Source organism: Micromonospora sp. A200, from assembly GCF_029893845.1.
In the GTDB taxonomy this organism is placed as follows: Bacteria; Actinomycetota; Actinomycetes; order Mycobacteriales; family Micromonosporaceae; genus Micromonospora; species Micromonospora purpureochromogenes.
Genome location: NZ_JARXXY010000028.1, coordinates 1 through 57671, shown reverse-complemented (window position 1 = coordinate 57671; position 57671 = coordinate 1). Strand labels below are relative to the sequence as shown.

Annotated in this window: 54 protein-coding genes and 3 pseudogenes (1 of these 57 running past the window's edge); 30 read left to right on the top strand and 27 right to left on the bottom strand. The window is 70.0% G+C overall.

The window, feature by feature from the left end; translation table 11 throughout:
• The 4 genes from M2302_RS24315 to M2302_RS24300 form a co-directional block, all read left to right on the top strand.
• Positions 1–100, top strand: partial view of a hypothetical protein gene (locus M2302_RS24315; protein ID WP_280840160.1) — the 3' end only. The gene continues 101 nt to the left of window position 1, outside the view; 100 of the gene's 201 nt are visible here — the last part of the coding sequence; the start codon falls outside the window, past its left edge; its stop codon occupies positions 98–100.
• Between the two features lie 126 nt (positions 101–226).
• Positions 227–712, top strand: a complete 486-nt coding sequence (locus M2302_RS24310) for a hypothetical protein (RefSeq protein ID WP_280840159.1) — start codon at positions 227–229, stop codon at positions 710–712.
• A 148-nt stretch (positions 713–860) separates the two neighbouring features.
• Positions 861–3218, top strand: coding sequence for a transglycosylase domain-containing protein (locus tag M2302_RS24305; protein ID WP_280840158.1), 2358 nt, complete (start codon positions 861–863; stop codon positions 3216–3218).
• Positions 3219–3299: 81 nt separating this feature from the next.
• Positions 3300–4229: a diacylglycerol kinase family protein gene (locus tag M2302_RS24300; protein WP_280840157.1), complete on the top strand. Its 930-nt coding sequence runs from the start codon at positions 3300–3302 to the stop codon at positions 4227–4229.
• 8 nt (positions 4230–4237) lie between these two features.
• Here the strand turns inward: M2302_RS24300 and M2302_RS24295 are convergent, their stop codons facing one another.
• The 3 genes from M2302_RS24295 to M2302_RS24285 form a co-directional block, all read right to left on the bottom strand.
• Positions 4238–4984 carry a hypothetical protein gene (locus M2302_RS24295; protein WP_280840156.1) on the bottom strand — a complete coding sequence of 249 codons (747 nt, stop codon included), beginning with the start codon at positions 4982–4984 and terminating at the stop codon, positions 4238–4240.
• Positions 4985–5074: 90 nt separating this feature from the next.
• A complete protein-coding gene (locus tag M2302_RS24290; RefSeq protein ID WP_280840155.1) occupies positions 5075–5383 on the bottom strand; it encodes a MoaD/ThiS family protein in 309 nt (102 codons plus the stop codon).
• Complete coding sequence (locus tag M2302_RS24285; RefSeq protein WP_280840154.1) at positions 5380–6495, bottom strand: exo-alpha-sialidase; 1116 nt, start codon at positions 6493–6495, stop codon at positions 5380–5382. The genes M2302_RS24290 and M2302_RS24285 overlap by 4 nt, the downstream gene beginning before the upstream one ends.
• A gap of 139 nt (positions 6496–6634) precedes the next feature.
• Here M2302_RS24285 and M2302_RS24280 point away from each other — a divergent pair, with 139 nt between their 5' ends.
• Entirely contained in the window at positions 6635–7054 is a 420-nt protein-coding gene (locus M2302_RS24280; protein ID WP_280840153.1) for an MmcQ/YjbR family DNA-binding protein, read from the top strand.
• A gap of 85 nt (positions 7055–7139) precedes the next feature.
• On the opposite strand, the gene M2302_RS24275 is transcribed toward M2302_RS24280, so the two are convergent.
• The 3 genes from M2302_RS24275 to M2302_RS24265 all read right to left on the bottom strand — a co-directional run bounded on the left by M2302_RS24275 (position 7140) and on the right by M2302_RS24265 (position 8951).
• The gene (locus M2302_RS24275) at positions 7140–7712 is read right to left on the bottom strand and encodes a hypothetical protein (protein ID WP_280840152.1); all 573 of its coding nucleotides are present in this window, start codon (positions 7710–7712) and stop codon (positions 7140–7142) included.
• A gap of 71 nt (positions 7713–7783) precedes the next feature.
• On the bottom strand, positions 7784–8503 hold the full coding sequence (locus tag M2302_RS24270; protein WP_280840151.1) for a hypothetical protein: 720 nt from the start codon (positions 8501–8503) through the stop codon (positions 7784–7786).
• Positions 8496–8951: an RNA polymerase sigma factor gene (locus tag M2302_RS24265; RefSeq protein ID WP_280840150.1), complete on the bottom strand. Its 456-nt coding sequence runs from the start codon at positions 8949–8951 to the stop codon at positions 8496–8498. Before M2302_RS24265 ends, M2302_RS24270 begins: the two co-directional genes overlap by 8 nt.
• Before the next feature lie 208 nt (positions 8952–9159).
• Between M2302_RS24265 and M2302_RS24260 the strand changes: the two genes are divergently transcribed.
• Entirely contained in the window at positions 9160–10404 is a 1245-nt protein-coding gene (locus M2302_RS24260; RefSeq protein ID WP_280840149.1) for a hypothetical protein, read from the top strand.
• Between the two features lie 97 nt (positions 10405–10501).
• Here M2302_RS24260 and M2302_RS24255 read toward each other — a convergent pair whose 3' ends face one another.
• Entirely contained in the window at positions 10502–10900 is a 399-nt protein-coding gene (locus M2302_RS24255; RefSeq protein ID WP_280840148.1) for a hypothetical protein, read from the bottom strand.
• A 360-nt stretch (positions 10901–11260) separates the two neighbouring features.
• On the opposite strand from M2302_RS24255, the gene M2302_RS24250 reads away from it, so the two are divergent.
• Positions 11261–11860 (top strand): TetR/AcrR family transcriptional regulator, encoded by a 600-nt coding sequence (locus M2302_RS24250; RefSeq protein ID WP_280840147.1) that lies wholly within the window; start codon positions 11261–11263, stop codon positions 11858–11860.
• The gene (locus tag M2302_RS24245) at positions 11857–13485 is read left to right on the top strand and encodes an isovaleryl-CoA dehydrogenase (RefSeq protein WP_280840146.1); all 1629 of its coding nucleotides are present in this window, start codon (positions 11857–11859) and stop codon (positions 13483–13485) included. The genes M2302_RS24250 and M2302_RS24245 overlap by 4 nt, the downstream gene beginning before the upstream one ends.
• A 12-nt stretch (positions 13486–13497) precedes the next feature.
• Here M2302_RS24245 and M2302_RS24240 read toward each other — a convergent pair whose 3' ends face one another.
• Positions 13498–14688 carry an MFS transporter gene (locus M2302_RS24240; protein WP_280840145.1) on the bottom strand — a complete coding sequence of 397 codons (1191 nt, stop codon included), beginning with the start codon at positions 14686–14688 and terminating at the stop codon, positions 13498–13500.
• An 83-nt stretch (positions 14689–14771) separates the two neighbouring features.
• Between M2302_RS24240 and M2302_RS24235 the strand changes: the two genes are divergently transcribed.
• Complete coding sequence (locus M2302_RS24235) at positions 14772–15098, top strand: DUF4326 domain-containing protein (protein ID WP_280840144.1); 327 nt, start codon at positions 14772–14774, stop codon at positions 15096–15098.
• Positions 15099–15124: 26 nt separating this feature from the next.
• On the opposite strand, the gene M2302_RS24230 is transcribed toward M2302_RS24235, so the two are convergent.
• Both M2302_RS24230 and M2302_RS24225 read right to left on the bottom strand, forming a co-directional pair.
• Positions 15125–16615, bottom strand: coding sequence for a CoA-acylating methylmalonate-semialdehyde dehydrogenase (locus M2302_RS24230; protein WP_280840143.1), 1491 nt, complete (start codon positions 16613–16615; stop codon positions 15125–15127).
• Positions 16612–17901: an aspartate aminotransferase family protein gene (locus tag M2302_RS24225; RefSeq protein WP_280840142.1), complete on the bottom strand. Its 1290-nt coding sequence runs from the start codon at positions 17899–17901 to the stop codon at positions 16612–16614. Before M2302_RS24225 ends, M2302_RS24230 begins: the two co-directional genes overlap by 4 nt.
• Before the next feature lie 125 nt (positions 17902–18026).
• On the opposite strand from M2302_RS24225, the gene M2302_RS24220 reads away from it, so the two are divergent.
• The 4 genes from M2302_RS24220 (at position 18027) to hydA (ending at position 23681) form a co-directional block, all read left to right on the top strand.
• Positions 18027–19631, top strand: a complete 1605-nt coding sequence (locus M2302_RS24220; RefSeq protein WP_280840141.1) for a PucR family transcriptional regulator — start codon at positions 18027–18029, stop codon at positions 19629–19631.
• A 239-nt stretch (positions 19632–19870) separates the two neighbouring features.
• Complete coding sequence (locus M2302_RS24215) at positions 19871–21427, top strand: NCS1 family nucleobase:cation symporter-1 (protein WP_280840140.1); 1557 nt, start codon at positions 19871–19873, stop codon at positions 21425–21427.
• On the top strand, positions 21424–22266 hold the full coding sequence (locus M2302_RS24210) for a nitrilase-related carbon-nitrogen hydrolase (RefSeq protein WP_280840139.1): 843 nt from the start codon (positions 21424–21426) through the stop codon (positions 22264–22266). Before M2302_RS24215 ends, M2302_RS24210 begins: the two co-directional genes overlap by 4 nt.
• Positions 22263–23681 carry a dihydropyrimidinase gene (gene hydA / locus M2302_RS24205; RefSeq protein ID WP_280840138.1) on the top strand — a complete coding sequence of 473 codons (1419 nt, stop codon included), beginning with the start codon at positions 22263–22265 and terminating at the stop codon, positions 23679–23681. Before M2302_RS24210 ends, hydA begins: the two co-directional genes overlap by 4 nt.
• Positions 23682–23707: 26 nt before the next feature.
• On the opposite strand, the gene M2302_RS24200 is transcribed toward hydA, so the two are convergent.
• Complete coding sequence (locus tag M2302_RS24200) at positions 23708–24874, bottom strand: transposase (RefSeq protein WP_280840137.1); 1167 nt, start codon at positions 24872–24874, stop codon at positions 23708–23710.
• Positions 24875–24921: 47 nt separating this feature from the next.
• On the opposite strand from M2302_RS24200, the pseudogene tnpA reads away from it, so the two are divergent.
• From tnpA to M2302_RS24185, 3 genes and pseudogenes are all read left to right on the top strand, one after another.
• Positions 24922–25318, top strand: a pseudogene (tnpA, locus tag M2302_RS24195) (IS200/IS605 family transposase); the annotation flags it as partial.
• A gap of 73 nt (positions 25319–25391) precedes the next feature.
• Positions 25392–26384: a TIGR03842 family LLM class F420-dependent oxidoreductase gene (locus M2302_RS24190; RefSeq protein ID WP_280840136.1), complete on the top strand. Its 993-nt coding sequence runs from the start codon at positions 25392–25394 to the stop codon at positions 26382–26384.
• 636 nt (positions 26385–27020) lie between these two features.
• Entirely contained in the window at positions 27021–27557 is a 537-nt protein-coding gene (locus M2302_RS24185) for a winged helix-turn-helix domain-containing protein (protein WP_280840135.1), read from the top strand.
• 101 nt (positions 27558–27658) lie between these two features.
• On the opposite strand, the gene M2302_RS24180 is transcribed toward M2302_RS24185, so the two are convergent.
• A complete protein-coding gene (locus M2302_RS24180; protein ID WP_280840134.1) occupies positions 27659–32029 on the bottom strand; it encodes a S8 family serine peptidase in 4371 nt (1456 codons plus the stop codon).
• 336 nt (positions 32030–32365) lie between these two features.
• On the opposite strand from M2302_RS24180, the gene M2302_RS24175 reads away from it, so the two are divergent.
• From M2302_RS24175 to M2302_RS24165, 3 genes and pseudogenes are all read left to right on the top strand, one after another.
• The gene (locus tag M2302_RS24175; protein WP_280840133.1) at positions 32366–32920 is read left to right on the top strand and encodes a winged helix-turn-helix domain-containing protein; all 555 of its coding nucleotides are present in this window, start codon (positions 32366–32368) and stop codon (positions 32918–32920) included.
• A 233-nt stretch (positions 32921–33153) separates the two neighbouring features.
• Positions 33154–33468: pseudogene (locus tag M2302_RS33185) on the top strand (transposase); the annotation flags it as partial.
• A 71-nt stretch (positions 33469–33539) separates the two neighbouring features.
• Positions 33540–33743: a hypothetical protein gene (locus M2302_RS24165; RefSeq protein WP_280840131.1), complete on the top strand. Its 204-nt coding sequence runs from the start codon at positions 33540–33542 to the stop codon at positions 33741–33743.
• A 109-nt stretch (positions 33744–33852) separates the two neighbouring features.
• Here M2302_RS24165 and M2302_RS24160 read toward each other — a convergent pair whose 3' ends face one another.
• From M2302_RS24160 to M2302_RS24150, 3 genes are all read right to left on the bottom strand, one after another.
• Complete coding sequence (locus M2302_RS24160) at positions 33853–35385, bottom strand: amino acid permease (protein WP_280840130.1); 1533 nt, start codon at positions 35383–35385, stop codon at positions 33853–33855.
• A gap of 897 nt (positions 35386–36282) precedes the next feature.
• A complete protein-coding gene (locus tag M2302_RS24155; protein ID WP_280840129.1) occupies positions 36283–36471 on the bottom strand; it encodes a hypothetical protein in 189 nt (62 codons plus the stop codon).
• Between the two features lie 59 nt (positions 36472–36530).
• Positions 36531–37178 (bottom strand): nitroreductase/quinone reductase family protein, encoded by a 648-nt coding sequence (locus M2302_RS24150; RefSeq protein WP_280840128.1) that lies wholly within the window; start codon positions 37176–37178, stop codon positions 36531–36533.
• Between M2302_RS24150 and M2302_RS24145 the strand changes: the two genes are divergently transcribed.
• From M2302_RS24145 to M2302_RS24130, 4 genes are all read left to right on the top strand, one after another.
• The gene (locus M2302_RS24145) at positions 37149–37973 is read left to right on the top strand and encodes an NAD(P)-dependent oxidoreductase (protein ID WP_280840127.1); all 825 of its coding nucleotides are present in this window, start codon (positions 37149–37151) and stop codon (positions 37971–37973) included. The two genes, M2302_RS24150 and M2302_RS24145, sit on opposite strands and share 30 nt — an antisense overlap.
• Before the next feature lie 333 nt (positions 37974–38306).
• A complete protein-coding gene (locus M2302_RS24140) occupies positions 38307–38627 on the top strand; it encodes a metalloregulator ArsR/SmtB family transcription factor (protein WP_280840126.1) in 321 nt (106 codons plus the stop codon).
• The gene (locus tag M2302_RS24135; RefSeq protein ID WP_280840125.1) at positions 38627–39601 is read left to right on the top strand and encodes a TIGR03086 family metal-binding protein; all 975 of its coding nucleotides are present in this window, start codon (positions 38627–38629) and stop codon (positions 39599–39601) included. Before M2302_RS24140 ends, M2302_RS24135 begins: the two co-directional genes overlap by 1 nt.
• A gap of 12 nt (positions 39602–39613) precedes the next feature.
• A complete protein-coding gene (locus tag M2302_RS24130; protein ID WP_280840124.1) occupies positions 39614–39958 on the top strand; it encodes a TfoX/Sxy family protein in 345 nt (114 codons plus the stop codon).
• Positions 39959–40078: 120 nt separating this feature from the next.
• Here the strand turns inward: M2302_RS24130 and M2302_RS24125 are convergent, their stop codons facing one another.
• The 3 genes from M2302_RS24125 to M2302_RS24115 all read right to left on the bottom strand — a co-directional run bounded on the left by M2302_RS24125 (position 40079) and on the right by M2302_RS24115 (position 42769).
• A complete protein-coding gene (locus tag M2302_RS24125) occupies positions 40079–40210 on the bottom strand; it encodes a hypothetical protein (RefSeq protein WP_280840123.1) in 132 nt (43 codons plus the stop codon).
• Positions 40211–40218: 8 nt separating this feature from the next.
• Positions 40219–42189 (bottom strand): beta-propeller domain-containing protein, encoded by a 1971-nt coding sequence (locus M2302_RS24120; RefSeq protein WP_280840122.1) that lies wholly within the window; start codon positions 42187–42189, stop codon positions 40219–40221.
• Positions 42190–42319: 130 nt separating this feature from the next.
• Complete coding sequence (locus tag M2302_RS24115; RefSeq protein WP_280840121.1) at positions 42320–42769, bottom strand: VOC family protein; 450 nt, start codon at positions 42767–42769, stop codon at positions 42320–42322.
• Positions 42770–42876: 107 nt separating this feature from the next.
• On the opposite strand from M2302_RS24115, the gene M2302_RS24110 reads away from it, so the two are divergent.
• Positions 42877–43311: a TIGR03668 family PPOX class F420-dependent oxidoreductase gene (locus M2302_RS24110; RefSeq protein ID WP_280840120.1), complete on the top strand. Its 435-nt coding sequence runs from the start codon at positions 42877–42879 to the stop codon at positions 43309–43311.
• 17 nt (positions 43312–43328) lie between these two features.
• On the opposite strand, the gene M2302_RS24105 is transcribed toward M2302_RS24110, so the two are convergent.
• The 5 genes from M2302_RS24105 to aceE form a co-directional block, all read right to left on the bottom strand.
• Positions 43329–44240: a TIGR03619 family F420-dependent LLM class oxidoreductase gene (locus M2302_RS24105; protein ID WP_280840119.1), complete on the bottom strand. Its 912-nt coding sequence runs from the start codon at positions 44238–44240 to the stop codon at positions 43329–43331.
• A gap of 40 nt (positions 44241–44280) precedes the next feature.
• Positions 44281–44673, bottom strand: a complete 393-nt coding sequence (locus tag M2302_RS24100; RefSeq protein ID WP_280840118.1) for a DUF2267 domain-containing protein — start codon at positions 44671–44673, stop codon at positions 44281–44283.
• 146 nt (positions 44674–44819) lie between these two features.
• Positions 44820–45239 (bottom strand): DUF2267 domain-containing protein, encoded by a 420-nt coding sequence (locus tag M2302_RS24095; protein WP_280840117.1) that lies wholly within the window; start codon positions 45237–45239, stop codon positions 44820–44822.
• Between the two features lie 244 nt (positions 45240–45483).
• The gene (locus tag M2302_RS24090; protein WP_280840116.1) at positions 45484–45834 is read right to left on the bottom strand and encodes a PRC-barrel domain-containing protein; all 351 of its coding nucleotides are present in this window, start codon (positions 45832–45834) and stop codon (positions 45484–45486) included.
• A gap of 62 nt (positions 45835–45896) precedes the next feature.
• Complete coding sequence (gene aceE / locus M2302_RS24085; protein WP_280840115.1) at positions 45897–48581, bottom strand: pyruvate dehydrogenase (acetyl-transferring), homodimeric type; 2685 nt, start codon at positions 48579–48581, stop codon at positions 45897–45899.
• Between the two features lie 611 nt (positions 48582–49192).
• Here aceE and M2302_RS24080 point away from each other — a divergent pair.
• The 4 genes from M2302_RS24080 (at position 49193) to M2302_RS24065 (ending at position 53470) form a co-directional block, all read left to right on the top strand.
• A complete protein-coding gene (locus M2302_RS24080; RefSeq protein WP_280840114.1) occupies positions 49193–50164 on the top strand; it encodes an RNA polymerase sigma-70 factor in 972 nt (323 codons plus the stop codon).
• Between the two features lie 1401 nt (positions 50165–51565).
• The gene (locus tag M2302_RS24075; protein ID WP_280840113.1) at positions 51566–52180 is read left to right on the top strand and encodes a helix-turn-helix domain-containing protein; all 615 of its coding nucleotides are present in this window, start codon (positions 51566–51568) and stop codon (positions 52178–52180) included.
• Between the two features lie 211 nt (positions 52181–52391).
• A complete protein-coding gene (locus M2302_RS24070; RefSeq protein WP_280840112.1) occupies positions 52392–52754 on the top strand; it encodes a hypothetical protein in 363 nt (120 codons plus the stop codon).
• Positions 52755–52960: 206 nt separating this feature from the next.
• Positions 52961–53470 (top strand): HAD domain-containing protein, encoded by a 510-nt coding sequence (locus M2302_RS24065; RefSeq protein ID WP_280840111.1) that lies wholly within the window; start codon positions 52961–52963, stop codon positions 53468–53470.
• 128 nt (positions 53471–53598) lie between these two features.
• Here the strand turns inward: M2302_RS24065 and M2302_RS24060 are convergent.
• The 3 genes and pseudogenes from M2302_RS24060 to amcA all read right to left on the bottom strand — a co-directional run.
• Positions 53599–53784 (bottom strand): annotated as a pseudogene (locus M2302_RS24060) (radical SAM protein); the annotation flags it as partial.
• Positions 53781–54131 carry a hypothetical protein gene (locus tag M2302_RS24055; protein WP_280840110.1) on the bottom strand — a complete coding sequence of 117 codons (351 nt, stop codon included), beginning with the start codon at positions 54129–54131 and terminating at the stop codon, positions 53781–53783. The gene M2302_RS24055 and the pseudogene M2302_RS24060, both read right to left, overlap by 4 nt.
• Positions 54128–54289 carry a multiple cyclophane-containing RiPP AmcA gene (gene amcA, locus M2302_RS33180; protein WP_348529445.1) on the bottom strand — a complete coding sequence of 54 codons (162 nt, stop codon included), beginning with the start codon at positions 54287–54289 and terminating at the stop codon, positions 54128–54130. The genes M2302_RS24055 and amcA overlap by 4 nt, the downstream gene beginning before the upstream one ends.
• 422 nt (positions 54290–54711) lie before the next feature.
• Between amcA and M2302_RS24050 the strand changes: the two genes are divergently transcribed.
• Together M2302_RS24050 and M2302_RS24045 are read left to right on the top strand one after the other, a co-directional pair.
• Positions 54712–55875, top strand: coding sequence for a helix-turn-helix transcriptional regulator (locus M2302_RS24050; protein WP_280840109.1), 1164 nt, complete (start codon positions 54712–54714; stop codon positions 55873–55875).
• 10 nt (positions 55876–55885) lie between these two features.
• Positions 55886–56635, top strand: a complete 750-nt coding sequence (locus M2302_RS24045) for a 5-formyltetrahydrofolate cyclo-ligase (protein WP_280840108.1) — start codon at positions 55886–55888, stop codon at positions 56633–56635.
• A gap of 306 nt (positions 56636–56941) precedes the next feature.
• On the opposite strand, the gene M2302_RS24040 is transcribed toward M2302_RS24045, so the two are convergent.
• Complete coding sequence (locus M2302_RS24040) at positions 56942–57325, bottom strand: DUF1801 domain-containing protein (protein ID WP_280840107.1); 384 nt, start codon at positions 57323–57325, stop codon at positions 56942–56944.
• Between the last annotated feature and the right edge of the window lie 346 nt (positions 57326–57671).

Genomic DNA, 57671 nt, shown 5'->3' with positions numbered 1-57671 from the left:
GCCACCGCCGAGCATCCGCTACACATGGAAGATCGATGAGCTCACTGACGGGAGGTGGCCGCAAGGAATGGAAATCAACGTAAGGGTGATGCATGGTTGAATAGCATCGGCAGGGTTCTTCAGTCCGCGATTGTCGCCCATCCCAACGGTTGACGTGAAGAAACGCGATCGCGCCGGAGCAGGACCGTCCTAGGGGCATGCCCGCTCCGGCGCAGGTTTCGCCCTCATGGCATCGGTCTATGCAGAGAGTGTCAGTGCGAATACACTGAAGGACCTGCGGGTTGGTGAGATGATATCGATCTCCTGCGATCTGACCCACGTATCGGTTGAGGGCCGAACGCCTCGTTACGTTTTCGTCGCCTGGCCGTGGCGGAACCCCGACCCGCAGTCACGCTTCCGCTGGGATAGCCGCGTTGCCTTCCCCCGCAATGCGGGAAGCGGCGAGTGGATGGAAATGCCTTGGCGCATCGAGCCCGCTCCCGCCGACCTGCAGGTAGGGTCGCCCTGCGGGGTCTGGATTCCGGCTACTGATGCCGTCAGGGAGGTTCAGTGGTACGACAAGCCCCTGGACATCGGGTGGAACCCGCGTCCCACCGTTGGCGTCCATGTCGCACCCGTATCGGCTAGCGATCACGAGGAGTCCGGCTACATGCTTTATGACGAACAGCCCGAGCCGATCAGGGTCGTGCGTCGAAACCGATCTGCCGAATAGGTGCACATAGCAGTCAAGGTGGGGGTGAATATGCTGCGCGGTTGGCAGAGGGCTACTGGAGCTGACCGAGGTCTGAGCCCGTCCGACCGGCGGCACCGGGCACGACGCGGGCTGGTCAAGATTCGGCGGACCGGCCGGAGGGTAGTGGGTGCGGGTGCCTCCTACCGGTAACAACGACAGCGCTGCCCCCGTACCCGGATCGACCGGTGCCCCGCTGGCGCGGAAACGTCGGCGCAAGCGCCTCCTGATCGTCCTGGCCGTGCTCGCGCTGCTCGCCGGCTGCGGTCTCACCGCCGGGGCGTACTACGTCGACAGCGTGCCCACGCCCAGCGACCTGGAACTGCCGGAGTCGACCACGGTCTACTTCGCCGACGGTCGCACCCCGATGGCGAAGCTCGGCACGGAGAACCGCACGATCGTGCCCTACCCGGAGATGAACGACGCCGCCAAACAGGCGATCGTGGCGACCGAGGACCGGACGTTCTGGACCAACGAGGGCATCGACTTCAGCGGGGTGCTGCGCGCCGCCTGGTCGAACGTCACCGGCGGCCAGCGCCAGGGCGCGTCGACGATCACCCAGCAGTACGCCCGGGTGGCCGCCGACCTCAAGGGCGTCTCCTACTCGCGCAAGCTCCGCGAGGCGGTGATCGCGTGGAAGCTCGACGACAAGTACAGCAAGGAGGAGATTCTCGGCTTCTACCTGAACACCGTGCCGTTCGGGCGGGGCTCGTACGGCATCGAGGCGGCCGCGCAGGCGTACTTCGGCAAGACGGTGCGCCGTGACGCGCCGGCGGCGAACCAGCTGACCACGGCGGAGGCGATGGTGCTCTGCGCCATGGTGAAGCAGCCGGAGGCCGACCCGGACGACCCCGAGGGCCACCCCGGCTACGATCCGCGGCGCAGTCCCCTGGCGCGGCAGAACTCGATCGACCGGTGGAACTACATCCGCGACGGCATGGTGAAGCTGGGCTACCTGTCGGCGGACGAGGCGGCCGACCTGGCGTACCCGGACACGGTGAAGCCGCTCGATCCCGCCGCCGGCCGGTCCAACCTCGACCGGCCGACCGGCCTGGTGGTCAACCACGTGCTCAGCGAGCTGCGGCAGACCGAGCCGTTCCAGGGCAAGCCCGCCGACTACATCCGCAACGGCGGCTTCAAGATCGTCACCACCATCGACAAGCGGGTCCAGGACGCCGCCGACGCGGCCGCCGACCTCCGGCGCGACACTGCCCCCGAGGCGGTCCGGGGCCAGCCGAAGAACTGGCAGGCCGCGCTCGTGGCGGTGGAGCCCGGCACCGGCCGGGTGCTCGGCTACCACGGCGGCAGCGACGGCTCCGGCGCCGACTACGCCGGCTGGTACCAGGACGAGAACGGCGAGGCCCGCGGCTTCGGCCAGCACCCGCCGGGGTCGTCGTTCAAGGTGTACGACCTGGCCACGGCCGTGCAGGAGAAAATTTCGGTGAAGCAGCACTTCGACTCGCCGGAGACCAAGGAGTTCCCCGCCTCCGGCCGGACGAAGGGCAGCCCCGCCGGTCCGATCCGCAACGCCGAGCGGGCACCGTGCCAGCCGGACTGCGCGCTGTGGGAGGCCACCGTCGCCTCGCTCAACGTCACCTACTTCGCGCTCACCGAGCAGCTCGGCACCGCGAAGGTGATCGACATGGCCACCAAGGCCGGGGTCGACTCGATGTGGGCCAACGAGAAGGGCAACCCGCGCCCGAAGCGGATCGAACTGCGTGGCCACTCGGGTGAGGAGCTGGCGCGGCACTTCTCCACCGAGGTCGGCATCGGCCAGTACGGCATCACCGTGCAGGACCACGCCAACGGGATGGCGACCTTCGCCGCCGGCGGGAAGCGGGCCGACGCGCACTTCGTCCGCTCGGTCACCAAGGGCGACGAGAAGATCCTCGACGAACAGCTGGTGCAGACCGACATCGGGCTCGACCGGGAGGCGGTCAACCAGCTGAACTGGACGCTGAGCCAGGTGAAGGCGGCCAAGCTCGACAACGGCTGGGACTCCGCCGGCAAGACGGGCACCTGGCAGGCCGGGACGAGCACCACCCAGAACGTGCACACCTGGATGGTCGGCTACACCGGCGCGCTCGCCGCCGCGGTCTGGCTCGGCACGGTCGACGGCAAGCCGCTGAAGACCTCTGACGGCAGCTACGAGGTCTACGGATCCACCGGCCCGGGGCCCATCTGGCGGCAGTTCATGGAACAGGCCACGGCCGCATTGAAGCTCGACCCGGACAAGTACCGGTTCCAGGAGCCGACGTTCCCGGACGACACCCCGTCGCCCACCGCCCCGGCGACGCGGAAGCCGACCTCGGCGCAGCCGACGCCGACCGCGACCCGGCCGACCTGCGACCCGGGCACGTGCGTCACCGCGAGCCCGACCAGGAAGCCGACACCGACGCCCACCGGATCACCCAAGCCGAGCCCGTCGCGGAGCCCGAAGCCGTCGCGGAGCGTCGAGCCGTCGCTCACCCCGCCGCCGCCGAGGTGACGGGTTCAGCGGACGCGACCCTCGAAGCCTCCCTCCCGATGCGAGCGGACGACCGTCCGGCGGGATATAGGGTCGGGGTTCATGCGGACGAAGCAGGAGCTGACCGCGGCCATCCGGCGGGACCGGAGGGCGGCGCTGGTCATCAACGCGGGCTCCCGCCGCGGCCGGGAACACTGCGAGCGGGCCCGGGCCAGGTTGGTCGGCGCCGGCTTCGACCTGCTCGGCACGTACCGGACCGACCGGCCCGGGCAGCTGGAGGAGAGCGTCGCCGCGGCCGCCGACCTGAAGCCGGACGTCCTGGTCGTGGGCGGCGGCGACGGTACGCTCAGCACCGCCGGGCGGCTGCTCGCCCACCGGGACATCGCGCTCGGCCTGCTGCCGCTGGGCACCACCAACAACTTCGCCCGCACCGTCAGCGTTCCGCTGGACCTGGACGACGCCATCGCGGTCCTCACCCAGGGCAAGGTCATCGACGTCGACCTGGGGATCGCCGGCGAAAGGCGGTTCACCAACCACGTCGGCGTGGGCCTGTCCGCCGACATCATGCTCCGGACGCCGCCGCGGCTGAAGCGGGTCTCCGGTCGGCTCGCGTACCCGGTGACCGCTCTGGCGCTGCTCGGCCGGCACCGGCCGCTGCGCGCCACCGTCCGCGCCGGCGGCACCACGCACGAACTCGTCACCCACCAGCTCTACGTGGCCAACGGCGGCTTCCACGCCGGCCGGCCGATCACCGCGGACGCCGACGCTGACGACCGGCTGCTGGTGGCGTACCCAGTCGGCGGGGCGACGCGGCGCGGGCTGATCCTCGCCACCGTCGGCAACGCTGCCACCGGGCACCGGCGGACGCTGCGCGACGAGCCCTTCCTCGCGGTGCGCGAGCTGTGGCTGGAGACCGACCGGCCGGCGCGGGTCGAGGTGGACGGGGAGTTGTGCGGTACGACGCCGATCCGGGTCGGGGTGGACGCGAACGCGTTGCGGGTGATGGCGCCGGCGGACAGCCCGGACCGCTGAGTTCGGGCTCAGGCCCACTCGCCGGTGAACAGCGGAGCGACCGGACGCTCCCGGCGGCCGATCCGCAGATCCCCGAAGATGGTGCTCCGGGCCGCGCGCTCGACCTCCGCGTCCAGGTCGATCTCCAGCTCCTCGGACGCGTCGTGGGCGGCGCCGATGAGCACGAGTTCGGTCCCGGGGTGATCGAGGAAGCCGGGTGGGTCGAGCGGGGCGAACCGACGACCGTGGAACTTCTTCTGCAGCGCAGCGGGCAGCGTGACCTTCCGGGAGCCGCGGAGGCCGACCCCGGGCGGGGAGGGTGCCTGCGGGTTCTTCACCGTGATGATGTAGCTCGGCTCCGGCTCGATGCTCAGCTCGTGCTGCGCCTCGCCGAGCCGCAGCGGAAGTTCGAGTTCGTACGCGAGATGGGTGTGGTCGTCGTGCCGGGCGATGACGTACGCGCCCTCCGCCACGGGGCGGGCCGGCTGCTGCTCCCGCTCGCCGCGGGTCCTCGTCCGGTACGTGCGCGCCTGCAGCGCCTCGTGCAGCTGCTCCGGCCGGTCCACCACCGCGTCGACAAACGCCCAGAACCGGTCGTGCTCGTCAATGCCGGGCAGGCGTTTACGCCCGACCACCAGCAGCCGCAGGTGCCGCCCCCGCCACGGGTGCATCACCACCAGCAGCCGCTGCACCTCCTCCAGGGAGTCGACGTGCTCCTCCTCGACGCGGGGACGGTAGAGGAAGTAGATGTCGCCGTCCTCGAGCAGCTCCGCCATGCGCCCCGGGTACCCGAAACCACCGGCGAGGAACGGGCGAGCCGGCCAGGCAGCCGGATGTCCGCGAACCCGCCCTCGCCGCGGTCCGGGCTACCCTCCGGCCATCGCGCCGAGGATGATGAACGGTTCCTCGCCGGCGATGACCCGCTCCGGCAGTGGTGCGTCGGGCGAGTCGTTGGAGAGGTCCTCCTCGCAGGCGTAGAAGCGGACGAACGCGCGGCGCTTGCCGCTGTGGCGGTCGCGGATGGTGCCGAGCAGCATGGGGTATCGCGCCTCGAGGGTGTCCAACACCAGGCGCTGGGTGACCCGCCCGGCATTCGGACCGGGCACCTCGAGACGTACCTCGCCGGTGACGTGAGCCAGGTTCTTCAGGTGGGCCGGGAGGACGACCCGGATCACGGCAGCACCTGGGCTTCCACGGAGAGCACGGCCGGCAGGTCCCGGACGATCGGCGCCCAGCTGTCGCCGCCGTCCGCCGAGTGGTAGACCTGACCGCCGGTGGTGCCGAAGTAGATCCCGCACGGGTCGAGCGTGTCGACCGCCATCGCGTCGCGGTACACGTTGACGTAGCAGTCGGACTGGGGCAGTCCCCTGGTCAACGGCTCCCAGTCGTTGCCACCGGTGCGGCTGCGGTAGACGCGCAGCTTGCCCTCCGGCGGGAAGTGCTCGGAGTCGCTCTTGATCGGCACGACGTAGATCGTCTCCGGCTCGTGCGCGTGCACCGCGATCGGGAACCCGAAGTCCGACGGCAGGTTGCCGCTGATCTCGCGCCAGTTCGCACCCGCGTCGTCGCTGCGCATGACGTCCCAGTGCTTCTGCATGAACAGGGTGTCCGGCCGGGTCGGGTGCTGGGTGATGTGGTGCACGCAGTGGCCGACCTCGGCGTCCTGGTCGGGGATCTCCCCGGAACGCAGACCCTTGTTGATCGGCAGCCAACTGGCGCCGGCGTCGTCGCTGCGGAACGCGCCCGCCGCCGAGATGGCGACGTAGATCCGGTCCTTGTTCGCCGGGTCCAGGATGATCGTGTGCAGGCACATGCCGCCGGCACCGGGCTGCCACGTCGGCCCGGTCGGGTGCGTACGGAGGGCGGTGAGCTCCTTCCACTTCAGCCCGCCGTCGGTGGAGACGTAGAGGGCGGCGTCCTCCGCACCGGCGTACACCGTGTCGGGGTCGTGGCGGGACGGCTCGAGGTGCCAGATGCGCTTGAACTCCCACGGGCGCGGGGTGCCGTCGTACCACAGGTGCTCACCGACGTCGCCGGAGTAGGCGAAGTCGTTGCCGACCGGGTTCCAGGTCCTGCCGCCGTCGTCGGAGCGCTGGATCAGCTGCCCGAACCAGCCGCCGGACTGGGACGCGTAGAGCCGGTCCGGGTCGACCGGCGACCCGTTCAGGTGGTAGATCTCCCAGCCGCCGAAATGAGGTCCGTCGACCGTCCAGTCGCCGCGACTGCCGTCCGACGTCAACGTGAACGCGCCCTTGCGCGTGCCCACCAGCACTCGTACGCCGCTCATATCCTCATCCTTCCCACTCGTGTCCCTTGGGTAGACCGTCCACCGAGCCGAAAATCATCGGTCTGTCGTCAGTCGTACCCCCCGGCTACGACGAATCGACGTCTCCGGCCTGTCGGAGGGGCCGGCTAGCGTCGCGCACATGACTGGCCCTGGCGACGTCCCACCCGAGATCCTGGACCGGCTCCGGCCCGTCTGCCTCGGGCTGCCGGAGACCTACGAGGAGCCGGCGTGGGTGGGCACGCGCTGGCGGATCCGCAAACGCACGTTCGCGCACGTGCTCACGGCCGACCCCGACCACCAGGCGGCCTACGCCCGAGCTGCCGCGACCGACCAGCCGATCTGCGTGCTGACGTTCCGGTCGCCCGGCGACGAGATCGCCGGGCTGATCGCCGGCGGCCACCCGTTCTTCAAGCCGGACTGGGGCGCCGACGTCGTCGGCATGGTGCTCGACGACGGGGTCGACTGGGACGAGGTCGCCGAGCTGCTCACCGAGAGCTACTGCGTCCTGGCGCCGAAGCGGCTGGCCGCCCTGGTCGACCGGCCGATCGATCTCGAGTAGCCGAACTGCGGGCGTCTCACGCCCACGGGTCGCCAGCATCATCGATCACCGCCGTAGGCCCTCGACAACGGTGCTGGGCATGACGCTAGTCCTCGGCGTAGACGAGGTCCATCGTGTCGGTGTGTCCCGACCAGTGGAGTTCGAGGTGCCAGCAACCGGCCCGCGGCAGATCGATGATCGACGGGCCGGGGCCGCCGGCGACCTCCCGGGTCACCCGCGTGTCGGTTCCGTCCAGCGTCGCGGTGATCGCCAGGGTGGCGGGCGACGCCGGGTCGGGCGACGTCGCCGCAAGCTTGGCGACCCAGAGGATCTTGTTGGTGGGCCCCTCGTCCCGGCGCAGCGCCAGCGGGTGACCGAACAGCACCGCGACGATCTCGCCCTTCGCGCCGAAGACGTGCGGGATCCGGGCCTCCCCGCTGAACCCGGCGTCCGCCCAGTCCGGCAGGACACCCGTCTCGACCGGTGAGCCGCAGCCCGACGCGGCGCTCGCCGGAGGATTCGCCGGGGCCGTGGTGGCCGGAGCGCCGACCGGCGTGGCGGACCGTCCCGTGGTCGTGCACGCCGCCAGCAGGACCGCCGACCCCAGCAACACCCTGCCCCAGGAACCCATCTCGCGCCCTCCGTCGTAGCCGCTGACGCCGTTCGTGCCTGGCACCATTCAGGACACCGCTCGGGCCCTCGGGGTTCCCCACCCGATCTGCCGGCTCGACTGTCACCGCCGTCCCTCGCTCAGTTCAGCGAGTTGGCGATCTCGATCGCGTCGCCCTTGGTCAGGTCGCCTTCGAGCCGGTAGCTCACGCCGGCCTCCTCCCAGATCAGGGTCGAGGCGGCGAGCCGCGCGCTCTCCACGCGGACCGTGCCCGCACGATCCACGTAGGCCAGCGGGTGTGGGCCGCCGATCCAGACCGCGAAGCCCCCGTCGACCTGGACCCAGTCCACTCCCGGCCCGGCGGCCTGCTTCTGGAAGACCGGATCGAGGCGACCGTCGAAGGCATCGACGCGCACCACGCCCCCGCGGTAGAGCAGGGTGACCACCCGGTAGGAGCCGGTGCCGTCGGCGTCGGCGACCAGCACCTGCTCGGGCGGACCCAGCTTCGTCGGCAGGCGGATCGGGAAGCGGAGCTTCCCCTGCGCCTCGTGGAGGGAGGCGGGCCGCTGCGACGGCAGCGGCGACGGACTGCCGGTGGGCGAGATCGGCGCCGACGACGTGTCGATGACAATTCCGGAGAAGCGCAGCAGCCCCGCCACGGCGTCGGCGAGGGCGGCCCGCCCCGGCGGCAGCACCGCGACGAGCAGGGCGACGAGCGCCACGGCGAGGTAGTAGCGCCACCGGCGTCGCCTTCGCGCGGGCGCGGCCAGTCGGGCGTGTACGCGGTCGGCCACGTCGGGCGCGGCGGGTGTGTCCAGCCACTCGGCGAGGTCACGCAACTCCCGTTCGAGGTCATCCATGGCGCACCTCCTCGCGGTCGAGCAGGGCGCGGAGCTTCGCCAGCGCTCGGGACGTCCGCGACTTCACCGTGCCTCTGGGCCAGCCCAGCATCGTCACGGTCTCCTCCTCGCTGAGATCAAGGAGGAACCGGCACACGATCACCTCACGGTCCTTCACCGGCAGCAGCCGCAGGGCCCGCACCAGCGTGGCCCGCCGCTCGGCGGCGAGGACGCCGCCCACCGCGCCGTCCTCGGCGATCTGCGACTCCGGGTTCGCCACGGCGGCCCGCAGGATGAGTCCGTCCCGCCGGCTGCGTGAGCGGTGCAGGTTGCGGGTCTCGTTGGCGACGATCGCGAGCAGCCAGGCGCGAAAGGACGACTCTCCCCGATAGCGGGACAGCTTGCGGTATGCCTTCACGAACGCCTCCTGGATGACGTCCTCCGCGTCCGAGCCCGCGCCGAGCAGCACCGCCGTCCGGTAGGCGGACGCGGTGTGCCGGGCGACCAGGAGGTCGTACGCCCCCAGGTCACCTGCCCGAGCGCCGGTGACGAGCTCTTCGTCGTCCAGTGGAAACCTCCAGTTGGATCACCCTCATGACACCGCCCGTACCGGATGGGTTCCAGGGACGGAGGTGGAACCTCGGCGGGTGTGGCGGTGTCACCGGAGCATGCTGGCAATGACAAGGATCTCGCGTCGCAACCTGCTGACCGTGCTCGCCGGTGCGGGCACCGCGGCGTTGGTCGGCTGCGATCGAGCGCGGCACCCGAGTCAGGCCCGGGCCGTCACGGTCCCTGACCCACTGCTCGTCGAGGTCGACGACGGGCTCGGCCTACTGCGTGGTGCGGACCGGCGGACGTTCCCGCGGTCTCTCGCCACCGCCGACGGGCGGGCGATCTACGCGACCGCACCCGAGGGCGCCGACACCGCCCTGTGGCGGGTCGACACCGCCACGGGCGGCACCTCCACTCGGGTCAAGCTGCCCGGACGCTGGGTGCCGCAGGCCGTCTCGGCCAACGGTACGGTGGCGCTCACGTCGAACGAGGTGGGTGCCACCAAGGGGCGCCCGGAGGGGCGGGACGTGACCCCCGTGCTGATCGCCGACGTCACCGGCGTGCGACACCGGCTGGAGTTGCGGGGCAACTTCGTACCGGAGACGTTCACCGCGGATCTCGCCGGGCTCTTCGTCCTCGAGTGGCTCCCGGCGACGGCACCGGACCGCTACCGGGTCCGCGTCGTCGATCTCGCCACCGGGACACCCGGTCCGCTCCACACCCGTGCCAAGGCGCCGGTGCCGCCCGGCGCCGAGGAGGAGATGCGCGGCGACGGACGCCAGGCGGTGCTTTCGCCGGATCGCACCACCCTCTACACGCTCTACACCCACCAGCCCGACCACCAGCACACCCGCAACCTCGTCAGCGGGCGGCCGGGCAACGTGCACGCGTTCGTGCACACGCTGCACCTCCACGAGCGATGGGCGTACTGCATCGACCTGCCCCATCCGTTCGGTGCGGCGGCCGCGATCGGCCACGCCATGACGATCAGCCCCGACGGCGGTCGGCTCTTCGTCGCCGACGTCACGTCGGGCACCATCGCCGAGATCGACACCGAGGAGCTGCGCGTACACCGGACAGACACGCGGCCCAGGGGCGTCGGGACCGCACACGCCGCCGCCGACATGGACCGCCTCTTCATCGGCGCCGGCACGGTGGTACGGATGACGGATCTCACGCGCCCCGGCCGCGCGGCTGACTGGCGGGTCCGCGAACCCGTTTCCGGCCTCGTGCTGAGCCGCGACGGCAGACGCCTCTACGTGGGCCAGAACAATGGCGTGAGCTGGCACGATCCCGGCACCGGCACCGAACTGGGCCGCGTCGCTGTCCCCCGGCTCGTCGGCGTGCACGGTCTGGCCGGACACGTCTGACAGTGCGGATGCAGGTGTGGGCACCCGGTCCGGTCCGACTCAGCGCACGTCGTGCGGGTCACGCCCCATTCGCCCTCGAAGAGCGGAGCGCCGGTCCTCAGCCGGCGCGGTTCAAGGAACGCCGGTTGTTGCGCGCGCGCCCGTGCTCGGGGACGCGGTGACCGTCGTCGCCGAGCATCCGGCGCGCCGCGTCGAGTCCGGTCAGCGCCGCCCCGTAGGCGGTCACCTCCCGCTGGAAGTGCTCGACCTTGGCGTACCAGAACTTCAGCTCCGGGTTCATCCCCTTCGCGTTGATGTAGTTGACGATGTCTTCCTCGGGGGTGATGCCGTGGCGGGCGTAGCAGCGATCGAAGCGGGCCTTCGTCCGGTCGTACTTCTCGCTCATCGCGGTCAGGCTGGCTTCAGCCTCCAGCAACCTGGCCTGCAGGTACTCCACGTAACCGCGAGGCACCGCCAGGGCGGTGCGCACCGGCCGGGGCACGGACACAGTGGACACGGCGATCACCCGACCCGGCGGACGACACGTCCACGCCACGTGCGGGAACCGGCCAGCGACTGCGATCGACGAACGGATCCATTCTGGAACGACATGGTCGGCCGCCTTCCTTGATAGCGCGATGATGGGGTCATCTCGCACCGCCCACGGGTCGGGCCGCACCTCAGCGGCATCGCCGAGGGCCGGGTACCAGCCGGCGGGGATCGACGCGTGAAACCGCTCGGGGCAGGCCGCCCCTGACCCGCTGCAATGCGGTGACGTCCTTCTACCCGCGCTCGCCGCCGACTATGCATACCCGTCACTTGATGTAAAAGGCACACCACCTTGTCACCAAGGACTGAATGATGGTTCAATCCTTGCGTGGCCTACCGGAGCACCGACCGCGTGAAGGCTCGGCTGAACGCTTCCCGGGAGCGGATCATCACCGCGGCCCTCGGAATCATGGCCGAGCACGGGTATGCCGGCTGCTCCGTCGCCGCCGTCGCCGAGCGGGCCGGCCTGGCGACGGGCAGCGTCTACCGCCACTTCCCGACCAAGGCCGACCTGTTCGCCGAGGTGTTCCGCACCGCCTCGCAGCGTGAGGTCGACGCGGTCGCGCGCGCCGCGGCGCTGGAGGCCACCGCCGCCGAGCAGATGTCCGCCGTCGTGGAGACGTTCGCCGGGCGCGCGCTGCAGTCCCCGCGGTTGGCGTACGCCCTGCTCGCCGAGCCGGTCGACCCGGCGGTCGACGCCGAGCGGCTCGTCTTCCGTCGGGCGTACGCCGAACTGATCGCCGGCCACGTCGCAGCCGGTGTGGCGAACGGTGAACTGCCCCCACAGAACCCCGACCTGACCGCGACCGCGCTGGTCGGCGCCCTGGCCGAAGCCATGGTCGGTCCGCTGGCCGCCGGGGTCGCCGGTCCGGACACCATCCCCGCCCTGATCGCCTTCATCCACCGCTCGCTGGGAGTATCGCCGTGACGACGCACGAGGTGTTCAACCAGGTTCCACCGCTAGCTGGCTACGATGCGGCGGACGACCCGGCACTGCTCGACGGGCTCGAGCGGGAGGGCGCCGGCTGGGCCGCCGCCGAGCTGCACGAGCTCGGCCGGCTGGGCGGCAGCGAGCAGGCCATCGAGTACGGGCGGCTGGCCAACGAGCATCCGCCGGCCCTGCGCACCCACGACCGCTCCGGCCATCGGATCGACGAGGTCGAGTTCCACCCCGCCTGGCACGAGCTGATGCGCACCGCGGTCACGCACGGCCTGCACGCCGCGCCGTGGGCGGACGACCGACCGGGGGCACACGTGGCCCGGGCCGCCAAGTTCTACACGTGGCGCCCCGACGCCGGCCACGGCTGCCCGATCTCGATGACCTACGCGGCCGTGCCGGCGCTGCGGCACAACCCGGAGCTGGCCGCGCAGTACGAGCCGCTGCTCACCGCCACGACGTACGACTTCGGGCTGCGCTCGCCGCTGACGAAGCGAGGGCTGCTGGCGGGCATGTCGATGACGGAGAAGCAGGGCGGCTCGGACGTACGCGCCAACACCACCACCGCCCACCCGGCGGCGGACGGCACCTACCGGCTCGTCGGGCACAAGTGGTTCACCTCCGCACCGATGTGCGATGTCTTCCTCACCCTCGCCCAGGCGCCGGGCGGGCTCACCTGCTTCCTGGTCCCCCGCGTCCTTCCCGACGGCACCCGCAACCCGATGCGCCTGATGCGCCTGAAGGACAAGCTCGGCAACCGCTCCAACGCCTCGTCCGAGGTCGAATACGAGCACGCGGTCGCCTGGCGCGTCGGCGACGAGGGGCGTGGCGTCCGCACGATCATCGACATGGTCAATCTGACCCGCCTGGACTGCGTCATCGGCGCGGCGGCCGGGATGCGCCAGGGGGTGATCACCGCCGCCCATCACGTCACCCACCGGCAGGCCTTCGGCCGGTACCTCGTCGACCAGCCACTGATGCGCAACGTGCTGGCGGACCTCGCGATCGAGTCCGAGGCCGCCACCATTCTCATGATGCGCCTCGCCGGAGCGACCGACCGATCCGCGCGCGGCGACGCCGGCGAGACCGCGTTCAAGCGGCTCGCCCTCGCGGTCGGCAAGTACTGGGTCTGCAAGCGCTGGCCGGCACACGCCGCCGAGGCCCTCGAGTGCCTGGGCGGCAACGGCTACGTCGAGGAGTCGGGCATGCCGCGGCTGTTCCGCGAGTCGCCGCTGAACTCGATCTGGGAGGGCTCCGGCAACGTCGCCGCCCTGGACGTACTGCGCGCTCTCGTCAAGGAACAGCAGGTCATGGAGGCGTTCCAGGCCGAGGTGAGCGTCGCTGCCGGCACCGACGCACGGCTCGACGCCGCGGTCCGCCAGGTGCAGGCCGACCTGTCGAATGTCGACGACCTCGAACTCCGGGCCCGGCGCGTCGTCGAGCGGCTCGCCCTGGTGCTGCAGGGCTCGCTGCTGGTGCGGCACGGCCACCCCGCGGTCGCCGACGCCTTCTGCGCGTCCCGGCTCGGCGGCGATCACGGCCAGGCGTACGGCACCCTACCGACCGGCGTCGACTTCGCCGCGATCATCTCCCGCGCCACCCCGAAGGTGAGCTGACGGGAGGCTGCGTCAGGTCGCCGGTCGAACGATGGCGAGGAACAGGGCCAGGGCGACGGCCTGGATGCCGGCCACGGTGACGATCACGGCGGTGATCGAGTAGTCGTAGAGGGCGCCGGTGAGCAGCCCACCGACCAGCGTCGCCCCGCCCAACCCGGCGGCGAAGATGCCGTAGGCGGTGCCCCGCCGCGCGGCGGGGACGATGTCGGCGATGGTCGCCCGCATGGTGGATTCCTGGATGCCGAGCACCGCGCCCCAGGCCAGGACTCCGGCAATTGCGATCGCCGGGGCCGTGGTGAAGGCAGCCAGCGGGATCAGGGCGGTCAGCACAGGCACCGCGGCCAGTACCCGGACGCCGGCCCGGTCGTACAGCCACCCGGAGGCCAGCGCGGCGAGCGCGTCGACGCCCATCGCGGCGGCGTACACGACCGGGATCACCGCCAGCGGTACCACGTGCCGGGTGGCGAGGTGGAAGCTGAGCACCCCGAAGGTGGCGAAGCCGGCCGTGGTCGCCGCCGTGAACGCCAGATAGGTCCAGAACACGCGGGGCAGCCGGCCGCCCGGCGCAGCGGGCGCCGCACCGGGTCGAGGGCCCGGTTCGAAGCGGCGCGGGTCGGGCACGCCGGCGCGTAGCCACAGCAGCAGGAGCATCGCCGCCACGGCGGGTACGGCCAGGGCGAGGAACGCGGGCCGGTAGTTGTGGGCGGTGGCGGCCAGTACGGCGGCGACCAGCAGCGGCCCGGCCACGCCGCCGGCCTGGTCGAGCGCCTCATGGACGGCGAAGCCCTTGCCGCGGCCGACTGCCGCGGCGGCGTTCGAGAGCATCACATCCCTCGCCGGGCCGCGGATCGCCTTGCCGGCGCGCTCCGCGACGAACAGCGCCGCAGCCAGCCACAGCGCGGTGGTCAGCCCGAGAGTGGGCACGGCGACCATGGTCACGGCATAGCCGACGAGGACGAGCGGCCAGTAGGCGCGGGTCCGGTCCGCGAGGGGTCCGGTGGCCAGCCGCCCGGCCAGGGCGGTCGCCTCGCCGGCGCCGGTGACCAGCCCGACGACGGTCGCGGACGCCCCGAAGGTGGCCAGGTAGGGGCCGATGACCGACCGGGCGCCCTCGTACACCACGTCCGACAGCAGGCTGACGACACCGAAGGCGGTGACGAACCGCCACGGCGTCCACCTGATGGTGAGCGCGGTGACTCTCACCCGTGCAGTCTGGCCCACCGGCAGGCTGGCCGGGCGCGGATCGGCCCGACTACCGTCTGCCCGGGAGAACCGAGGAGCCGAGCATGCAGCCAACCACAGTCGTCAACCTGAAGGGTCACCGCGACGACCCGGCGTACGCCGACGTGGTCTACGTCGGGCGCGCCATGTATCGCGGCGGCTGGCAGCTCCCCCGCTCCCCGTTGTCCAGCCCGTACCGCCCCGGCCCGGACGGCACCCGGGAGGAGGTCGTCGAGAAGTACCGCGCGTACCTGCTCGACAGCCCCGAACTGCTCGCCCTCCTCCCGGAACTGCGCGGGCGCCGGCTCGGCTGCTGGTGTGTGCCGGAGCGCTGTCACGCCGAGGTGATCGCGGAACTCGCCGACTCACCGCCGGCGTCGAGCCTCCGGTAGGAGGCCCGGCGGAGCCGTCGAGCTGATCAGGTGTTCTGTGGGAAGCCGAGGTTCACGCCGCCGTGGGACGGGTCGAGCCACCTGCTGGTGACCACCTTGGCCCTGGTGAAGAAGTGCACGCCGTGCGGCCCGTACGCGTGCGAGTCACCGAACAGGGAGTCCTTCCAACCCCCGAACGAGTAGTACGCGACCGGAACCGGGATCGCCACGTTGACGCCGACCATGCCGACCTCGATCTCATTCTGGTACCGCCGCGCGGCGCCGCCGTCGTTGGTGAAGATGGCGGTGCCGTTCCCGTACGGGTTGGCGTTCACCACGTCGACCGCCGCGTCGTAGCTGGGGACTCTTACCACCGAGAGCACCGGACCGAAGATCTCGTCGGTGTAGATGGACATGTCCACGTCGATGTGGTCGAAGAGGGTCGGCCCCAGCCAGAAGCCGGCGTCGTCACCGTCGATCGGGTGACCGCGTCCGTCGACCACCAGCTTCGCGCCCGCGGACCGGCCGGCGTCCAGATATGACCGCACCCGGTCGCGGTGCGCCCCGGTGACCAACGGTCCCATCTCGCAGCCCGGGCGGCGACCGTCGCCGACATGCAGTCCGGCGATCCGCTCGCTGATCTTGCCGACCAGCTCGTCGCCGACCGGGTCCACCGCCACGACGACGGAGATCGCCATGCAGCGCTCACCGGCCGAGCCGAAACCGGCCGAGACGGCGGCGTCCGCGGCGAGGTCGAGGTCGGCGTCGGGCAGCACGACCAGGTGGTTTTTCGCGCCGCCGAGCGCCTGCACCCGCTTGCCGTTCCGCGTTCCGGTCTCGTAGACGTACCGGGCGATCGGCGTCGACCCGACGAACGAGACCGCCTTGACCTCCGGATGCGCGAGGATCCGGTCGACCGCCTCCTTGTCGCCGTGCACCACGTTGAACACGCCATCCGGTAGCCCGGCCTCGGCGAAGAGCTCCGCCAGGAAGTTCGCCGCGGAGGGGTCCTTCTCGCTCGGCTTCAGCACCACGGTGTTGCCGCAGGCGATGGCGTTGGGCACGAACCACAGCGGCACCATCGCCGGGAAGTTGAACGGGGAGATCACCCCGACCACGCCGAGCGGCTGCTGGATCGAGTACACGTCCACCTTGGTCGAGGCGTTCTCGCTGAACCCGCCCTTGAGCAACTGCGGGATGCCGCAGGCGAACTCCACCGCCTCCAGCGCACGCTGTATCTCGCCCGCCGCGTCGGAGAGCACCTTGCCGTGCTCGGCGGTGATGATCTCGGCGAGGTCGGACTTCCGGGCGTTGAGCAGTTCACGGAACGCGAACATCACGTTCGCCCGTTGGGCGAGGGAGGCGTGGCGCCACCGGGAGAAGGCTTCCCGGGCGACGCTGACCGCCTCGTCGACGTCCGAGGCGCTGGCGAAATCGACCTGCCCGCCGACCTGACCCGTCGCGGGGTCGTACACGTCACCGGTGCGCTGGGCGATGCCGGTCCAGGCCTTGCCGCCGATCCAGTGCGTGATCCTCATGCCGACACCGCCTCGATCGCCTCGGCGAGGATGCCCAGCGCCTCGTCGGCCTCGTCCTCGGTGAGCGTCATCGGCGGCGCCAGCCGGATCACGTTGCCGTGCAGGCCGCCCTTGCCGACCAGCAGTCCGCGACTGCGCGCCTCCTCCAGCAGGGCGGTCGCGGCCGCGGGGTGGGGTTCGCCGGCCGGGCCGACGAGCTCGAGGGCGAGCATCAGACCCTTGCCGCGTACGTCGCCGACCACCGGATGCGTCGCGGCGACCGAGCGAAGGCCGTGGATCAGGCGGTTTCCCAGCTTGGCGGCGTTCGCCTGCAGGTCGTGGTCGAGGAGGTAGTCGAGGGTGGCGAGGGCCCCCGCGGTGGAGATCGGGTTGCCGCCGAAGGTGGAGATCGAGTTGGCCCGCAGGCAGTCCATGAGTTCCGCGCGCGCGACGACACCGCCGATCGCCAGACCATTGCCGAGTCCTTTGGCGAAGGTCATCGCGTCCGGCACGACGTCGTGCGCCTGGATGCCCCAGAAGTGCTCGCCGGTACGGCCCCAACCGGTCTGGACCTCGTCGGAGACGAGCAGGATGCCGTACTCGTCGAGCACCTTCTTGAACTCGCGGAACAGGCCGTCGGGCGGGGAGGCGAACCCGCCCACGCCCTGGATCGGCTCGACGATCATGCACGCCACGTCGCCGGCGGTCGCAGTCTCGATCACCTCGCGCAGGTCGGCGACGCACGCCTTGACGTAGTCGGCGTCCGACAGGTCCTTGAAGGGGCTGCGGTACCGGTAGCCACCGTGCACCCAGCTCACCCTGATCGGGCTGAGCTCGCTGGCCGACCAGCCGCGGATGCCGGTGATCGCGACGGTGGCGAACGCGCGCCCGTGGTACGAGTTGCGCAGCGCGAGCACCTGCCCGCTGCGGCGGTACTGCGTGGCGAGCATCAACGCGGTTTCGTTGGCCTCCGTACCCGAGTTCGTGAAGAACACCTTCGCGTCCGGGATCCCGGACCGCTGCGCGATCTTCTCGGCGAGCTCGACCTGCGACTCGATCAGGTACAGCGTCGAGGAGTGCAGCACGCCGGTGTCGATCTGCGCGCGGACCGCGTCGCTGATCTCGGCCACGTCGTAGCCGATCGAGTTGGTGAGAATGCCGCCGAAGAAGTCGAGGTACGTGCGGCCCTCGCGATCGGTCACCCGGCGACCGTGCGCGCTGGCGATCTCGATCGGCTCCTCGTAGTAGAGGGCCAGCCACTTCGGCAGCACGGACCGGTGTCGATGCAGCAGCTCCCGATGCGCCATCGCGTCCTCCGTATCTCGTGACTGAGCCGAGTGTCGCGAGACTTCGGTGCTCGCCGCCACCGACAACCTGTACGGGTCGGCACCGATGGCACTACGTTGTGTGCATCCCTCGCACGGGAGGCCGCATGTACCCCACGGTCGCCGAAGCCATAGCGCTGCCCGTGATCCGGCGTGCCCGGCCCCGCGTCGTGGCGGGGTCCGCCGGCTTGCCGGGGCCCGTGCGCTGGGTCCATGCGGCGGAGGTCGCCGACATCGCCCATCTGCTGCGCGGCGGCGAGCTCGTGCTGACCACCGGCATCGCGCTGCCGGACGAGGAAGCGGCACTGACGACGTACGTGGACGACCTGGCCGCGGTCGGCGCGGCGGGGCTCGTGGTGGAGCTGGTCCGGCGCTGGAGCGATCACGTGCCGGACGCGCTGGTGGCGGCTGCGGAACGACACCGGCTTCCATTGATCACGCTGGGGCGGGAGACGCAGTTTGTGTCCGTCACGGAGGCGGTCGTGGCGTTGATCGTGGACGCGCAGCTCGCCGAGCTGCGGGCGGCTGAGCAGGTGCACGAGACGTTCACCGCGCTCACGGTCGCCGGGGCGGAGCCGGCCGAGGTGTTGCGCGAAGTCGCGAGGATCTCCGGGCTGCCGGTCGTCCTGGAGACGCTGGGGCACGACGTGCTGGCGTACGACGCGGCCGGGCAGGACCCGATCGAGCTGCTGACCGACTGGGGGCAGCGGTCCCGGTCCGTGGCAGTGTCCCAACGGACCGCCTACGACGAGGAAGCCGGCTGGCTGATCACCGCGGTCGGCGCGCAGGGCGCCGACTGGGGACGACTGGTGCTGCTCTCGCCGGCCCCTCCCCCGCACCGCCACGTGGTGGTCGCGGAGCGAGCCGCGTCGGCACTGGCGGTGCACCGGCTCGTGGCGCGGGACCGGGAGAGCCTGGAGCGGCAGACGCACCGGATGTTGCTCGCGCAACTGCTCGGCCAGGCACTGCCCCCTCCTGACCTGGCGGCACGGGCGGCCGCGTTGGGCGTTGCGCTGGAACGGCGGCAACTGGTCGGGGTGGCGATCCGGCCGGGGAGCATGACCCCGCGCGCCCCCGCACTGGCCACGCAGGAGGTGTTGCGGGACCTCGCGGAGGCCACCGCGTTGGCCGCGCGGCGGGTGAGCGTGCCAGCCGTGGTGGGCGTCGTGGACGAGACGAGCGTGCGCGCGCTGTTGTCGTTGCCCGCGCAGGCGGCGGTCGACGCGGTCCTGCGCCGCCTGGCCCGAGAGGTGCACCGCTCGGCCGCCAGTGCCGTGGTGGTGGCAGTCGGGACGACGGTGTCGCACGTGTCGGACGTACGGCGCAGTCTGGGGGAGGCCGCGCACGTCGCCGGTGCCGCACTGCGCTCCCCCGGCACCCAGCTCTACCACCGCCTGGATGACGTGCGACTGCGCGGCCTGCTGCACCTGCTGCGCGAGGACGAGCGCGTCCGGGCCTTCGCGCACCGGGAGCTCGGGCCCCTGTTGGCGCGCGATGACAGCCAGGGCAGCCGGCTGGTGGAGCTGCTGCGCTGCTTCTGCGAGCAGGGCGGGAACAAGTCGGCGGCGGCCGGCGTCGCGCACCTGTCCCGGACGGCCTACTACCAGCAGCTGTCGCGGATCGCGCAGGTGCTCGGGGTGTCGCTGGAGGACCCGGAGTCGATGTTGTCGTTGTACGTGGCGCTGCTGGTGCACGAACTCGACGAGGCGTGACGGGTCAAGGGTCCGGCCGGAGGCCCGAATCCAGCCACGGTGGCGATTGACAGCTCCGTGCGGGCATGCCCGTGGACAGAGTGTGCCCCGATCATGGCAAGCGTGGACACTTTGCCGCTGCCCGTGGCGGGTCCGGGGCACCCACCATTCCGAGATAAAGATCGTGCTGATCCGCCCCCACCCGCAGCACGCGCCGGTTGGCCGGCCGCTGTTGCGGCAGCGTGACAGGGAGGTGACCGATGGCCGTTGAACCCCTGCCCCAGGCCGAAACCACCGCGGCCGAGCCGGGCACACAGATCACCCATCCGGATGGTCGAGTCGAGTTGCGTGACTTCTCGACGATCGCCGACAGCCGCTACTTCAACGAGGAACTCGCCCCGGTCCCCATCGAGAAGCGCACCTGGAACACGTACAACTTCGCGGCGCTGTGGATCGGCATGGCGCACAACATCCCCACCTATCTGCTCGCCGCCGGGCTCATCCAGCTCGGCATGAACTGGCTGCAGGCATTTCTCACGATCACGCTGGGCAATCTGCTCGTCCTGATCCCGATGCTGTTGAACAGCCACGCGGGCACGAAGTACGGGATCCCGTTCCCGGTCTTCGCCCGCGCGTTCTACGGAGTCCGCGGCGCGAATTTCCCGGCCCTGCTGCGCGCCTTCATCGCGTGCGGCTGGTTCGGCATCCAGACCTGGATCGGCGGCGAGGCGATCTACGCGATCGCCGGCAAGCTGCTCGGCTCCTGGTGGGTCGAGGCGGCGACGGTGATGGACTACCCGTGGACGCTGTGGGCCTCGTTCTTCCTGTTCTGGGCGATCGAGATGGCGATCATCTGGCGGGGCATGGACACGTTGCGGCGCTTCGAGAACTGGGCCGCGCCGTTCGTCATCGTGGTTGCCGTCGCCCTGCTGATCTGGGTGCTGGTCGAGGCGGGCGGGCTCGGCCCGATCCTGTCCGAGCCGTCGAAGCTGGGCTGGGGCGCCGACTTCTGGAAGCTGTTCGCGCCGTCACTGATGGGGATGATCGCCTTTTGGGCGACGCTGTCGCTGAACATCCCCGACTTCACCCGGTTCGGCGGCAGTCAGCGGCAGCAGGCGTACGGCCAGATTCTCGGCCTGCCGACCACGATGTCGTTCTTCGCCATCCTGTCCATCCTGATCACCTCGGGCACGGCAGTGATCTACGGCGAGGCGATCTGGGACCCCATTCAACTGGCCGCGAAGTTCGAGAACCCGTTGGTCGTCGCGCTCGGCCTGTTCACCGTCGTGGTGGCCACGCTGTCGGTGAACGTCGCGGCGAACACGGTCAGCCCGGCGTACGACTTCTCCAACGCCGCGCCCCGACTGGTGAGCTTCCGGACCGGGGGCCTGATCACCGGCGTGCTCGGCATCCTGATCCAGCCGTGGCGCCTGGTGCAGGACCCCAACATTTACATCTTCGTCTGGCTCGGGTTCTACGGCGGCCTGCTCGGCGCGGTCGCCGGCGTACTCATCGCCGGGTACTGGGTCCGCTACCGCACCAGCCTCCAACTGCCGGCCCTCTACCGCCCCGAGGGCAGGTACTGGTTCTCCGGCGGGTGGAACTGGGCCGCCATCGTCGCCACCGTCGTCGGCGCGGTCCTCGCGGTGGGTGGCGCCTACTCCGCACCCGGCAAGGGGCCGTTCCCGTCCGACGGGCTCATCCCGCTGCTCAAGCCGCTCTACGACTACAGCTGGGTGGTCGGGCTGCTCGCCGGGTTCCTCGTCTACCTGGCGCTGTCGATGCCGCGCACCGCGCACGCGAAGGGGGAAGAATGAGCAACATCGTCCGAGCCGGGCTGGTGCAGCAGAAGTGGACCGGCGACAAGGAGTCGATGATCGCCAACGCGGTCGAGGCCATCCGCAGCGCCGCCTCGCAGGGCGCACAGGTGGTCTGCCTGCAGGAGTTGTTCTACGGCCCGTATTTCTGCCAGATCCAGGACGCGGACTACTACTCGTACACGGAGGCCATCCCGGACGGGCCGACGACCGCGCTGATGCGCGAGGTCGCCGAGCAGCACGGCGTGGTGCTGATCGTGCCGATGTACGAGCAGGAGCAGCCCGGTGTCTACTACAACACCGCCGCGGTGATCGACGCCGACGGCACCTACCTCGGCAAGCACCGGAAGAACCACATTCCGCAGGTGAAGGGGTTCTGGGAGAAGTTCTACTTCCGGCCGGGAAACCTCGGCTATCCGGTGTTCGACACCGCCGTGGGGCGCATCGGCGTCTACATCTGCTACGAGCGGCACTTCCCCGAGGGCTGGCGGGCGCTCGGCCTGGCCGGCGCGAAGATCGTTTTCAACCCGTCGGCGACCAGCCGCGGCCTGTCGGAGTACCTGTGGCGGCTGGAGCAGCCGGCGGCGGCGGTGGCGAACGAGTTCTACGTCGGCGCCATCAACCGGGTCGGGGTGGAGCCGCTGGGCGACAACGACTTCTACGGCCAGTCCTACTTCGTCGACCCGCGGGGCCAGTTGGTCGGCGACGCCGCCTCGGACACCGCAGAGGAGGTCGTCGTCCGCGACCTCGACATGGACAAGCTGGCCGAGGTCCGCGACCTGTGGGCCTTCTACCGCGACCGCCGTCCCGACACGTATGAATCGCTGGTGAAGCCGTGAGCATCGTCATCCGCAACGGAACAGTGGTCAACGCCACCGGGGCGTACCCGGCGGACGTGCTGGTCGAGGGCGAGCGGATCGCGGCGCTCGCCGCGCCCGACTCGGGTCTGGCCGAGCAGTGGGCGGCTGGTGCCGAGCGCGTGATCGACGCCGCCGGGAAGTACGTGGTGCCGGGCGGCATCGACGGCCACACCCACATGGAGATGCCGTTCGGCGGCACGTTCTCGGCGGACAACTTCGAGACCGGGACGATCGCGGCGGCCTGGGGCGGCACGACGACCATCGTCGACTTCGCCGTACAGGGCAAGGGCACGTCCGTGCTGTCCGCGCTGGACAAGTGGCATAGCAAGGCCGACGGCCGCTGCGCGATCGACTACGGGTTCCACATGATCGTCTCTGACGTGAACGACACGTCGCTGAAGGAGATGGAGGCCTGCATCGACGCGGGCGTCAACACGTTCAAGATGTTCATGGCCTATCCGGGGGTCTTCTACGCCACGGACGGGGAGATCCTGCGGGCGATGCAGAAGGCCCGGGACACCGGGTCGATGATCATGATGCACGCGGAGAACGGCATCGCCATCGACCAGCTCGTCCTCCAGGCGCTGGCCAACGGTCAGACGGACCCGGTGCAGCACGGCCTGACCCGGCCGCCCGAGCTGGAGGGCGAGGCGACGTCGCGGGCGATCGCGCTGGCCAAGGTCACCGGCGCGCCGCTGTACATCGTGCACCTCTCCGCCGCGCACGCCCTGGACGCGGTCACCCAGGCGCGCGACACCGGGCAGAACGTGTTCGCCGAGACCTGCCCGCAGTACCTGTTCCTGTCGCTGGAGGATCTGGCCAGGCCCGACTTCGAGGGCGCGAAGTACGTCGCCTCTCCCCCGCTGCGGCCGAAGGAGCACCAGGCGGAACTGTGGCGGGGGCTGCGCACCAACGACCTGTCGCTGGTCTCCACCGACCACTGCCCCTTCTGCTTCAAGGACCAGAAGGAGCTGGGGCGGGGGGACTTCTCCAAGATCCCGAACGGGATGCCCGGCGTCGAGCACCGGATGGACCTGCTCTATCAGGGCGTCGTGAAAGGTGAGATCACCCTGGCGCGCTGGGTGGAGATCAGCTCGACCACGCCCGCCAGGATGTTCGGCCTCTACCCGCGCAAGGGCGTCATCGCGCCGGGCGCCGACGCGGACATCACGGTGTACGACCCGACGGCCCGGCAGACCATCTCGGCCAGGACGCACCACATGAACGTGGACTATTCCGCGTACGAGGGGATGGAGCTGACCGGAAAGGTCTCCACCGTGCTGTCCCGAGGTCGGGTCGTGGTCGACGACAACGCCTTCCACGGCGCGGCCGGGCACGGCAGGTTCCTGAAGCGCGATCTCAGTCAGTACCTGGTGTCAACTACCCGCCTATGAATGGGCAGGCTTGCAGGTCAGTCCCCCTACTGGATGCAGGGTGATGCCGCGTGCGGACGGTTGACTGCGCCCCAGCCCTCGACGCCGCGCTGGGCGATGTTGAGCGCCGCGTTGTGGTCGGCGTGGGCAACGACCCCGCACGACCGACAGTGGAAGGTTTCCTGGTCCGGCCGGTTCCGCTTGTCGCGGTGCCCGCAGCTGTGGCAGGTCTGGGAGGTGTACCGCGGGTCGACCTGGAGCAGCGGTACACCTGCTCGGCGGGCCTTGTAGGCCAGGAAGCTGCCGAGCTGGTGGAACGACCACGAGTGCAGTGTGACCCGTTGGGGCTTGCGGAGCCGGACCCGTTCGCGGATCCCCGTCAGTTCCTCGACGGCGATGCCGCGACCGGTGCGTACAGCCTCGGTCACGATGGTCTTGGCGATGCGGTGGTTGACGTTCGCGGCATGCCGCGCTTCCTTCTTGTTACGCCGGGCCAGCAGCCGCCGAGCCGACTTGGTGCCCTTCTCCTGCAACCGCTTGCGCAGCCGCAGCTGCCGCCTGCGGTAGCCGTTGAGCCGGTCGCCGGCGTAGCCGGTGCCGTCGGAGTCGTAGGCGATGTTGGCGATGCCCATGTCCACGCCGAGGAAGCCGGACGGGTCGATCAGTTCAGGTTCGGCCACCTCGACGGTGGCGTACAGGAACCACATGCCGTCCCGGAAGATCAGGTCCGACTCGCCGATCTTGCTGGTGGCGATCGCCTTGAGCTGGTCGGCGGACCCGGTATAGGCGACGCCCTTGAGCCGGCCGTGCGTGCTCCAGATGGACACGGTCCGGGCATCGGCCTGCCAGGACAGCATCCGGGCGTCATAGGGCTGGGCCGCGTTCCAGCGGAACCCGACCGGGTTGGTCTCGACGTTGCGGCGCCGCTTCGAGCCGGGCTTGCCGTAGTTGCCAGCCCGCAGGTTCGCCTTCAAGGTGGCGTAGGCGTCGGAGACCTTCTTGATCACGTGCTGGGCCGCCTGGGCACCCAGGGCGTAGTCGGCCTTGATCCCGGCGTAGACGTGCTTACGCAGGTCGTAGTTCCGGTACGTTCCGGTCTCCCGGGCCACGACCGCCACGTCGGACGCCGCCGCATTGCACGCGCGCAGGGTCGCCTTCAACGCCGACGCCTGCTCGGGCGTCGGCAGCAACTTCACCTGCACGACCAGCTTCACACGACCACCGTAGCGCTGGCCTGTGTCACCCAGATGGACCCCCAGACCTGGATGTTCGCCGAGGTCGCTCAGTCGTCCACAACCTGCATGCCCACTTGGTCCTCACCACGAAGTACCGGCGGGGCGCGCTCACCGACGGCGGTCCTCACTCGCTGCCAGCAGATCATGGCCGACGTCTGCACCGACTTCCGCGCGGAGCTGCGCGCATTCAACGACGAGGACGACCACGTCCACCTGCTTGTGCAGTACCCGCCGGCCGTCGCACTGTCGAAACCGGTCAACAGCCTCAAAGGCGTATCGGCCGGACTGCGCCAGGAGCACGAACCGCACATGCGCCGGGACCTGTGGGGCGCGGACCTGTGGTCCCCGTCGTACTTCGCCGGGTCCTGCGGCGACGCACCACTCGCCGTGGTCAAGGAGTACATCGAAAACCAGAAACATCCCGGTCCGCAAGAGCGTTCCTCCGGCCCTGAAGGACCGGGGCTCCCGCCTAAGCAACTGTTGAAAAGGAGAAGCCGTGGACTTCGGTGTCGTACTGCAGACCGACCCGCCAGCTCGCGACGTCGTGGCCGGCCTCACCGCCGCCGAGGACAACGGGTTCCGCTACGGGTGGACGTTCGACTCCTGCGTGCTGTGGCAGGAGCCGTTCGTCATCTACTCGCAGGTCCTCGCCGCCACCAAGCACCTGATCGTCGGGCCGATGGTGACCAACCCGAGCACCCGCGACTGGTCGGTCACCGCGTCGCTCTTCGCCACGCTCAACGACATGTTCGGCAACCGCACGGTGTGCGGGATCGGCCGCGGCGACTCGGCCCGGCGGGTCATCGGCCAGCCGCCGGCGAGCCTGGCCACGCTGAAGGACGCGATGCACGTGATCAAGGAGCTGGCCGAAGGCAACGAGGTCGAACACCACGGCACGCCGGTGCGCATCCCGTGGGTGCGGGACGGCCGGCTGGAGATCTGGATGGCCGCCTACGGCCCGAAGGCGCTGCGGCTGGTCGGCGAGCAGGCCGACGGCTTCATCCTGCAGACGGCCGATCCCGACATCGCCCGCTGGACGATCGGCTCGGTACGCGATGCGGCCACCGCAGCAGGTCGAGACCCGGACTCGATCACGATGTGCGTGGCCGCGCCGGCCTACGTGGGCACGAACCTCGCGCACCAACGGGATCAGCTGCGCTGGTTCGGCGGCATGGTCGGCAACCACGTGGCCGACCTGGTCGCGCGCTACGGCGACTCCGGGGTCGTGCCGAAGGCGCTCACCGACTACATCAGGGGCCGCGAGGGCTACGACTACGCCCACCACGGCCGCGCCGGCAATCCGTCCACCGACTTCGTGCCCGACGAGATCGTCGACCGGTTCTGCCTCGTCGGCCCCGAGTCAGCCCATGTCGACCGGCTGCAGGAGCTCAAGGAGATCGGGGTGCACAACTTCGCCCTCTACCTCATGCATGACGACAAGGAGAAGACCCTCTCCTCGTACGGCAAGAACGTGATCACGCAGGTCTGACCCGCCGGCCGTGCCGCCGCACGTGTCAGCGACACGGCCGGAACCACTGGCCCTCGTGGCCGGCGCGGCCGGGTGGATCACGCCAGGCGGCGGTAGTAGTCCTAGGGTCGACGACCCGGCGGTAGACGTCCGCCGCCGGCTCACGGAACGGGGGCGTGGGTAACCGGTCGACGGATGACAAGAACAAAGATCAGGGCAACCGCCTGGATGCCGGCCACGATGATGACCAAAGCTTTTGCGCATGGGCTGGTATCTGCTACGACAATGCGACGGCCAATCGGTACGTTGCCCCTTGCATCGAAGTGCACTATTATTTCAACTGTCTCACCCAAGCTGCGGCTGAAGACGCCGGAAGAGATCCATCACGATTGCCTGAACCGACAGTGGCAGCATTGGAAAACGTTCAGCGACTGTCCGGACGACGCGCCGCGGTCCGAGACTACGCGCTCGGCGGGGCACCGCGAAGAAGACTGCGCGCATGTCCGACAAGCCGTTTCCCCCACACGTTGAAGATCACGCTTCCGATATTGCCCACATTGGGCTGTCCGTTCGCTGGCACTTGTCTGCAGCTGTTGTTCAGCAAGCCGGCAGGGTCACGATGCCGATTGATCGGCGTCACGCAGAAACTGTCCCGGAATGGGTGGGCAACCGGAAGGGGTGGGGATGAGGGGGCTCCCGACCGCGTCCTTGGTCATTGGCATTGCCTCCACGCCGGCCGAACGCAGACAGCTCGCCCGACTGCTCGCCGGGACAGCGGCGGTCCTGATCGTCTCGAGCGTCGATCAGGCGCGGGAGTTCCTCGACGTGGCCCGGACGCCCGACGGCGCGGCGGCTCCGCCCGGCCAGACGGTGAGCGCCGCAGCCGAGGGGGACGGCGGTACACCACCACCAGACCTGAGCGTCGATTCCGACCGACGGGTGCTGCGCTGGCTGGACCGCGAGATCGAACTGACCCCACTCGAGCATGACCTGCTGCTGTGCCTGGTCGGCGCGCCCGGACAGGTCTGGACTTACCAGCGGCTGCACCTCGAGGTCTGGGGCAACGAGCACCTCGGCCGCGGCTCCGACATGCACTCCCTGGTGCGGAGGGCACGGCACAAGCTCGCCCGGCTGGATGCCTCGGCGACGATCCACGCGGTCCGCGGGGTCGGCTTCCGCCTCGCCTCGGCCTGACCACCAGTCGCGTCTGAGGCCGCGGCTCGCAACCTTCGGAACCGGTCCGGCCCGCCTGGTCGGATACCAGGCGGGCCGGATCTGTCAGCTGGCGTCAGCTGTCAGCAGCGGGTAGGGGACAGTGCGAAGTTCTCCACCGCCGGGGCGTTGGTGATCGTCGTTTGACGGGTCTGGGGCTGCCAGCCGTCCTTGGCGACAATGATCGTCAGCGGGTTGTGCTTGCGGTCAATCCAGTAGGCGTACTTGCCCGCCGCGTCGGTGGCGAATGTCCACGACATCGCCTTCGAGTTGACCTGGACGGCCGCACCAGGGAGCGGTGAGCCGGCGCCCTGGCAGTTCGTCCCGGTGACCGTGCCCATCAGCTTGCCCCACGACTTCGGAGGCTGCACGTTCATCGTCACCGCCACCGGCTGCACCGTGTACGGCGTGTTCTCCTTGATCGAAACCGACCCCGAGTAGGTGCCCGGCTGGTCGACGTTCGCCGTCATCCCGACGGTGACCGTGACCTTCTCACCCGGCGCCAGCGTGGCTGCCGTCTTGTCGATCGTCATCCAGCTGACGTCCGCGCCGCCCTCGGCACACTCCTCGAGCCCGGGCAGCGCCTCGCTGTCCGGCATCGCGTTGAAGCTGCCCGACGAGCCACCGATCTTGTAGAAGCCACACGCGGCGCCACCGCGGTACCGCGGGGTGTTGGCGTTCGGCAGGTTGGACCACGCGTTGGTTGCCGGGTCGTAGGCGAAGCCGGCGTTGGTGATGGCTCCGCCCTGCACGCCGCCGACAACGAGGAGCTTGCCGTTCGCGACGGCGAACGAGCTGGCCCAGCTGTCCGCCGGCGCGTCGGCGACGGCGGTCCAGGCGTTGGCGCCCGGATCGAAGGCATAGCTTGCCTTCAGAACCGCAGACCCGTCGTTACCGCCCGTGCAGTAGACGACGCCGTCGATCCCGCCGCAGGAGAGGAACGCCACCGACTTGGGGTAGTCGGGCAACGTCTCCCAACTGTTGCTGCCCGGGTCGTACCGGACGACGTCGTTCGACATCGGCAGGCAGCTCGAGGTCGTGCAACCCCCGACGCCGTACAGCTTGCCGTCGACGACCGCCTGCCCGGCAGCGGAGCGCGGCGCGGGGTTGTCGGCCTTCGCGGTCCAGGAGTTGGCCGCCGGGTCGTACGACCAGGTGGTGGCGTCGGGGCCGGACGCCCCCCAGCCGCCGGTCGCGATGATCTTCCCGTCCACGACGCCAACGGTCATGGCGTTCCGTGCGGCCGGAAGATCGGCGATCGACGTCCAGCTCTGGGCGATCGGGTCGTAGACGTAGTTCTTCGTCGTGGACGCCGATCCGTTGCCGCCGGCGATCGAGTACACCTTGCCGTCCAGGTTCACCACCCGGTTGTCCATCACGTTGGCCGGGTAGTCGGCGATGTCGGTCCAGGGCTCGGCCTGCGGGCCGACCGTGGCGGAGGTTGCCGTGGCCGCCTTGCCGGACACCCTCGCGGCCAACGACGTCGGGGCGTCGAGCCGCTGCTCCGGTGCGCCGCTGGCCGCGAGGACCTCCTGCTTGTTCATCTGGGACCCGTCGGCCCGCAGGAGTACGAACCCGCCGTCCCGCTCACCGAACTCGACGTCGACCGGCGCCCCGCCGGTGTTGGTCACCGTGAAGGTCTTGTTGACCTTGCCGGTGGGCATCTGGACCGTCCCACTCACCTCGGTCGGCTGCACCGACAGCCGGCCGGCCGCGAGCTGGAAGTCCGCGGCGGTCGCCCCGTCGGCCCGGACGTCGACCTGCTTGGTCTGGCTGACGTAGTTGCCGGCCTTCGCGGTGAACTTGTGCTGGTCGGTCAGCGACGAGAACATCCAGTAGAAGCCGTCCGCCAGTTCGGTGTCGTCCGGCGTCGCCGCGGTGGTGGCCGTCTCAGCGGGCCGGTCGTCGCTGGTGACGGTGGCGCCGTTGACGTAGCCGTCGTCGTTCTTGTCCCGGACATGACCGAGCACCAGGCCACCGTTGGTCGGCTCGCAGTTGACCTCGCTGCCGATCAGCACGTTGTCGACCTGCCACCACCATTCCCACTGGGCGTCGTAGTAGTGGAACCGGACCCGGGCCTGCGCCTGGCCCGCGGCCTGCGGGATCGGGACCTCGGTCACCCGCGGTCCGCGGAAGTCGGCCGCCTGCCGGAGCACGTTGGTCCAGGTGGTGCCGCCGTCGAGGCTGAGGTCGACGTCCGCACGATCGGAGCCCAGCCAGTTGTAGTCCTGGTTGAACCGGACGACCGGTGCCGCGACGCCGGTCAGGTCGACGACCGGGCTGACGAGGGAGGTGTCCTGTCGGCCACTACTTCCGTAGTTGTCGCTGTCGATGACGGCGAAGTTGCCGGTGCCGCCGGTCAGGTTGCCGCGATCGCCGGTGTCGGTGAACTCCCAGATCTGACCGGTGCCGAGGTGGTCCACCACGGACCAGCCGGCCGGCACGGTGGTGCCGTCGAAGGTCTGATAGACACCGTCTGAGCCGTACCGGTATCCGGGGGCCGTCGTGCAGGCGTTGGTGTTGACCGGTACGGCGACGTCGTTCGTGACATCGCCCGAGCCGACCACGACCTCCTTGGTCACGGTCTGGTAGCCCGGGTACTTCGCCTCGACCTTCACGCTGTACGTTGCGCCCGTCGGAAGCTTGAAGCTGTAGCGGCCGTTGGCGGGCGTGGTGTAGTCGGACACGCCCGACGGACCCTCGACGCTCACCTTCGCGTAGAGCGGCCAGCCGTGGCCAGAGCCGTCGGTGACCGTTCCGCTGACCGTGACGCTCGGCACCGCCGTCAGCGCGACGTTGGTCGTCGTGGTCGTGTCCTTGGTGACCGTCGCCGACACCGTCTTGGTTTGGTAGCCGAACGCCGACACGGCCACCTGGTAGTCGCCGACCGGAAGCAGCGACGAGTACTTGCCGTCACTCCCGGTGGTCAGCTGGCGGGACGCCGCACCGGTCAGGGCCACCGTGGCACCGCCGATCGGGGCGCCGCTGCCGGCGTCGGTGATCGTTCCGGCCAGGGTGCCGGTGTCGCCGATCGGGGCGGAGTTGAGCAGCGCGAGTGCGTCCAGCCGGCCCTCACCGTAGACGTTGTTGTCGTCCGCGGTGCCACCGCACTGGAGGTCTTCCTTGTCGACCGCCGTGTTGTCCAGCAGCGCACGGGTCGCGTTGACGTCGCCGACCAGGGCCGGTGCCGCCGACCACAGCAGCGCAACCGCGCCCGCGAGGTGCGGGGCCGCCATCGAGGTGCCGTTGAAGCTGGCGTAGCTGCTGCCCGGAACGCTCGACCGGACGTTCACGCCAGGTGCAGAGATGTTGGGCTTGATCTGGCCGTCCTGCCCGGAACCGCGGGAGGAGAAGCTGGCGATGTTGTTGTTGATGTCGTACGCGCCGGCCGAGTAGTTGCTGGTCCGGCTGCCCGGGGAGCCGCTGGTCTGGCACGCCGGACCGTTGTTGCCGTTGGACCAGGCGCCGAAGATGCCCGACGCCGTCCACGCGTTGGTCACGTCCTCCATGAACGGATCGTTGGAGGGCAGCGTGGTCCCCCACGAGTTGTTGATGATGTTCGGGCGCTTGCTGGCATCCGGGTTCTGACCGTTGAGGTCCCTCGGCTCGAGCAGCCACTGGCCGGAGGTGATCAGTGCGGCGTCGGTGGGGCAGCAGCCGTTCGCCGCGATCCACTTGACGTCGGGTGCGACGCCGATCTGGTTCGCACCGTCGGCGCCGGCCATCGTGCCCATCGTGTGCGTGCCGTGGCCGTTGCTGTCACAGGGCGCGGCGGCGCAGGTCCCGGCGGCGTTGAACCAGTTGTAGTTGTGGTCGAACGTGCCGTCGCCGTTGTTGCCGCGATAGGAGTTCACCAGCGCCGGGTGGTTGAACTGCACCCCGGTGTCGATGTTCGCCACCGTGATGCCCGCACCCTTGACGCCGTACTGCGACCAGACGTCGTCGGCGTTGATGTTGGCGATGCCCCACTCGAAGGCGTTCACGGTCTTCTCGTCGGTGCCCTTGGTGACCTCGGGCACCTTGTAGGCGACCGGGGCGTACAGGCCCTCGACCTCGGCGTGGGCGGCGAAGCTCTGCGCCATCGCCAGCGAGCCGCTGCTGACCTTGATGGCGTTGGTCGCCCAGAACGTCTGGTACTTCGCGCCCGCGCCGTCGAGCTCAGCCCGGATCTTGGCCTGGCTGTCGGCGGCGGTCTTCCTCAGTGCGTCGGCGACTGCCGTACCGCGCTTGGCCCAGTCCTTGATCGCACTCGCCTGGCTCAGGTCCGCCCGGTCCTTGAAGTGGATCCAGAAGTCCCCCTCGCTCTTGGCCTGGAGTTGCTGTGCGAGGTCCGGGCGAATCTTGTCCGATGGGGAGGCGACACCTGCCTCTGTCCCGGCCAGCGCCGCCTGCGCACCTGAACCGGTGGTGGCCAAACCTGTCGCGGCGAGGACCATCGCCGCGCCGGCGCTCACCAGACACCTGGCTACGCGCCTCCTGTGTGGACGTCTCAGCATCGCTGCTGCCTCCTTCACAACGACCCGCGGATGATCGAGCCCTGGTGAAGGGTGCAGGAGACCTCATCTCTCGTTTGACGACAACGGTACGGAAGAACCCCCACGCCCCCCAGGCGCCGTGCGGGTCACGCCGGCTGCCCGTCTGGACACTATGATCTAGCGGAGAGGACGATCAAGGACGCGACGTAAGCAACTTGTCACTAACGGTTGGCTGGCCGACGGCAGGCTTGACAATTATTGTCACGACCAAGACGAAGCTGGGCAGAAATTGCCCAGCGTTTCCGGGTAGGTACGGTGGCCAAGGACGACGAAAGCACTGTGCCGGGCGGGTCCGATCCGGCCGAGGAGCTGTTCCCGCTGTTGATCGCGGTGACGCCGTCGCCGGCCGAGCGGATCCGGCTCGCGGAGCGCCTCGACGGCATCGCGCCTCTGCTGCTGGTCGCCGACCTCGACGAACTGCGCAGGCTGATCGCGACCCCGCAGCAGCTTCCCGGTGCGTCGTCCGCGCCAGCACCCGCCGCCGCCGTGCCCGCGGCAGCGGACACCCTGCTGATCGACTCCGCCCGGTCCACCGTCCGCTGTCGGGAAGGCGAGATCGACCTGACCCGACTCGAGCACGACCTGCTGGTCTGCCTGACCGCCGAGCCGGTCCGGGTCTGGAGCTACGCCGAGCTGCACCGGTCGGTCTGGCGGGACGAGGCGCTGCAGCGCAAGGCGGACGTGCAGTCCCTGGTGAAGCGGCTGCGGCGCAAGCTCAACGAGCTCGGCACCGGCGTCACCATCGACGCGGTGCGCGGTGTCGGGTTCCGGCTGACCGACCACCAGCGGCCGAACGTCGGTGGTGCGTGACGCCTGCCTGACTTGGGCAATTTGCGTTTCCGATTTTGCCGCTCTCCTTGAACAGGCGCAGTCCACCGGCGGAGGATCCGGTCGTGCAAGCAACCACGGTCGTCAACCTGAAGGGCCACCGCGACGACCCGGCGTACGCAAACGTGATCTACGTCGGGCGCGCCATGTATCGCGGCGGCGGGCGTCTCCCGGGCTCTCCCCTGTCCAGCCCGTACCGTCCGGGACCCGACGGCGCGGTGCGGTTGGCGCCGGGTGATGACGCCGCGGCAGTCACCGCCGGGCACTGCGGAACCTCGTGGGGCGGCTGATCGGCCGGGCAGTGGCAGGCGGGTGATTCGAACATCCTGGTGGTGGCTGACGTCGGCTACGACGCGCCCCGGCTGGCGTTCCTCCTGCGTGATCTGGCCATGCAGGTCCTCGCGCGGATGCGCTCGGACCGAGTCCTGCGCCGGGCTGTGCCGCCCCGCTTCCGGCGCGACCAGCACCTCATGCGGACCGGTCACGCGGTTGATGACGACCGGGTTGAACCGCGCCAACCGCTTGGGTAGAACCCTGGCCACCATGTTCCCTCAGGCGCGATCGAAGCGCCGGGCGACACTTCGATCGCGGTGTCAGCAAGGTGACCGCCTTCCCGGATGTGGCGTGGCGCAGTGAGCACATCGACGCGCTGGCCGCCAAGTTCATGCTGAAGCCGGGAAGCTTCGACGTGCTGGCTGCCATGGACTCGATGCTGCACGAGCCGGGCACCCGGACCCGCGATCTCAGCGACACCGCCGACAACCGCGAGGTGACCGCGGCCCTCGTCGAGCGGGTCGACGGTTGAGCCGCGCCGTGGCCGACACGGCCGGGCCGCGGCGGCCGTCGGGCATCCGCCGGTAGCAATGGACCGATGGCGTAAGCGCCGGGAATCCTCGGCCGGGACGATCAGCCGGTCAGCGCGGCGGGGGCGACGAGGAGCCGAAACCGGTGTCGAGGTCCGGCTGGCCAGGCATCGGTGGGCCTTCCTGCCCGTCGTGGGCGAGGCGACTGCGCCGACGGCCGTAGAGGAAGTAGACGACGATCCCCAGCGCCATCCAGGCGAAGAACCGCAGCCAGGTCTCGACGGTGAGGAACAGCATCAGCACGGCGCAGGCCACCATCGCGAGAACCGGAATCACCGGTCCCCAGGGGACGCGGAAGCCGCGAGGCAGGTCCGGCCGGGTACGGCGCAACAGGATGACCGCCGCCGCGACGAGGACGAACGCGAACAGGGTGCCGATGTTGACCAATTCCGCGAGTTCCTCCAGCGGGATGAACCCGGCGAGCACGGCCACCACCACGCCCACGATGATGGTGATGCGGTGCGGGGTGCCGAAGCGCGGATGCACCCGCGCCAACCAGCGCGGCAGCAACCCGTCCCGACTCATGGCGAACGCGACCCGGCTCTGCCCCAGCATCAGGATCATGACCACCGTGGTCAGCCCGGCGAGAGCGCCGACGGTGATCAGGTTGGCGATGAACGGCTGCCCGACGGCCTGGAACGCCGCAGCCAGCGGTGCCGCCGTGTCCAGCTCGGCGTAGTTCTGCATTCCCACCACCACCAGTGAGACGGCGACGTAGAGCGTGGTGCAGACAGCCAGCGAAGCGAGGATCCCGCGCGGCACGTCGCGCTGCGGCACCCGGGTCTCCTCGGCCGCGGTGGCCACGATGTCGAAGCCGATGAACGCGAAGAACACCAGCGCACCCGCGGCGAAGATGCCGCTGATCCCGAAGTTGGCGGGGGCCTGCCCGAAGACGGCCTCCAGCAGGGTCGCATCGGCGCCGGAACCGCCCGACGCCGGCTCGGCCGGCGGGACGAACGGCGTGTAGTTGTCGCGCTTGACGAAGAACAGTCCGGCGACGATCACGAAGAGGACCACTGCCACCTTGATGGTGACCACCACGGCGTTCAGCCGCGACGAGACCTTGATGCCGGCGACCAGGACCGCGGTGAGGATCAACACGATCAACGCGGCGGGCAGGTTGAACGCGCCGCCCTCGCCCCCGGTGATGGCGGGCGGCAGCGTCACCCCGAGCGTCTCAAGGAGCACTGCGAAGTACTGTGACCAGCCCACGGCCACCACCGCAGCGGCGAGGACGAACTCCAGGATGAGGTCCCAGCCGATGATCCACGCGATCAGCTCGCCGAGCGCCGCGTACGAATAGGTGTAGGCGCTGCCGGCGACCGGCACGGTGGATGCGAACTCCGCGTAGCACAGCGCCGCCAGCGCGCAGGCGATACCGGCCACGACGAACGACAGCGCGACCGCCGGCCCGGCAGTCTGGTTCGCGGCCACCCCGGTCAGCACGAAGATGCCCGTACCGATGATGACCCCGATGCCGAACACGGTGAGATCCAGGCCGGACAGGTCCTTGCGAAGCCGGTGCTCCGGCTGCTCCGTGTCGCGCATCGACTGCTCGACGGACTTCCTGCGCAAGAGGCTCACAACCAGTCACCTCACCGTCTCCCCGACCTGATGTTGCCCACGAATGACCCGAATCAGGACGAACAAACCTGGCGCGTGGTGCCTGCCGTGCCTTCTTGCGCAGGCCGGGCGGGAAATGGACCCGCCGTCCGGCGCGAACGACGCTCAGTGGCGGCCATGCACCCCTCACCCGTGACCTCAAGCAGCGCGGGGACCGCAGCCGCATCGTCGTGGTGTCCGCCGGGGCCACGAGTTGGCACACGAGGGTGACGGTTACCAGCAGCACGCGCTGCCGTCCGCGTTCTCGGGCCCTTTCTCGAGGGGCTGCGGACCGGCGCCGCCGACTGCGACGGCAACGGGATCATCAGCGTCCGGGAGGCCTTCGAGTAAGCGGCGGTCCGGATGGTCGACCGGGAGCACCGGCAGACCCACAGATGCGGGCCGCCGGCGTCGGGGACCTGACGCGCCCCGGCGGCCCGAGCTGATTCCGGGCGACCTCCTCGCGCTCACGCCCAGCGGACTCGCACCAGTCCAGCGCGCCCCACACGGGCCAGGCGTTGCGCGGGGAGGTCGGGGGCGACCAGGTCGAGGTACGCGTACACCTCGACCTGGTCCAAGCCGCAGCGCCCGCACCGCACCGGCTGGAACCGCCGCTCGCGGACCCGCCACCGGGAGGGCCCATCAGGCCAGCCAGCGCTGAGACGGACGGCGAGGTCGACGCGCCCTGTCCGGCCCGGAATCGCCAACCGACGACACGCGGCAGCGGCCTTCTGTCGATCTTGCCGACCTTCGTGGTGAGTAATTCCTCCACGACGGCTCGGAGTGGTGTCCAGGACGGCGGGCCACCCGGACACCACCATGCCTGTCACGCCGTACGCAGCCAGCCGAGGGTCTTCATGGTGGAGAGGCTGGTCGCCTTCAGGCCAGCGTCGGAACGGTCCAGAGGACTCCGTCGACCACCAGTGACCGGCGGATCTGCGCCGGATCCTCGCCGCGGCGCGTGCCCAGCGTGTGGTCGACCGTGCCGACCTCGGTGAACCCGCCGTCGCCGACTCGCAGAGCCAGCGCCACGTTGCTCGGCAGGCCCGGGCTGCCAGGCTTGCTCACGGCGCCGTGGCGTAGACGGTCAATGGGAGAAGACCCTGACCTCGTACGGCAAGAACTGATCACGCACGTCTGACGTGGTCTGCATCGGGCACGGTGTCGAGATAGAGGAAGTCGGTCACGTCGATCACCCCGACGAGCTGGCGGACGACCGGCGGCATGTCCCGGCGGGTGGGGTCGTGCACGAGGCGGGGACCGGTGAGGGGCACTCGCCGGCCGCGGATCTCCAGCTCACAGCCGCCGGCCGCCAGTAGGTTTCTCGCCCAGTCGGTGACCCCGTAGGTCAGCGCGGCGACGTAACCGTCGGACGTCCGGAAGATATTGATCGGAGTCCGGTACACCCGACCGGAGCGGCGGCCCCGGTGGATGATGACGCCGAAGCCGGGCAGCCGCCCGGCCAGCGGACCGGTCACGCGGTTGGTGACGACCCGGTTGAACCGCGCCAAGCGTCTGGGTAACACCATGGCCACCATGTTCGCCCAGGCGCGATCGACGCGTCGGCCGACACTTCGATCGCTGCAGCGGTTTTCTACCGCCCGACGATCGCCTGCGGCACCATCGGATACGAACGGATCTGGGGTGAGGTATCGGCTCTGCGTACCGCATTGCCCTGAGGAAATTGGCAGGATGGGGCCATGGCCACGGTCGCTGTGATCGGTCTGGGTGGGATGGGTAGCCGGATGGCGGGCCGGCTGCTCGATGCCGGCCATGACCTCGTTGTCTGGAACCGCACGCCGCAGCGGGCCAGCGATCTTGTAGCACGTGGCGCCGTCGCTGCCGATAGTCCGGCGGAGGCTGCCCACCGCGCCGACCTGGTCATCACCATGCTGTCCGATCCGGCCGCGCTCCGAGAGGTGACCGAGGGCCCGCGGGGCATCCTCGCGGGTGCCACCGCGTCGACGACGCTCGTTGAGATGTCGACGGTCGGGCCGGCCGCCGTGCGACGGTTGGCAGCGATGCTGCCGGGTAGCGTTGGCCTGCTCGATGCGCCGGTGCTGGGCAGCGTCTCGGAGGCCGAGTCGGGCTCGCTGCGGATATTCGTCGGAGGGCCGCAGCCGCTTGTCCAACGGTGGATGCCGGTGCTGGGCGCGCTTGGCTCGCCGATGCATGTCGGACCGCTCGGTGCCGGCGCGGCCGCCAAACTGGTCGCCAATTCGACCCTCTTCGGGGTGCTCGCGGTCCTCGGTGAGGCGCTCGCTCTCGCGGACGGGCTTGGTCTGCCGCGCGACGTCGCGTTCGAGGTCTTGTCCGCGACTCCCGTCGGCGCGCAGGCGGATCGACGGCGGCCAGCGGTCGAGTCCGGTCAATTCCCGCTGCGGTTCGCGCTGTCACTCGCCCGGAAGGACGTCGATCTGGTCGTGTCGGCCGCCGAGTCGGCAGATGTCGAACTGCCGGTCGCGACGGCCGCCCGGCAATGGGTCGTGGCAGCACAGGAAGCCGGCCTCGGCGACCGGGACTACTCGGCCGTGCTCGCGCACATCACCGACACTGCCCGGTCAGCCTGAACCCCGGCCGTGCGGCAGGCCCGTCAGGTGGCCGTTGAACTCATTCCTACACCGCCAGCCCGGAGGGAGACGCAACCTGTTCCCCGCGGGCGTGGGCTACCCGCCAACGCCCGTGTCACCCACAGATCGCCAACGGCACCGTCGGCTACGAACGCTCCTGAGGAAGCCGCTACGCCCGCACCCGTAGCTGTGCGGGTCGGAGGATCGCGTGTCTCGCTATCGAGGTGACGGCAGGTGTCAGCCCGCCACCCGACACAGCCGCCGCGCCGGGTGGGCGGCCGCCGCAGCGGCGCGGCTTTGACAAAAGCGTTAGCCGTGGCTAACGTGTTTCTGGTGATCGACGCGTTGTCTGCCGCCGCTGAGCCCACCCGGCGACGGATCTTGCAGCTGCTCGCGTCACAGCCCCGCACGGTGAGCAGCATCGCGGCGGAGTTCACGGTCACCCGGTCGGCGATTTCCCAGCATCTGTTGTTGCTGGCGCAAGTCGGCCTGGTGGAGGCCGAGAAGGTCGGCCGTGAGCGCATCTATCGGGTCGTTCCCGAGGGACTCCGTCGGCTGCAGGCCGAGATCGACCGGTTCTGGACCGCCGAGCTCGACCAGTTGGTCGCCGACGCACACGCCCTGAAGGCTCAACGGATCGAGAGAGACCACTGATGTTCACCAAGACCGTCATTCTTCCCGTCGACATCGACGAGGCATTCGCCCTCATCACCGAGCCGGAGCGGCTACGCCGCTGGCAGACGGTGTCCGCCCGCGTCGACCTCCGCGTGGGTGGTGACTACCGCTGGACCATCACCCCCGGCCATGTGGCGGCGGGCACCTTCCGGGAGGTGGAGCCCGGCAAGCGTGTCGTGTTCGGTTGGGGTTGGGAAGGCAACCCGGGCCTCGCCCCCGACACCTCGACCGTCACGATCACGGTCGAGCCGGTCGCCGACGGCACCAAGGTCACCCTCACCCATGAGGGGCTGACCGATGAGCAGGCGGCGATGCACGCCGAGGGCTGGAACCACTACCTCGGCCGTCTTGAGAAGGCTGCCGTCGCCGGGGACGCCGGCCCGGACGAGTGGTCCGCCGCTCCCGAGCGGCTTGATGAGCTGTCCGCCGCCGACGCCACGCTGGCCGTGCTCCAGACGATCCTGCACCAGCTGACCCCTGAGGACCGGCCGAAGCAGACCCCGTGCGCGGACTTCACCTGCCACGACCTCGCCGAGCACCTGTTCGGCTCCATGGTCGCCTTCGGCTCGATGGCCGGCGTCGAGGTCGTGAACCGTGAGACGGGTTCGCTGGAGAACCGGGTGGCCACCATGGCGGCGCAGGCCATCGAGGGATGGCGGGCCCGCGGCCTCGACGGCAGCGTTCCCTTCCCCGGCGGCGGCGAGATGCCGGCCAGGTTCGCGGCGAGCATCATGCCGGTGGAATTCCTGCTACACGCGTGGGACATGGCCCAGGGCAGCGGCAGGCCCCTGGTGGTCAGTGACGAGGTCGTGGCCTACGTCCACAAGCTCGCCGAGCAGCTCGTCCCCGGTGGCCGCGGTTCCTCATTCGCCGACGAGGTCACCCCGTCCACCGATGCCGACCCGATGGAGCGGCTGGCCGCTTTCGCCGGCCGTCGCCCGGTCGCTGCCTGACAGGATCCGACCATGCAGATGCCCAAGCCCACCGACGCTGACAAGCAGTTCTTTCGCTCCCTCGTGCCGGAGGCACCGGGAGTCGAGGTCAAACCGATGTTCGGCAACCTCGGTGCCTTCGTCAACGGCAACATGTTCGCCGGCCTGTTCGGCTCGTCGGTCGGCGTGAAGCTCGCCGCCGACGACCTGGCCGAGCTGGCGATGATCGAGGGAGCGGGATCGTTCGGCCCGGCCGAGCGACCGATGGGTGGATACCTGTCGCTGCCCTCGTCGTTCACCGCCGAACAATCGACCCTGTGGGTCAACAAGGCGCAGGATTACGCCGCGACGCTGCCGCCCAAGCACAAGAAGAAATAGCAGTCATCAGGGGCGGCGACACACGTCCCAGCGGCGGGAGTCGCTCGGCGATCAGCGGGCGTCCAGCGACGTCCGCTGATCTGCCCAGCGCAGCACGTGGGGTGGGGATGCACGCCGGGTTCAGCGGGGTCGGCTCAGCCGCTGCCAGGCGCGGCGCAGGTCCGCCTGCACCGAGTTGTGAACCGCTTCCTCGGCCGCTCCAGCCGGCGGGTCGTCGCCCGGCTCGTGCATCTCGGCCACTTCGGACGCCACTATGCGGGTCACGCTGTACGCAGCCAGCCGAGTGTCTTCATGGTGGAGAGGCTGGTCGCCTTCACGCCAGCGTCAGAAACGGTCCAGAGGACTCCGTCGACCACCAGTGACCGGCGGATCGGCGCCGGATCCTCGCCGCGGCGCGTGCCCAGCATGTGGTCGACCGTCCCGACGTCGGTGAACCCGCCGTCGCCGACTCGCAGAGCCAGCGCCACGTTGCTCGGCAGGCCTGGGCTGCCAGGCTTGCTCACGGCGCCCGTGCCGTGGACGGTCAACGGGACCACGACCAGGCGTTCGGCCGGCCAGTAGAGGAACGCGTGCGGGTCGAACTCCGCCTCGGAGTGCCCCTGCTTGACGTGATACTGGGCGATCCGGGTCGGCTTGGCCGGATCGGCGACGTCGAAGAGCGAGAGCTGGGTGCCCTGTACCCGGCCCCGGTCGGACGCCTCCTGCCCGACACCGAGCAGCCGTCCGTCGCCGGCCGGGTGCAGGTACGCCGAATACCCGTTGATCTTCAGTTCGCCGCTCACCTTCGGCGCCTTCGGATCACGCAGATCGACGGTGTAGAGCGGGTCGGTCTGCCGGAAGGTGACGACGTACCCGGTGCCGCCGACGAACCGTACCGCGTAGATCCGTTCCCCCTTGCCCAGTCCGGTGACCTTGCCGACCTGGGTCAGCGCCGTGCCGTCGGCGCGCAGGACGTACACGCCGGACGTCGAGTTCGGCTTGTCGCCCCAGGTACGGCCACTGGTGGTGGCCACTCTCAGGTGCCCGTCCCACTCCGACATGGCGTACTGGTTGATGAGCCAGCCCGGTACGGACGCGGTGGCGACGTACCGCGGGGCACCCGCGCCCGTGGTGTCGAACTGATAGATCTCGGTGGTCTCGTCTTTGGGATCGGGGGCGATGTTCCGCGCGGTCAGCATCGGCAGCACCCGCCAGCGCTGGTCGTTGGCGACGTACAGCCGGGGTCCGTTGCTGTAGACGGTGTCGCCGTCGGCGATCACGGTGACCGGGTCGCCGGCGCCGAGCGTGGCCGCACCGAGGTCGAAGCTGAGCACGGTCACCAGCGACGTGCCGGAGTAGGCGGCCGGCCGGCTCACCCGTTCGCAGCCGATGCGTCCCGCGCTGGTTCGCCCGCCGGAGGTGACCTCGTACCGGGGCAGCCAGTCGTCGGCGGTGGCGTTGTCGATGATCTCGCGGTTGGCGGTGGTGCGCTGCCCATCGGTGGCCCGTTCCCGGTACGGGAAGTTCAGCCGGGGCGCGGAGCGGACCACGACCCGGACCGTCGTGCCCACCTGGCGGGCGTCCACCAGACTGCCGTCGATCCGGTACTCGCCGATGATCTTCGGCGCGCCGGACAGGTCGACCATGATCAGCTGGGGCCCGACGATGCTGTCCGGCATCGGGGCGTCGGCCGGCGCGCCTCCCTCGGGGACGGCCGGTTTCGCCATCCCGGCCCACCCGTCGCGGCGCAGCACCAGCGCCCGGTCACCGTGCAGCAGCAGGGCGTCCTCGCCCCCGCCGTACCCATCGGCGCCCGGTGCCAGTTCCAGCTCTCCGGTCAGCCGGCGGGTGGCCGGGTCGACCACGTACAGCTTGCCTCGGCTCACGGTGACAATCCGCTTGCCGTCGGTCTTGACCAGGTCCGGTTCATCGGCCCCGGCCTCGTGCGTGTTGGTGCCCGAGTAGCCGGGGGCGGCAGCCTTGGCCGCCGCATCCGCCCGCCCCGCTGCGGCGGGCGCCTCAGCCTGTTCGGCACGGCCGAAGGTACGGATGTCCCCGCTCGGCCCGAACCCCCAGGGCCCGACGTACGCCCTGGCGGCCGTCTTCAGCTGGCGCAGCGCCTCTGGGCAGGAGTCGAACGCGACGAGCTGGAACCCGCCGGCCGGCACTCCCCGGTCCCGTGGCGGCACGGGGGCCGGCTCCGCCGTACAGCCGGTGACCAGCGCCAGGCCGGCGACCAGGGCCAGTCCCATGACGCGAGCCGGCGTCATGACTCGGGGGACGCCGGTGGCGGCCATTGGCTGGGGTACGTGGGTGCTGCTACCCGTCATGCCCCCTACGACGTGGCTGCCCCGGGCTGGGTTCCCAGCATGTGTCAGTCGCTCAGGCGGAGGCGGCGCGACCCATCTCGGCGAGGATCCCGGTGCCCTGACCGAGTTCGATCAGGTAGCCGTCCGGGTCGCGCAGGTAGCACCGCGTTTCGACGCCATGATCCTTGGGCTCGGTCAGGAACTCCCCACCCCGTGACCGCCACTGCTCGTAGACCGCTCGGACGTCGGTGACCCGGACGTTCATCGCGCTGCTGAGCGTGTTCGAATCCGACGGCGCCTGTGCTCGTACCCCCGGCTTGTCGTCGGTCGGACCACCCTCGTCGTTGATCACGATGTAGCTGTTGTGGAGCCGCAGGATCGCCGGCCGGCGTTCCCGCACCACCGTCGCCCCCAGCACCCGCCGGTAGAACTCCCGGGAACGGTCCACATCCCGCACGATCAGCAGGTGCGTGAGCACCAGCCCACCCTCGGGCTGGAAGTAGTCGGGCGCCTCGCTCGCCATCACGCCTCCCCGGGGTCAGGTCGGCAGGGCGTACCCGCCTGCGGCGCCGGCACACCCACGGCCACAACGAGTCACCATGACGGGTGTCGGCTGTTACCGTCGGGCCTGTGCCCGCCGACGACATCCGGCACCGGGTCGGGTCGGCCCGGGTGGCCCGGCTGACCACCGTCGGCGCGGATGGGCGTCCCCACCTGGTGCCCGTGTGCTTCGTGCTGCTCTACGATGTCGTCTACCACGCGGTGGACCAGAAGCCCAAGCGTCACCGGCGGCTGCGCCGGCTGGAGAACATCCAGGCGACGGGGCACGCCTGCCTGCTGGTCGACGAGTACGACGAGGACTGGTCGCGGCTGTGGTGGGTCCGCCTGGACGGGCACGGCCGGCTGGTGGAGGACCGCGCGGAGGAGGCCGCGGCCCGCGCGGCACTGGCCGACAAGTACCCGCAGTACCTCAAGCGGCCACCAGCCGGGCCGGTGATCGCGGTAGCGGTGACCGGCTGGTCGGCGTGGTCCGCGACGGACGCGGCAGCCGACCCGGCCGGGTGAGCGCCGGTCCGGGGGTGTCAGCGGGTCGGAGCCAAGGCGTCGAGCACCTCGTCGGCCCGGCGCAGCGACGCCTGCGCGTCGGCGCGGGGTGAGCCGATCTCCGGATCGAAGTTGAGGTCGACGAACACTTCCGTGATACCGGTTTCGGCGAGTCTGCCGAGATCCGAGCGGATCTGGTCGAGCGTGCCGGTGAGCGGCTCGCGCTCGGACGGGCCCGCCGGCCGTACCCGGACCGCGCCGCGGCAGACGAATCGCAGCGTGAGGGGATCGCGGCCGGCCTCCGCAGCGGCGGCCTTGACGGTCGCGACCGCCTCGCCGATGCCCGTCAGGTCCGCCTGGCTGCCACTGACCCAGCCGTCGGCGAGCCGGCCGGCCCGGCGCAGCGCGGCGGGCGCCTGGCCGCCGAGCAGAATCGGCGGGTGTGGCCGCTGCACCGGCTTCGGCTCCAGGCGCGTCGGCGGGACCTGGTAGAACTCGCCGCGATGCGCGGCGACGTCGTCCTGCCAGAGAGCGCGGAGAACGGCGAGGAACTCCTCGGCCCGGTGGCCCCGCCGATGCTTGCTCACCCCCGTCGCCTGGTATTCCTCGTCCGCCCAGCCGAGGCCGAGTCCCACGTCGAGCCGCCCGCCGGCGAGGATGTCGAGAGTCGCGGTCTGCTTGGCCAGCAGCACCGGAGAGATGAACGGCATGTTGAGCACCGCCACGCCGAGCCGGACCCTCGTGGTGTGGGCCGCCAGGAACGCCAGCGTGGTCACCGGGTCCTGGACGCTGTGGTAGGCCTCGCTCCAGCCAAGGTCGGCGGGGACCAGGAGCCGCTGGAACGCCCAGAGCGAGTGGTATCCGAGCTGCTCGGCGCGGCGGGCGACGTGGACCATGTTCTCCGGGGTGGCCCACGAGCCGGAGACGGGCGGGGCGAATCCAACCTCCACCCGCGCACCGTACCCGGACCGGGCCAGGACGTGGCTCGGTTCAGCCCCCGATGCCGCGGTCCAACGGATGAAGCAGCCGCCGGATGTCCTTCGGCAGCTCGGATTCCAGGCCCTTGAGGTCTTCGGCGCTCACCGCCTCGCGCAGCGTCGTCAACACGGCGCGGGCAACCTCAGCGGACCGGTCGCCATCCGTTCCCGCGCGGACCCCCACCTCATTCAGGAACTCCACGAGGTCGAGCTGTTCGGCGAAGTCCACGTTCTTGTGCAGGTACCCTCGCACCTCCTCGGGGAGCTGCGTCGCCAGGTGCCGCGCCTCGCCGCCACTGACCCGTTCCGCCAAGGTCGTCAGCGTGGCGCCGACGACGTTCGTCGCCTCCGCCGCCGGCATTCCGGCCCGCTTCCCCACCGCTTCGAGAAACTCGGCGTAGTTCACACGTTCTCCTTCCAAACCAGTCGGGGTGCGTCACGGCGTCCGTCGACAGTGCTTCTGTCTCGTGCGTCCACCTGCGGGCGCCGTTCCGCGCCGGCGCGCGCCCCGACCGGCTGCGGGCGCACCTGCTCCTGCCTCAACTGTGCGTGCTACGAGCCGCGGCGCTGCCCGCCACCGGCACCCACCGGTTCGATCATCTGCCGGAACTCCTTCGGAAGCTGGGCCATCGCGTCCTCGAACTCGTCACGGGAAACAGCCTCACGGAGCGTGGTGAGCACCGCGCCGACCCCGGCACCGGCGAGCGCACGATCGATGGCCGGGTGGTCCGCCACCCGCCGCACGAAATGGTCGAGATCATATGACTTGGCATGTTCCTCCCTTCGATGCGGCGGCGGTTTGCGCAGGTGGTCGTCAAGCCCTTCGGGAAGCTGATAGGCAAGATCCTCAGCCTGGCCGGCGCTGATCCGATCTGCCAACGTCTCCAACGTCGCGGCGCTGAGTGTCGCCGCCAGATCGGTCGACACCTTTGCCCGCGTGGCAACTGCGTTGATGAAATCCTGGTACTCCACCTGATTCCCCTCTCCGGCCCGATCGCCGTCGAACCGCCAGTTACGAGCCCCTGACCTCAATGCGCCGCGATGGCACCTTCACCTCTCGGGTGCCGAGCGAGCTGGTACCTCGACAGCCTCCTGGGACGGGGGGTGACCCTGCCTCATCCCCATCGGGCGAATCACCAGCGCGCGCTACGGGATATCGGCCTCAACTGCCACTGAGCAGCGCCGATCTGGCCCGCTGGCATCGGGCCTGCTGGCGTCAGCGGGGTCGGCTCAGCCGCTGCCAGGCGCGGCGCAGGTCAGCCTGCACCGGTTTGTGAGCCGCTTCCTCGACCACTCCGGCCGGCGGGTCCTCGCCCGGCTCGTGCATCTCGGCACCGGGTACCGACAGCACGACCCCCCGCTCGTACAGGTCGGCGATCTGGTCCCGGTGGGCGAAGCGGTGGGACTGGTCCGGCCCCGCCGGTGCCACGATGATGCCGTGGAAGATGTCCTTCGGTTCGTCGGTCAGCACGTGCTCGACCACGCCGACGGGTGCGGAGTCGACGTCGTAGACCCGGGTGCCGACGGGGAGCGCGAGATACGAGACCTTCGCGCCGAGATCCTCCACGACGTTCACCGTACCCGCCGCCTGATCACCATGGGCCCGATCACGACGAGGCAGGAGTGCCTTCAGGCGATCCCGTAGCGCTTGCGGGCCTCCTGAACGGTCTCGGGCTTGACCTCGCCGCGCCGGGCCAGGGCTGCCAGCGCCGCGACCACGACCGACTGCGGGTCGACCCCGAAGTGGCGACGGACTGCCGCACGGGTGTCGGAGAGGCCGAAGCCGTCCGTGCCGATCGAGTGCCAGTCCTGCGGCACCCACTGGCTGATCTGGTCCGGAACCGCCCGCATCCAGTCGCTGACGGCGAGCACCGGGCCGGGAGCGCCGTTCAGCACCCGGGTCACGTAAGGGATCCGGTCCTCACCCTCGAGCTGCGCCGCGTCACAGTCCAGAGCGTCGCGGCGCAGCTCGCTCCAGGAGGTGGCCGACCACACGTCGGCCGCCACACCCCAGTCGCCGGCGAGGAGCCGCTGGGCCTCCAGGGCCCAGTGGATCGCGGTGCCGGAGGCGAGAAGCTGCAGGCGCGGGGCATCCGCCGCCAACTCCGTGGCATTGGCTTCCTGGTACCGGTAGAGGCCCTTGAGGATGCCCTCCTCGATGTCGGCGCCGGACGGCATGGGCGGCTGGACCTTCGCCTCGTTGTAGACCGTGAGGTAGTAGAAGACGTCCTCGGCGTCCGGGCCGTACATCCGGCGCAGCCCGTCGCGGACGATCACGGCGACCTCGTACGCGAAGGCCGGGTCGTAGGCGATCGCCGCCGGGTTGGTGGAGGCGATCAGGTGGGAGTGGCCGTCGGCGTGTTGCAGGCCCTCGCCGGTCATCGTCGTACGGCCGGCGGTGGCACCGATGAGGAAGCCACGGCCGAGCTGGTCGGCGAGCGCCCACATCTGGTCGGCCGTCCGCTGCCAGCCGAACATCGAGTAGAAGATGTAGAAGGGGATTATCGGCTCGCCGTGCGTGGCGTACGACGTGGCGGCGGCCGTGAAGTCAGCCATCGAACCGGCCTCGGTGATGCCCTCGTTGAGGATCTGGCCGCTCGTGGCCTCCTTGTAGTACAGGAGCGTGTCGCGGTCGACCGGGTCGTAGGTCTGGCCGTGCGGCGAGTAGATCCCGGCGGTGGGAAAGAGCGACTCCATGCCGAAGGTACGCGCCTCGTCCGGAACGATCGGCACCCAACGCCGGCCGGTCTCCGGGTCCCGCATCAGGTCCTTGACCAGGCGGACGAAGGCCATGGTCGTCGCGATCTCCTGACTACCGGACCCCTTGGCCAACGCTTCGAAGGGCTTGGCGGACGGCGCGGGCAGCACCACCGGGTGGACCCGGCGAGCCGGGGCGGGCCCGCCCAGCGCGGCCCTGCGCTCGTGGAGGTAACGGACCTCCGGCGAATCAGCGCCGGGGTGGACGTACGGCACCACCCCACCGGTGAGCTTGCTGTCGGGGATGGGAAGTTCGAGGAGGTCGCGCAGCGCGCGGAACTCGTCGCCGGTCAGCTTCTTCATCTGGTGGTTGGCGTTGCGCGACTCGAAGGCGGGGCCGAGCGTGTAGCCCTTGACCGTCTGGGCGAGGATCACGGTCGGCGCGCCCCGGTGCTCGACGGCGGCCCGATAGGCGGCGTACACCTTGCGGGGTTCGTGGCCCGCCCGCGAGGCGTGGAAGCACTCGGCGATCTTCGCGTCGGTCAGCACCTTCGCCATCTCGACGAGCGCCGGGTCGGCGCCGAAGAAGTGCTCGCGGATGTAGCCGACATCCCGGGCCGCGTACGTCTGGAACTGCCCGTCGGGGACCTCGCGCAGCCGGCGGACGAGCGCGCCCGTGGTGTCGAGCGCGAACAGGTCGTCCCAGGCCGAGCCCCACAGCGACTTGACGACGTTCCAGCCCGCCGCGCGGAACCGCGCCTCCAACTCCTGAACGATCTTGAAGTTGGAGCGCACCGGCCCGTCGAGCCGCTGCAAATTGCAGTTGACCACGAAGGTGAGATTGTCCAGGCCTTCGCGACCGGCAAGAGCGAGCGCGGCGGTCGACTCAGGCTCGTCCATCTCGCCGTCGCCGAGGAACGCCCACACCCGCGAGGCTGAGGTGTCCTTGATGCCACGGTGCTGCAGGTAGCGGTTGAACCGCGCCTGGTAGATCGCCGACAGCGGGCCCAGGCCCATCGACACGGTGGGGAACTCCCACAGCCACGGCAGCCGGCGCGGGTGCGGGTAGGAGGGAAGGCCGTCGCCGCCCGCCTCCTGCCGGAACCGATCAAGATGGCCCTCGGTGAGCCGACCGTCGAGGAAGGCGCGGGCGTAGATGCCGGGGGCGGCATGGCCCTGGAGGTAGAGCTGGTCGCCGGAGCCGTCGGCCTCCTTACCGCAGAAGAAGTGCTGGAAGCCGGTCTCGTAGAGCCAGGCGGCGGAGGCGTAGGTAGCGATGTGACCGCCCAGGCCATAGCGGCTGCCGCGGGTCACCATCGCGGCGGCGTTCCAGCGGTTCCACGCGGTGATGCGCCGTTCCATCACCTCATCACCGGGGAACTCCGGCTCGGCGGCGGTCGGGATGGTGTTGATGTATTCGGTCTCGAGCAGCTTCGGCAGCGCAAGGCCGACGCCCTCAGCGTGTTCGAGAGTGCGGCGCAGGAGGTACGAGGCGCGCTGCGGCCCGGCCGCGGCGGTGACGGCGTCGAGAGAGGCCGCCCACTCGGCGGTCTCCTCGGGGTCGCGGTCCGGGATCTGATCGAGTGCGCTTGGGTTGTTTCGCCCGATGTCAGTCATGGTGGCCGCCTTCCGACGGTTCCGGACCTCTCGTCCGCAGGGCGGGAGGTCGACACGGTGAGACAGGAAAGCTGCCTGCCGGGGATGCTCCGGCCGCAGCTACCAGCGAAGTGACTGGGAAGCAGCAAGGCCCGCAGCCGCCCGCCTCCTGGGCGTCGCCGTACCGGGCCAGGAATGCGGTCAGGTCAGTGCCGGCAGCATCTCCTCGGAGGCCCGCCCGGCGAGTCAGGCGCCCGCGAGACGGCGAACCGGCTGAACGATGAAGTCACGACACCCTCCGTTTCACCACACCTCGAGGAATCGGCACGGAACCGGTGCTTCGTCCCGCGGCTTCCGGTTTCGTCGGCGAGCTGTCTCGCCGATCCACCACCAAGGACCAGGTGAGGCAGGCAATCGTGACAACCGACCCGCGACCAGCGCCCCGTCGTCTCTCCGGCTGCCCTCGCCCGGCAGGGGGCCGACCTACCACCGCACCGAACCGGCAGGCTGAGGCCGTGACACGCCTCGCCCGGGCTTAGCGCGACCGGCCGCCCGCGCTGACACGGCCAGCGATTCGAATCACGGAACGGGTATGCCGGCACCAGACGCGGCACCCGGCAAGCTGAAACCAGGTGGACAAAGACCTCGGCAACACAGCAACAGGCGGCTACCAACGGGAGGAAAGAGACGGCATGTCCCACCGCGAGGTCCCGATGGATGCCGTGCGGACCTTCGACGCGGTCCGGCCCCGGCTGTTCGGCATCGCCTACCGGATGCTGGGCAGCGTTCACGACGCCGAGGACATCGTCCAAGACACGTGGCTACGGTGGCAGCGCACGGACCGCAGCGCGGTACGGGACCCCACAGCATTCCTCGTCACCGCAACGACCAGGCTCGCCCTGAACGCGGCGACATCGGCACGCGCCCGGCGAGAGACCTACGTCGGCCCATGGCTGCCCGAGCCGGCCCAGACGTCGGTCGACCCGGCAACCCGAGCCGAGCAGGGCGAAGCTCTCGGACTTGCCTTGCTCCTCCTCCTGCAACGACTGACTCCGCACGAGCGCGCCGTGTACGTGCTACACGAGGCCTTCGACTACCCCTTCCGGCAGATCGCCGAAGTCCTCGACATCACCGAGGCGAACGCGCGGCAGCTCGGGCGCCGGGCGCGCACGCACCTCGCCGAAGAACGGCACGCGCCGGTCGCCCCCGCCGAGCACGGCCGGCTGCTCCACGCCTTCCTCACCGCCGCACGCTCCGGTGATCTTGGTCAGCTGGAAAAACTGCTCGCGAACGACGTCGTCTCCTACGCCGACGGCGGCGGCATGGTCAGCGCGGCGCGGGTACCAGTCACCGGCCGGGCCGACGTCGCCCGCTACATCGCCGGCCTCATGAGAAAGTTCGGCGCGGTCGTCTCGCTGGACTTCGTCGAGTCCAACGGGCAGGAAGCCGTCCTCGTCCGCCGGGCAGGATCCATCGTCGCACTGTGCGCGATCGATGCCTCCACCGAGGGGATCACCCGGGTTCTGATCACCCTCAACCCGACCAAACTCGCGGTTTGGTCCACGGGAAACCCGCTGATCGGGCGGCAACCCCAGGCGGGTTGATCGGGCGACCGGCCTGGGGCCAAGCCTGACGCGACAGCGGCACCAGCCAGTAGGCAGGCCATCAACTTCCCGAGCCCACCCGACAAGCTCCCCCACACCCACCGGCCGCACCCCGCCGCCGCCCGCCACCTCACCCTGTACTGGCCCATCCACCAACTCGCCGACGCCGCCCTCAACACCGACCCGCTGGTCCACAGCAGAGCATCACTGGTGAAATCCCATTCAAGCCACCCGCGAGGAGGGCGACCGCGGCAGGCAGACGCGACGCCAGAACGGACTGACGCGCGGCAACCCGAGAGCCCGGCCATCGCTGCCGATTGGTCGCCGCCGGGCTCATGCACCCGGCCGGCCTCGCCGCCGTCGCCTCGGTGAGGGCCGACGGGTCCTGGAGCGCCCTCGATCACATCGAGGATCTCACCGAGCCCGCCGACCTCACCGCGGCACTCGACGCCCAAACCCGAGGCGGTTCAGTTGCGGCACTCGAGCAGCAGCTGCCCGTACGGCTGGCCAGCGTCGGTATTAAGCCAGTCGGCCAACCATGCCACGCGTGCCGGGTCGGCCGAGGCGTCGACGATGGCGAGGCCGCGTCCCAGGCGAGACGCGGAATGTGGGTTTTCGTAGACATCGACCCCCTCGCCAGGCTCCGGTCACAGGGAGGCATGAGCCAGGATGAGCAGCAGCGCCGATCTGGTCCCCTGGCATCGGGCCTGCCGGCGGGTTCAGCGAGGTCGGCTCAGCCGCTGCCAGGCGCGGCGCAGGTCCGCCTGCACCGGTTTGTGAGCCCTTCCTCGACAACTCCGCCGGCGGGTCCTCGCCCGGCTCGTGCATCTCGGCACCGGGTACCGACAGCACAACCCCCCAGGGCTGCCGGCGGCGCCGATCCTCAGGCTCAGGCGGAGGCGGCGCGACCAATCTGGGCGAGGATCCCGGTGGCCTGACCAAGCTCGATCAGGTGGCCGTTCGGGTCCCATAGGCAGCACCGGGTCTCGACGCCATGGTCCTTCGGCTCGGTTAGGAACTCCCCACCCCGTGGCCGGGTCGTGTCAGAACGACTTGATCTATTCCGAAAGTCGAGCGTTCATCGTCGCGTCCCACCCCGCAGGGCCCGTGACGCGTTCCTCCCCCTGGCCATCGTCGCCGCGGAGAGCGCCCTCGGTGATGGGCCGGAAAGGGATGTCGGGTGCCATCTGATCATCAGCCAGCCACTGCACGGAGGCCGTTGATACGACCTATGACCGACCGCGAGCGGGAACGCCTGGCACCCGTGGTGGGCGCCGGCGATCGGATGCCAGGGACTCCCGTGCTCCCTGCCGTTACCGGGCACGCAGCGGCCGACCACGGCCGCCGACGGTTCCCGCTCAGAAGTAGCCACCCCCCAACTTTGAGATTCGGAGCCTCCTCGTGAGCATCGAAGCCGTCTCATGGGCGCTCAACGACGCCCCCGACGTTCCCCCGCAATGCCTCGCCGTGCTGATCGGCCTGGCCAACCACGCCGGCGCCAACGGCCGCGGCGCGTACCCCTCACAGGAACGTCTCGCGCTGTATGCCCGCAAGTCCGTGCGGTCGGTACAACGAGACCTGACCGAACTGTCCCGCCGCGGCCTGATCCGACGCGGCGACCAACGCCACGTCGCGTTCATGCCGCCCGACCGCCGCCCGGTGGTCTGGGACCTCGCCCTGGAACGCCTCCGCGAACACCCCGCCTCCCTGGATCCGTTTCCCGAGCCGCGCTCCGGCCGCCCGCACCAGCTCGCCGAACCTGCGTCCGACCGCCACCACGACGCCAACATCGACCGCGACGCCGACCGGGGTGACGCACGCGACCGAACGGGGCGACGTACACGACGCAACGACACGACGTCCACGTCGTGCAAACCGTCCTTGAACCATCAACAACCAACGCGGGCGCGGACAACAACGTCCCGACGCGCTGGCGCTTCCTGCGGCCGCCACCGCGGCTGCCCCGCACACAACTGCGGGCCATGCCGAGCCGAACGCCTCGGCGGAACCAGATGAAATGCGCGGAAACCCAACCACGTGACTGGCCATCGCGCGATCCCCCCGTACTCGCACCACCAACGCTCAGCGACGGGCGCGGCAAGGTCCGCGGCGAACGACCAGGCCGCCGGCCCGGACGACCGGACGGGGAAGTCGCCGTTGCGGGCCAGTTCGTATGCCAGGGAGCGGCCGAGCCGGCGAAGGCGATCGGTACGCCGTCCGGATCCAGGTGCAGGATCCCGCCCAGCGTGACGGCACCGACCAGCGCCAGCGCCTCCGCCGTGAGTTCTCGCCGGCCGAGGGCCCGGCCGGGCGGCCCACCGTCGAGCCGGGCGAGCGCCTCGGGCAGGCCGAAGGACGCCTTGACCAGGTCGTCGACGAATCGCAACGCCTCGTCGGTAGCCGTCAACCGCTGTACCTCAGTCAGGAGGAACTCGTCCCGGGGGTCGCTGCGCTCCGCCAGCCTCTCCCGCTCGCCAGCGGTGGCGGGTGTAGCTGGAAGTCTTCACTGCCACCGGTTACGGCGGCAGCCGAAGGTGTCGGCGAGAGCAAGGGAAACTCCTTCTGGTTCAAGAATGGGATTTGGCGCTGACGGCGCAGCCCACGCAGAAACACGGCCTGCTGCCGGCCCGGAAGGTGGAACGACTCCCGTCGGTCCAGAGGGCCGTACCCTGGTCGAAACCGTCAGCGGCCTATGGCCGACGCCCGGTAGAAGACGCCAGCTCATCAAGCCGTAAAGATCTGGCAGGAGCGCGGTCAAGGCTCTCGGCTACGGGGGTGAGGGCTATCCTGCGGCGCATGTCTGCCTCCGCGCAGCGGCCGCTGCTGTTCCTCGACGTGGACGGGACCCTCATCCCGTTCGGAACGCCACTGGCAGCGCCGCCGGACACGCCGCGCGGCCGGACCGGAGCACAGGCCCAACCGGACGACGCCCATCCACTGCTTCACCGGGTCAATCCGGAACACGGCCGCCTGCTGTCGGCACTCCAATGTGAGCTCGTGTGGGCGTCAACGTGGATGACCGACGCGAACGACGTGCTCGCGCCGCTCCTCGACCTACCGGCCCTGCCGGTAGTGGACTGGCCCGACTCAGACGAGGACGGCGCGCTGCACTGGAAGACCCGCGGCCTGGTCGAGTGGGCGCACGAGCGCCCCTTCGTCTGGGTCGACGACGAAATCTCCCCTGCCGATCGCCTGTGGGTGTCCGTCCACCACCACGGCCCGGCCCTGCTTCACCGGGTCGACCCCCGTCACGGTCTGACCGACCGCGACTTCACTGTCATCAGGAACTGGCTCAAGCAGGTGTAACGAAGCGAGCCTCGCCCGCCGCCCCTGTCTTGATGATCGGCGGCTGTCTGACGGTTTCGCCGCCCCGTCACGAGGACAGCGGAGGTCGTGCCGCCGGCCAGCCCTCAGCGGGTGCGCTCGCAGCTCAGCTGCTCGATCGACGCGGCGCACGCTTCCGCGACCGGGATGGTCATGAGGCGGCGGGACCTCCGGTCGGGTAGGTAGCAGTAGGTGCAGTCCAGGTTGCAGAAGGCGGTGGGCTGCACGACGAGGGTAAGTAACGTACCGGCGGTCGCCGGCCGCCCTACGGCGCTGATGACACCGATGCCGCTCACGGTCTTGTCTCCTCGGCCTGCGCGAGGCCGGTCGTGGTGACCCGGTAGGACCGGGTGTGGCGGGCGGGCCAGCCGAGGAACCGGTCGAACATATCGGCGGCGGTACCCGTCATGGTGGGATTGAGCTTGTGCAGGTCGTCGATGGCGTCGTGGAGACAGCCGGCCAGGTAAAGGAACAGGCTGACCGGGCTGCCGTCGTACTCGGCCAGGAGATTGAGCTTGGCGCGGCCGCAGGGCCACGGCTGCCCACAGGTGCGGCACAGCCACAGCGGACGCAGCGGTAGGTGCTCCCTCTGCCCGGAGGTGAGGCGGTGCGCTGGGACGCGGCGCGGCTGCTCGTCGGTCATGGGCGGTTGCTCTCTCGGGCCCGCTGCTCGAACAGTTGACGCCACACGTGGGTGAGCAGCGGCGGATCCGCCACCCGCGCCTGCGGAACCGCAGGTGCTGGCGGGCCCGGATGCCACGGCCGACCGGTCGTCGCGTTACGCGAGACGTACACCGTCATGCCCGCTCCCCCACCGGCACTCGTCCCAGCGAGCGGTGGGCCCGCCGGGGGAAAGGCGAGCCCACCGCCACACGGCGGCGGTCGAGAGCAGACCGCCGATCACCCGCCCACGCAGCCCTCATGGCGGCACGCAAACGGGGAGTCACCCACACGCGAGCGGGAGTGCACTGCGGCGATCGCAACCGATGATCCAGACCAACCTTCTCGGCAAATGTCCCAGTGCGATCGCGCTTGCCGATGCTCACCTCGTACCCCCGCTCGCTGGTTCGGGCCTGGAGTGGCCGCGCATGCGTCCAGACAACCGCCGGGGGCAGCCGGTTCCCAGCGCGGCAACGGCGCAGAACTGACGCATCCCCATTGCGCCGACGGGCGTGAGCTGGATGAATGGATCCGTAATGACCGGCGGCGGAGGGAGCGGGCACGTGGCGGGCAAGCGCCGGCACCGGCTGGCCCAGCGCCGCAAGGCAGTCGGTCTGAGCCAGGAACGCCTCGCCGAAGCCCTCGGCGTCGACCGCTCCACCGTCGTCCGGTGGGAACGGGCAGAAACCGACCCGCAGCCCTGGCACCGACCGCACCTCGCCGCGGCCCTCAGTCTGTCGATCGAGGAACTGGCCGACCTCCTGACCGACACCGGCCAGCCGCCGCCACCGCCGGACGAGCGCCTCGGCTACGTCCTGCGCCATCCCGGCCATCTCGACCTGGTCGCCGTCGCGTACCTGCGGGAACGCGTGCGGCACCTCGACGAGCGCTACGACCACACGCCCTCGACACTCCTGCTCGCCGAGGCCGGGCAGTTGCACGGTCAGGCGACCTTCCTGCAGAGCAACAGCAGCGGGCCGGTTCGGCGTGAACTGGCGGCAGCCGTCGCCGAGTCCGCGACGCTGATGGGTCAACTCGTCTGGGACGCTTCCCAGCGCCGCGACCATGCCACCAGCGTCACGTACTTCGACCAGGCGATCAGCGCCGCCCGGGAAACACGCGACGTCGTCACCGAGGCCAACGCGCTGCTCCGCAAGAGCTACCTCGCCCTCTACGGCACCAGGCAACCCACCGTCGGCCTCGCCCTGACCACACACGCCGCCGCCGTCAGCCACCGCGACAGCCACGTCGTCGCCGGCCTCGCCCAGCTGCACCGCGCCGAGGCCCACGCAATGCTCGGCCAGACCCGCGACTGCTCCAACGCACTCGCCGCCGCCGAAACTCACCTCGCCACCATGGACGCAGACGACCCAGCCGCCGCCCTCTTCTGCCCCAGCCATCACGCGCGACTCGCCGGGTCCTGCTGGCTGTTCCTACGCAAACCGGACGCCGCCATCCCGGCATTGGAGACCGCCCGACACCTGATCGCGACGAGCCGCAAGTCCACCGCCGTCATCCTCAGCAACCTCGCTCTCGCCAACATCCTCCAGCGCGACGTCGAGGCCGCCACCTCCTACCTGCACCAGGCCGTCGACGTCATCGAGAGAACCCGCGCCGGCGGAGGCCTCACCCTCGCCTTCGCCGCCGCCCGGCAACTGCGCCCCTGGCGCGACGAGCCCCTGGTCCAGGACGTCGATGACCGACTCTTCACCCTCATGGCCCCGTAGGAGCACCAACGTGACCAAAGTCGATGACATCGACCAGGCCAAGCACGCCGTCCGGCAACACGTCTGGGACCTAATCGAACGCGAAGGCGCCGCCCCACCCGGCGTCCACGGCCACATCCCCGACTTCACCGGCAAGGAAGATGCCGCAGCCCGACTCGCCGAGTTGGATGTCTGGAAGCAAGCGCGGGTCATCAAGTGCAACCCCGACCGCGCCCAACTACCCGTCCGGGTACGCGCCCTTCAAGAGGGCAAGCTGCTTTACATGGCGGTACCGCGACTCGCCACTCCCAAACCCTTCTACCTGCTCGACCCGACAGTTCTGACAGTCCCGTTTGAGACTGCCGCCACGAGCACCGGCGCGCCGGAGATCGCCCCCACAGTCGGCCCCGACGATATGCGACCGGTGGACCTGATCGTGTGCGGCAGCGTCGCTGTCAGCCGGCGGGGCGGCGTACGGGTCGGCAAGGGCGCCGGCTACTCCGACCTGGAGATCGCCCTCCTCACCGAGGCTGGACTCGTCACCACGCACACCGCCATCGCCACCACGATCCACCAGACCCAACTTCTTGACGAGGAGCTACCCCGCGCGGGCCATGACTTCAGCGTCGACTTCGCAATCACTCCGGACGAGGTGGTGGCCTGCGCACCCGACCGAGAACGACCGCCCAGCATCATCAGACCAAACCTCCGTCAAGATCAGCTCGACACCATCCCCGTACTACGTGTCTCAGGCCGGCAGGGTGCCGGCCTCACCGACTAGGCCATGGCCGGTCGAAAAGCCCAGCCCTACGCGAGTCGCCGCCGGCGCGCCCCCAGTGAATCAATTACGGGGATCCCTGCAGCGTCCCGACGTAGTCCATCAGCGGCAGATCCGTGCACCTGATCTTGGTAGGGATAGGCCTGGGTACGTGATGTTCTCTGTGCTGGTGACCGCGCCACGGCGACCTCACTCTTAGCCAACACGACTATCCGGCGTGACCGCGTCGGCCGAGCGCCGCGCGCACAATCGGCGGCATGAGCACTAGCGGGAAGTCTTGCCGGGGCTTGCCCGCACCGTCGCCCGCCATCAGGCCAGCACCCAACGGTCGACCAGCGCGATGACCTGTGCCTGGTGCGTGGTGACGACCCCGAGGTCGGGGAAGTCGATGACGGCGCGATCGGGTGCCAGCCACGTCATCAGCCCGGAGGGATCCTCGAAGACGAAGCCGGCGGTGTCCGCGCGGACCTTCGCTCCTCGGTGGAAAATCAGCTGCAGCCGCCCACGAGGTTGAAGGCGGAACGTGACCCGGTCCTGGCCGCCGTAGCAGAAGCTCGGAGCGTTCCACTTCACATGTTCGGTGATGGCCAGGTCGGAGGCCAGGATCGCGGCTCTGAGCTGCAGTACGCCCTCCTTGAGGGGGTGCTGCAGGTCGGTCAAGTACTGCTCGACGTCTGCTGACGGGGTGCCCATGCAGTCCTCCTCAACCACGGATCCATCGACTGGCGTTCCCGCTCCTACCTCCCTGAGGTGACGGGAGCGGCGTACCCCGTACTAGACCACGAGCCACCGACGGGACTGCTCGGTGCCCTGGAGGGAGCCCGTCCGAAGGGCGGCACCCCGAGGGCGGCGGATCCCACGCCTCCGCGGATCACGGCTTCGTCACCCAGGGGAACCGCACGCTCTTCGGCAGATCCGGTCGTCTCGAACGCGCTGTCCGTGGTAAATGAGTGCAGTTAGGCCGGTCACCGGCTGGGCGATCGGGCCGACGTCGCCGGCCCGTGGTGTGATCGGTCGTCATCAGCATGATCATGCGCAA

Bases quoted from the DNA above. Each gene is read 5' to 3' on its own strand.
- M2302_RS24210 (WP_280840139.1), top strand. From the start codon at position 21,424: ATGAGCAACATCGTCCGAGCCGGGCTGGTGCAGCAGAAGTGGACCGGC.
- M2302_RS24215 (WP_280840140.1), top strand. From the start codon at position 19,871: ATGGCCGTTGAACCCCTGCCCCAGGCCGAAACCACCGCGGCCGAGCCG.
- M2302_RS24220 (WP_280840141.1), top strand. From the start codon at position 18,027: ATGTACCCCACGGTCGCCGAAGCCATAGCGCTGCCCGTGATCCGGCGT.
- M2302_RS24275 (WP_280840152.1), bottom strand. From the start codon at position 7,712: ATGGTGCCAGGCACGAACGGCGTCAGCGGCTACGACGGAGGGCGCGAG.
- M2302_RS24145 (WP_280840127.1), top strand. From the start codon at position 37,149: ATGGCGGGCCGGCTGCTCGATGCCGGCCATGACCTCGTTGTCTGGAAC.
- aceE (WP_280840115.1), bottom strand. From the start codon at position 48,581: ATGACTGACATCGGGCGAAACAACCCAAGCGCACTCGATCAGATCCCG.
- M2302_RS24285 (WP_280840154.1), bottom strand. From the start codon at position 6,495: ATGAGCGGCGTACGAGTGCTGGTGGGCACGCGCAAGGGCGCGTTCACG.
- M2302_RS24120 (WP_280840122.1), bottom strand. From the start codon at position 42,189: ATGGGACTGGCCCTGGTCGCCGGCCTGGCGCTGGTCACCGGCTGTACG.
- M2302_RS24235 (WP_280840144.1), top strand. From the start codon at position 14,772: ATGCAGCCAACCACAGTCGTCAACCTGAAGGGTCACCGCGACGACCCG.
- M2302_RS24135 (WP_280840125.1), top strand. From the start codon at position 38,627: ATGTTCACCAAGACCGTCATTCTTCCCGTCGACATCGACGAGGCATTC.
- M2302_RS24295 (WP_280840156.1), bottom strand. From the start codon at position 4,984: ATGGCGGAGCTGCTCGAGGACGGCGACATCTACTTCCTCTACCGTCCC.
- M2302_RS24260 (WP_280840149.1), top strand. From the start codon at position 9,160: ATGACAAGGATCTCGCGTCGCAACCTGCTGACCGTGCTCGCCGGTGCG.
- M2302_RS24280 (WP_280840153.1), top strand. From the start codon at position 6,635: ATGACTGGCCCTGGCGACGTCCCACCCGAGATCCTGGACCGGCTCCGG.
- M2302_RS24225 (WP_280840142.1), bottom strand. From the start codon at position 17,901: ATGGCGCATCGGGAGCTGCTGCATCGACACCGGTCCGTGCTGCCGAAG.
- M2302_RS24310 (WP_280840159.1), top strand. From the start codon at position 227: ATGGCATCGGTCTATGCAGAGAGTGTCAGTGCGAATACACTGAAGGAC.
- amcA (WP_348529445.1), bottom strand. From the start codon at position 54,289: ATGACGGTGTACGTCTCGCGTAACGCGACGACCGGTCGGCCGTGGCAT.
- M2302_RS24300 (WP_280840157.1), top strand. From the start codon at position 3,300: ATGCGGACGAAGCAGGAGCTGACCGCGGCCATCCGGCGGGACCGGAGG.
- M2302_RS24150 (WP_280840128.1), bottom strand. From the start codon at position 37,178: ATGGCCGGCATCGAGCAGCCGGCCCGCCATCCGGCTACCCATCCCACC.
- M2302_RS24115 (WP_280840121.1), bottom strand. From the start codon at position 42,769: ATGGCGAGCGAGGCGCCCGACTACTTCCAGCCCGAGGGTGGGCTGGTG.
- M2302_RS24185 (WP_280840135.1), top strand. From the start codon at position 27,021: ATGGGTGGGCAACCGGAAGGGGTGGGGATGAGGGGGCTCCCGACCGCG.
- M2302_RS24270 (WP_280840151.1), bottom strand. From the start codon at position 8,503: ATGGATGACCTCGAACGGGAGTTGCGTGACCTCGCCGAGTGGCTGGAC.
- M2302_RS24065 (WP_280840111.1), top strand. From the start codon at position 52,961: ATGTCTGCCTCCGCGCAGCGGCCGCTGCTGTTCCTCGACGTGGACGGG.
- M2302_RS24040 (WP_280840107.1), bottom strand. From the start codon at position 57,325: ATGGGCACCCCGTCAGCAGACGTCGAGCAGTACTTGACCGACCTGCAG.
- M2302_RS24130 (WP_280840124.1), top strand. From the start codon at position 39,614: ATGCAGATGCCCAAGCCCACCGACGCTGACAAGCAGTTCTTTCGCTCC.
- M2302_RS24230 (WP_280840143.1), bottom strand. From the start codon at position 16,615: ATGAGGATCACGCACTGGATCGGCGGCAAGGCCTGGACCGGCATCGCC.
- M2302_RS24055 (WP_280840110.1), bottom strand. From the start codon at position 54,131: ATGACCGACGAGCAGCCGCGCCGCGTCCCAGCGCACCGCCTCACCTCC.